Raw genomic sequence first — 57,671 nt, forward strand, 5'->3', positions numbered from 1 at the left:
ACGGCCCGTCATCGTCCGACAAAATCCGTGCGCATGCGAAATGCGCCCCAACATGGCGCCTGCCAGCGCCACGATCACAAGCATCGTCCTAAGTTCCATGAAGTCGACGGCACCGCCGTCACCCGATGGAGTGGCCGCCACGTCGCGCTTTTGTGACCGGCAACGATTTTTCGCATAGCCGCGCCCGCATCGCCTAGCGATGCGTCGAGGGGGTTGCCATGGATTCGCGATTCGCGAATTGCGAATCCCCCGTAACCTCCCTCCCCCATCGCGCAGCTAAGCCCCTGCGCCCAGCAGCCCCCGTGCGAGGTGGTCGACGCGTTTGAGGAGCGCCGGTATGCGATGGTCACCGGCCATGCGCCGAACGCCGTCAGCGGCCTCGTCGAGCGGGATGCCGACGGCGCTCACGAGCAAGGGCTTCGCGCTCTCACCGCGCAGCACCTGGGCTGCCCCCGTTTCGCCTCGAAATGCCGTCTTGGCCACGCCCACCACCGCCACACGCCCGCCCAACGCTTCATGCAAGTGTGCCCCCAGACCGGGACGCCCGGCGGTATCGAGCCACACGTATCCGTCGACGATCACGAGAGTCGGAAGCGCACCCGCTGCCTCGAGCACACGCAGGAGCGGCGGTAACTCCCGCTTGAAAAACTCGCCCGGCACGTATGGCGCCACCTCCGCAACCTCCACGACATGCTCGGCAGCGGACGCCACACTCGTCCATTCCTGAAATTGCACGCACGCGGCACGGGCAATTCCGTTTTCGTACTGAACATCCACCGCACAAAACATGATTCCATCATCTGGCAAGAGCACGCTTTTCCCATAGCGCGAAAACACCATCGGCCAGCTCTTTCACGGCTTCGATTCCCTTCGGACCGCGCTCGACCCGTCCCAGCCACGTTGCGGGGAGCCCCTCTTCACCCACTTGCGCACCGCAGAGGGCGCCCGCCATCGCGGCGATGGTGTCGGTATCGCCACCTGCCAAGATGGCATTTTTCACGACGTCGTCGAAATGGGGGGCCCATCGCAAAAAGCAAAAGAATGCGAGTGGAACGGAGTCTTCGGCGACAATGCCATTCCCGAGGGCCGATGCCGCTGTTCGGCCGTCGGCTTGCTCGCGTGCGAGCTGCCATGCGTTCTCGATTTTCGTGGCGAGAATCGTCCCTGCCACCGCGCGCGCTTGCGTGACCCGCGCCAGGAGGCTCGACACCGGCTCGCGGGCGAGCACCGCCCCGAGTGCAATGGCCATAGCCACAGCGCCGCCGCGCCCGAGCGGATGCGCATGCGTGATCCCCGCCGCTTCTTCGGCAAACGCCGCAAGGCTCTCCATGTCATCGTGGTAGGCGCATGCAATGGGCACCCCGCGCACTGCCGCACCGTTTCCCTTCGAACCTTCGGCCCATGACGAGAAGCCCACACCGCGGCCACTTCGAAATGCCTCCAATGCGCGCCGCATGCCGCTTCCGTATCCGCGCGTGGGCTCATAATTCGCGGCCAGCGTAGCGAGAATGTCCATCGCGGAGACCCGACCCGTGCGAACGATGGATTCCGCCACGGACATCATCATTTGGGTATCGTCCGAATAGAACCAAGGGCCCTTGCCGGCGAGCCTCGCGTCCAAGGCGGGCGCGAGGCGCGAATCGTTTCCTGACATCATCTCGAACAGCCGGCCGAGCGCATCCCCGAGCAGACAACCGAGAAAGGCGCCGCGGAATCGCGAGCGCAATTGGAAATGATTCTCCATGCCGTGACGAACCACGGCGTGCAGCGCGCTATTCCGCTTTCGGCAGCGTTGTCACCGGAGCCGCGGGAGCAGCCGCTTTTGCTTCGTCGGCATTCGTCGTGGCAACCGCGCTCGGTCGATAGACGATGCATGCAGCTCGATATCCGAGGCGGCCGATGGGCAGGTTTCCAATGACCTTCACGCCATCGCAACCATGGCTGGCGGCCATCTGGCGAATCTCCGCGAAGAGCTCCTCTTTGCTGGCACCGTTGCTCTGACGTCGCCGCGCATCGATGGTCCCCACCTCGACGTAGGGTTGGCTCGGCTCCTTGCCGTCGAAGAACTCCACGTCGGCCGGCAGACGCGCGTGCATCTCGCGTGGCGGTGGATTCAACGGCACGTAACTCACGGCCACTCCACATCCCCCGAGGAACGAGACCAACGCCATCGAAATACCGGCCATGCGTCCCTGCATCATCTTGGTTCCCATGATTTGCCGTCCTATACGCGAGCGCCCCCGCCCCGTCCACGCCCGCCAAACTCGCGACGTCACGACAACCGCGTCTCGAAAAGACGGTTGCCGTTGACCTTTCGCGTAGCGGCTCGGTCAAAAGCGACCATGCGGCTCGCACGAGCCCCAGGCGCGCTGACACGATGCGGCACGAAGTTTCCGTTTGACAAGATTGATGACGGCCATCATTTATGCCTCCGCAATCGCGGGCGTGCGCTCGCCGGATTGCTGAAGGTCTCGCGGAGTCGCCCTCACTCGAAGCTCAAAGGAGCCGTCGCATGTCCAAGCGATCCCTGGTCCACGGCGCAACCATCGTTGTCGCCGTCTCCACCTTCCAATGCTCGGCGGATGAGCAATCTGCCCCTTCATCCAAGGATAAATTCAATCCAATCGATCAATCGTTGGCCGCCGCCTGCGGCACGACCAACGTGGCATTGAATCGCCCCACCGCGGCCTCCTCCGTCGAAAGCGGCGCTTTTCCCGCAAGTGCGGCGACGGACGGAAATACAGGCACCCGTTGGTCGAGCGCATTCGGCGATCCCCAATGGATCCGAGTCGATTTGGGATCCGTCCAAACCATTTGCGGAGTTCGACTCAACTGGGAGACGGCGTACGGCAAGGCGTACCAAATCCAAGTATCCAACGATGGTAACGCGTGGTCGAACATTTACAGCACCACCAATAGCCCCGGCGGCACGGAAGACCTCACGGTCAACGGGAGTGGCCGTTACGTGCGCGTCCTCGGAAGCCAGCGTGCCACCCAATGGGGATATTCACTTTGGGAGCTGCAAATCTTCGCCGCCGGTGGCGCAACCGATGGCGGCATCCCCGACAGCGGCACCAACCCGCCCGGTACATTCTGGGACGCGAGCGGAATACCGCCCGCACAGAATGTCATGATGTTCAAATTCCTCAATCGCACCAACGGCGTGCGCAAAGATACCGAGCTCTATTGGAGCTTCAAATCGGGCTCGATCAACGAGACGCACTCCTTTGCGGAAAGACCGTTGTACGACATGCCGGCAAACTCCGCGGGCCGGCTCTATTTCTACGTTTGCCTGACCGGCGACACGGCCTGCGCGTCGGATCCGACGAAAAGCCGGTATTTCGATTTCATCGAGCACACCATTGGTCCGCACCAATACAATGGCAACACCACGCGGGTGGATGCATTCGGCCTGAAGATCGCCATGTTGCTGCGCTCCCACGATGGATCCGAGCTCACCGTCGGTGAGGATTATGCGACCTTCGCCGAAGACCGTGCGGTCACCTTCCAGAAATTCGTGGACTCCGTACCGGCCGAGTTCAAAGGACTCGCCCAAGCTCCCAACGCACCATATCGCATCGTGGAGCCGGGCGCGGGCGGCTTCAATGCCGGTGGGCCGTATCAGCATTATTACGACAGCTACGTAAATCAGATCTGGTCGGCGAACGGTATCACCATCCCGAAGCCCGGCCCCAATGGCGACGGCCTCGGTGCCTACCCCGATCTCTCGGCGGCCATTTATCGCCACGTCGGTGCGGCCCCGGGCACGTTCAACTCCGCAGGCAAGCTGCTCAACCAGCAACTGTGGGCCAACGCCTCGACCTTCTACACGGCCGCACCGGCGAACTACTATGCCAAGTTCTGGCACGACCACTCCATCGGCGGCAAAGCTTACGGCTTTCCCTACGACGACGTGGGTGGCTATTCGACGTTCATCTCACATGACAATCCGCAATACCTCCTCGTCGCCGTCGGCTGGTGACGGCGGATCCTACGCGTCCCGCACCGCGGACTCGAAGCTCGCAGCTTGGGCGGCACGCCACGGGCGGGCGTAGGACTTTGGCAATTCGGTGGCGAGGAGCGCCCGGGGCGCGAGGTACTCGTACATTTCGCCGTAGTGCTTCGATTCGGTCGGGCTGATGCGGCGAAGGATATGCCACGGGCGCAACTCGGAAGGGTGCGACAGGCCGGCGGCGCCGAGGATTTCCGTGAACGCGCGCACGGTGTTGCGTTGGAAATTCGTCACGCGGACGGCCTTGTCGCCCACGACCAGGCCACGGACCAAATCCGGATCTTGCGTCGCCACCCCCGCGGGGCACGTATTCGCGTTGCACTGTTGCGCCTGAATGCACCCGAGGGCGAACATCATCGCGCGGGCCGAATTGCACAGGTCCGCGCCAATGGCGATTTTGTGCGCGATATCGAAGCCCGTCACGATGCGACCGCTGGCGATGATGCGGATGCGGTCGCGCAAACCTACGCCGTTCAGCGCGTTGTGCACGAACACCAGCCCCTCGACCAGGGGTGTGCCCACCACGTTGGAGAACTCGAGCGGCGCCGCGCCCGTGCCGCCCTCGCCACCGTCGACCGTGATGAAGTCCGGCGTGATGCCCGTTTCCAGCATGGCCTTGCAGATGGCCAAAAATTCGCGGCGCTTGCCCACGCAAAGCTTGAAACCAATGGGCTTGCCCTTGGCCAGCGTGCGCAGCTTGGCGATGAATTCGCACATCTCCAGCGGCGTGCCAAAGCTCGAATGCGTCGGCGGTGAAATCACGTCGTGGCCCATGGGCAGCCCGCGGATCTCGGCGATCTCGCGTGTGAGCTTGGCCGCCGGGAGAATGCCTCCGTGACCCGGCTTGGCGCCTTGGCTCAACTTGATTTCAATCATCTTCACGACATCGAGAGAGGCCTTCTCCTCGAATCGGCTCGCATCGAAGTTGCCGTTGGCGTCGCGGCAACCGAAATAACCCGTGCCAATCTGCCAAATGATGTCGGCGCCCTCGGCCAAATGGTGCGGCGTGAGACCGCCCTCGCCGGTGTTGTGCGCAAACCCGCCCGCTTTGGCCCCGCGATTCAAAGCGCGAACGGCGTTGGTGCTGAGCGAGCCATAGCTCATGGCCGACACGTTGAGCACCGCGGCGTCGTATGGCTGCGTGCAGTCGGGCCCGCCCACGCGAACCCGCGGAGGCTCCTCCGCGGGTTGCTTGGCCATGAGCGAATGATTGATCCATTCGTAGCCAAGCGAATAGACGTCTTTCTCCGTTCCAAAGGGCACGGTGTCGGTCACGTTTTTCGCGCGCTGGTAGACGAGCGAGCGCAGATCCCGACTGAAGGGTCGCCCCGAGGAGTTGGACTCCACGAAATACTGCTGAAGCTCCGGCCGGATCGACTCGAACAAATAGCGAAAGTGCCCAACCACCGGGAAGTTGCGCCGGATGGAGTGCTTGCTCTGCACCAAGTCGTAGAGGCCCAATAGAAAAATGGCGCCCACGGGGACGAGAAACACGATGAACCATTGGACGTACCACGAGAGCGCCAATGTCAGCGCGAATGCCCACGAGGATACGAGAAAGAACAGGTTACGCGGGGATACCTTCACCCTGACGAAGATACATCACAGTCCCTCCACGATGTAGAGGCGCGAAAGCGTCTCGCTGGTGCAATAGGCATAGGAGCGACCGTCGGCGCTGAGAAAGAGTGTCATGATGGACGACAACCCCGGCCGAAGGCCACCGGGCGGAAGTGACATGTGCTCCGTCACAGTCCCGGACGGGAGCGCCACGCGGCGAATTCGGACGGGGAGCGATCGCGTTCGCAGGTAAATCCCCGTTCCGTCCTCGGTAAATCCCGCAGCGAGGTGATCGGCAAAGTGGCCCGGCACCTCCCCCAGACTCTCGCCTTGCACGCCATAAAGGCGCAGCACCCCGTCGGGCCCCACCCCGGCAAAGCGATCGCCCTTTGGCGAAATCGCGGGCAACGGGGCGACGCCCTCGGGGGTGAGCGGCCGCGGACCGGCCTCGTCGAGATCGTGAATCCAAACGCGCGGAAGGTGGCCCGTCCCCTCGATGCCGCGAAAGAGAATGCGCCGGCCATCGGGAAAGAAGCGAACCTCGAACACCGTCGCAACGGGACCGAGCGAAAGCTTGCGCGCCCCGCCCGGCCCCGTGGGAACGAGGGACAATGTCATCGGCATGCCGTGAAGGGCAACGATCACCCAGCGGCCATCCGGTGAAAGCGCGAAAGGCATCCCATTTCCAAGTCGGACCGGTGGCGCGCCGTCGGTCGTTCGCAGATAGGCGCCGTAATCGGGCCCTTCGCTGGCGTCTTCGTCGGAGTAGACCATCGAACGGCCGTCGGCGGAGAGGCCCGTCAGGTAGGCGCCGGAGGTCGACGTGAGATCCTGTTCGCCCTGGGCATTGCCGACATAGAGCGCGGTGCGGTGCTCGCGGTGATCGACCAGCGCTTTTCCGTCGGCCGAAATATCGTGCAAGAGAATGCTTCCCGCCATGCGGTCCACGAGGCGCGGCTCGCCGCCCGCTTCATCGATGGCGTAAAGCCCGTAGTCGGCTCCGGTGCGCGCAGCGGTAAACCATATTTCTTTGCCGCCTGGTGCCCATGCAAGGCCGCGGATGCTGCCCCAGCCTCCGGAAAGCTCGCGCATCGGACCATTTCCCTCCAAAAGAGCCACCGCGCCCATATCGTCTTTTGGATCGCGGTGAAACAGGAATGCCAATTTGTCGCCGCGGGGCGACACGCGCAAATGGCTTGGCCACGCCTCGCCCTCGTAGCGTACGTTCCCAATGGGGTATTCGATCCGATACCGCGTTTCCGTTTTGCTGACCGCCGCGAGCTCGGCACCATTCGGACTCCAATCCGCCTCGAAAACGCGCTCCAGCACCTCGCGAGGCGCGCCGCCGCCGAGTCGCAGGCGCGCCAAGGTGCCGCTCGGCGTCCCCATTTCGAAGAACTGCGGATTGAGCAACATGGCCAGCTCGCCTTGCGCTGAAATGCCACGCACGTCGGCGTTCAGGCCGAGCGGTTTGGCGCCGGGCAGCTCGGTGCGCATGGTGTAAAGCTGCGCGGGACCACCGTCCCACGAAGCGCTGTACACGACCGTGTGCCCGTCGTGCGAGTAGCGCGCCGAAAGGACGTTCCCGCGCGCGAACGTGAGCGGCCGGTACGTCGGCCGCTCCGTCGATTCATGCGCAACGGTGTGACGCCCCACGAAGAACGCGAGGGCCATCCCCGCCAGCGCAACGGCCGCCAGCGCAGCCAGCGAGCGGCGCGATCGCGGAGGCTCGGGGCGCGCGAGCGCGGGCGCTTTTGCGAGTGCCTCCAATTGAAAGGCGAGATCGTGCGCGGATTGATAGCGATTGGCCGGCGACTTGGCCAAACAGCGCGCCACGATGGCCCCGAGTTCGCCCTCGCACGGTGGCGGCTCGTCGCGCAAGGTGGCGGTCATGCGCTCCACCGGGCTGCCGGCACCAAAGGGCTTTCGACCCGTGGCCATCTCGTAGAGCACCGCGCCCAGCGCGAAAAGGTCCGTCCGCGCGTCGACCTCCTCGCTGCGAATTTGCTCGGGCGACATATAGCCCACCGTCCCCACGAGCACCCCCGGCTCCGTGGCAAGGCCGGGTTGGAACTCTTCGAACGAGGCCACCAGCCGCGCCACCCCAAAATCGAGAACCTTGCAGCTTCCACCCTCGCAGAGAAACACGTTGTCCGGTTTGAGATCGCGATGGATGACCCCATTGTCGTGCGCCGCCCCGAGCGCGCGCGCAAGCTGCGCCCCCAAGCGGCACACCTCCGGCATGGCGAGCTTTCCGCGCGCGAGCCGTTCGCCAAGGGTCATCCCCGTGAGCCATTCCGTCACCAAATAGGGAACCCCGTCGTGCGTCCCCACGTCGAACACCGTCACCGCGTGCGGATGCGCGATTTTACCGGTGGCACGTGCCTCGACTTGGACGCGGGCGAGCCGTTCCGAATCGCCGGCGAACCGCGCGGGCAGCACTTTGATGGCCACGTCGCGCCCGAGGCGAGGATCGCGCGCACGGTACACCTCGCCCATTCCACCGCGGCCGGCAAAGGCCACGATGGTGTACGGCCCCACGCGTCGGCCGGCGGCATAACGCGCCGGCTCCTTCTCGACGAACCACGTTTTTGCGAGACTTGCGACGAGCGCACAGCACTCGTCGCAGCCACTCAGATGCGCCTCGAGGTCGGCGCGCTCGGGCGCACGCAGCCGATCTTCGACGAAGGCCAACACGAGTTCGTCGGACAGGCACGCATGCATCGGCCCATGTTATTCAGGAATCGCAATCCGCTCCACGCGAAAGGGCAACGTCGGTGTTCCCTGGCCGTCGGCCGCGGCCAATTGGCTGATGGCCACCCAGGCGCTCCCTCGGTAAAGGGCTGCCGTCGTCGGCTGCGCCAACCCGCTCGCAATGACGCGTTTCGTCCCGCGCCCGCCGTCCAGCTTCACCAGCACGACGTTGCCCGCCCGGTGTTCTTCGACGAGGAGCGTTTCGTCGTCCACGATTTCGATCCCGTCGGGGAAATCCAAGGGCGGATCCACGGGAATGACCTTCGCCAGCCCGGCGCTTCCATCGCGCCAAATGGGCACGGACAAAAGATCGCCCGAATCGGATTTGACCACGAGGAGCTGCCGGCGACGTCGATCGAACACGATTCCATTGACGGTGATGGGCCCCGGCCCGGGCTGGAACAGCGGATCACTCGACCATGTTTCCAACTTCGTTCCGCCCCGCGGTAGCCGCACGATGGTGTTCGCCGCCGCGTCCGTCGCGTACACGTTCCCGCGATCGTCCACGATCAGATCGTTGCAAAAGCCATCGATGCCGGGAAGCTCGTATTGCCCGGTCAGGGCGCCGGTGCGCAGATTGTAGCCGTGAAGGTAGGCCACTTGCTTGGGCAACAGATTGTCATCGTCGACGCAGGCCCATAGCGTGTCGTGCCGCGCGTCCACCGCAACGCCAATGACATAAAAGTTTTCCCGGCCGGGCACGAATGTCTCGGCCACGGCAGCATTGGGGCGCGCCCGCGCAATGGATCCATCGCGGATGCTCCCGATATAGAATGTACCGTCCGGCGCCACGGCGACGCCCTCCGGGTGAAACTTGGCGCCGGGCAGCGTGATCCCGGTGCGCGGGTCATCGCAGGCCACGGTAAGGGATGCCGCGAGGAAAAGCATTCGAACGAGGTGCATGGCAAAGGCCTCCTGCAGCCCTGACACCGCCGGCACGGCCGTTTGCACACTTCCTAAAAAAAAAAAACGCGACTACCCGGCCTCGCGGAAAATGCGGACCAGGCTGACGTCGAGTTGGCTCATGAGCAGCGCGGCGATGCTCTCGGCATCGCTCGGTCCCACCCGCAGACGCTCGCGCAGGCGATGCAAGGTCGCCTCGGACAACTGCTCGCGCGCGCAGGCCAGCCAGCGCGACACCGTGGAAAGGTGAACGCGGTAAAGCGCGGCCAGCGCCTCGAGCGCGACCCCCTCGGCGTGGTACAGGCGCAGAAGCGTGCGATCGCGCGCCGACAATTCGGCGACGGCGCCGTGCAATGCCTCGCCGAAGGCCTCGCGGTATTGCTCGCGTGCGTAGACCAGCTCGGGGCTTGCGCTCGCCGCGCCGAATCCCTCCGCCCCTGCCGCCTCGTCACGCGCGGAGGCACGCCGGGCATGCCGTTTCAGATTCAACGCCGTGCGCACCGCCGCAACGCGAACGAAGCCACCGAGCGTGCCCCGGCCGCCGTAGCCGGCAAGGCCGGGCTCGCGGCCATCTTGGCCTGCCACGAGAAGCGACGCGCGCAACGCCTGCCGAACCTCGTCGGCAAACGCCGGCGCGCGATCGATGTGCGCCACGAAGGCGCCAATCTCACGCAGGTGCTCGCGCTCGAAGGTCGCCAGCGCAGAACGATCTCCACGGAGGCATGCCAATGCCAACTGGAGATCGTCCTCGAGGCTGCCCATCGCGGGCGAATCTTACACTGCCCGGCCTTCGATCACCGAGATGTACGCTTCCGTGGGAACGATCCGGGTCAGCTCGAAACCCGCCCCGGCGAAGAGCTTGCGAAACTCGTCCGCCGTTCGCTCGCGGCCGCCGCCGGTGAGCGCGAGCATCTCCAAGTCCATCAGCTTGCTGAAGTTCGCCTCGTTGGGTGCCGGAACGACTTGGTCGACCACGAGCACCTTGCCCCCCGGCACGACGGCGCGGCGGCAGTTGCGCAAAATCATGTTGCATCGCACATCGTCCCAATCGTGGATGATGTGCTTCATGATGTACGTGTCGCCGCCTTCGGGGACCGATTCGAAAAAGTCGCCACTGGCCACGACCGTGCGTTGCGTGAGTTTCTCGGCCTGCAGGAGCTGCCTCGCCCCCTCGGCCGCGTGGGGCAAGTCGAACACGGTGGCGGTCACCTGCGCGTGGGCCTTCAAAATCGTCGCAACCAGGTATCCATGGCCTCCGCCGACGTCGACCAACTTGCGAACGTCGCGGAAATCGTACGCCGAGACCACCGCCTGCGCGGCGCCTGCACTGATCGACGTCATGGCATCGTTGAACACCGCGGCCAACGGAGGACACGTGCCAACGAACTCGAATATGGGCTGCCCGTAGGTGTGATCGAATGCGGGCTCGCCCGTGCGAACGCTATGAATCAAATCGCCCCAGGCACGCCACATGTGCTCTTCACCGAGGAAGCGCGCATACCCATTCAAATTACCGTGCACGTCGCGGCGCAAATATTGGCCGAGCTCCGTGAGCTGGAACGTGCGCCCATCACCCTCGTGGAAAAGGCCGACGTTGGTGAGCGCGCGAAGCACCCGGTACAACGCGTCTTCGTTCGCGCCCACCGCGGCAGCCAAATCGGCCGTGGAGCGCGCACCTTCTTTCAAATGATCCGCAACACCGAGCTCGGCGGCGACGGATATCGCTTGGCTAACCCATTTTCCCGTAATCAATTGCATGAGAGCCACCGCAGGCGGCGGCACATTGCGACGAGCGCTTTCTTCCATGCACAAAGATTACGATACCGCCCTACCGTCCATGAAGTCGAATGACGTCGATCATTGAAATAATAAACTCAACAGCGCAGCCATGGCAAAACCGACAACGGAGAGAATCGTCTCGAGCACGGTCCACGTGGCAAGGGTCTCTTTGACCGGTATTCCGAAGTAGCGCGAGATAATCCAGAATCCTCCATCGTTGACGTGGGATGCGATGATCGAACCAGAAGCGATGGCCATGGCAATCAACGCAAGTCGCGGTTGCGAATAGTGAAGATCCGGCAAAAGCGGCGCGATGATGCCGCCCGTTGTCACGATGGCCACGGTGGCGGAGCCCTGGGCGATGCGCAAACCACAACTGATGACGTACACCAGCGCGATGATGGGAAGGCCAGCGGAGGCGAGGGTGCTCGCTAGCGCTTTCCCGACGCCGGTCGCGGACAGAACCGCGCCAAAGAAGCCGCCACCTCCGACGACGAGGATGATCATTCCCACGGGCTTCAAGGACGTGCTGGCAAGGTGCGCCAAATCGTCCTTGCTCATGCCACGGCGAAAGCCGAGGAGCCAAAAGGCCATCAGAATGGCAATGGTCAGGGCCACGGCCGGCGTTCCGAAGAACGTGACCACGCTGCGCAGCGTACCCGTCAGAAGAATGCTGCCGAACGTACCGCACAGAATGAGCCCCAGAGGAATGGCCACGATGGCCGCCACCAACCCGAGCGATGGAGGCCGCGCCTTGGTTTCTGCCTTTTGCGCGGCCGCGAGCATCTCCTCGGGCACGGGCAAGTCGATGCGCTTGCCGATCCAAGACGAATAGAAAACACCCGCCACCAGCCAGGCGGGAAGGCCGCAGAGAAGCCCCATCACGATGAGCCACCCCAGCTCGACGTGCAGAAGGCCGGCCAGTGCGACGGGCCCGGGATGCGGCGGGAGAAACGCGTGCGTGATGGACAACCCGGCGAGGAGCGGCATCGAGTAGAGCACGATGGATCGACCGCCGCGATGCGCAGCCACGTACACGAGCGGGGCGAGCACGAAGATGCCAATGTCGAAGAAGACGGGAATACCGAAGATCAAACCGGACAATCCCATCGCGAGCGGCGCGCGTTCTTTGCCAAAGAGGGCCAGCAATTTGGCCGTGAGCACCTCCGCACCGCCCGAGGCCTCCAAAATACCGCCCAGAAGGGTGCCGAGCCCGATGATCAAGGCCACGTGGCCGAGGATGTTGCCAAACCCCGCCTCGATCAGAGACCCCGAGCTCTTTTGCGCGGAGCCCACGATTTGCTCCACGGGAAGGCCCGCGCCCAGCGCCACCAAAAGCCCTGCAATGAGCAGCGCGATGAAGGGCTCGACCTTGAATCGAATGATCAACAGGAGCAAAACGCCAATGCCGACCGCGGACAGCGTGAGCAGGCCACCGGTCTCGTGTTGCAGCCAGTGCAATCGATCCATGGTCTTTTACTAACTGAGAATTTACGAAATGTGGCGGAGAGAATGGCCCGGCAATGCACCGGTGGGACGTCCATCGTCGATCACGGCCACGCCATTGACGAAGACGTAGGGGATCCCCGCCGCGCGTTGGCGGGGATCATCGTAGGTCGATGTGTCGGCCACCTGGTCGGGGTGAAACAGGACGAGATCGGCCGCGTAGCCTTCGCGAACCAACCCGCGGTCACTGAATCCCAATCGACGGGCCGCGCGGCCGGTGAGGTGCGCGATGCACTCTTCCAATCCGAGCACGCCGAGCTCGCGGACGTAGTGGCCGAGGTAGCGCGGAAATGTTCCCCAGGCGCGCGGGTGCGGACGATTGCCGACCAAAAGGCCGTCGCTGCCGCCCGTGTGCGCTGGGTGGCGCATGATGGCCTGCACGTTGTCCTCGTGACCCACGTGCATCAAACACGATGTCCCGAGTCGCTCGTCGCGCAGAACGTCGAAGTACAATTCCGCCGGCTGCTTCTGCGCACGGGATGCCGCCTCCGCCACGCTATGGCCAACCAGGTGCGCGTTGCGCGCGTGCCGCACGCCGTTTATTTCGATGGACCGCCAGTCCACCGGAACACCGTGGCAGCCGTCCGATCCGCTTTCCTCCAGCTCGCGCCGGATTTTCTCGCGCGTGTCCGCATCCGAAAGGCGCGCAATCGCCGCATCGAGACCGCCCTCGGTGACCCAACTCGGAAGCAGCGCGGAGAGGTACGTCGCCCCGGCGAGGTACGGATACGTATCCAACGTGATGTCCACGCCGTCGGCCATCGCGCGATCCAAAAGGTGCAATAGCTCCTCCGCGCGGCCGGCGTTCACTGGGAAATTCATGGTCGCGTGTGCAAGGTGCAGCGCACAGCCGGAGCGGCGAGACACGTCGACCATTTCGGCATAAGCCTCGACGGCGCCTTTGCCGTAGCTGCGATGGTGCGGGCTGTAAAAGCCGCGCCGGCGCGCGACGACTTCACACAATGCGACCAGTTCGTCGGTGCCGGCGTACATGCCGGGTGTGTACGTCAATCCGGACGAGAGGCCGGCGGCCCCCTGGGCCATGCCCTCGTCGATCATGGTGCGCATCGCATCGAGCTCGGAGGCGGTGGCCGGGCGGTCTTCCCACCCGAGGCAGAGCATGCGCACCGTGCCTTGCGGCACGAGGTACACCGCATTCACCGCGATGCCCCGATCGAGGCGATCCAAATATTCGCCCACGCTGCGCCAATCCCAGGAAAAACCTGGAGGATCGTCGTTCCACCCCGCGAGCTGCGCGCGCAAGGTCTCGAGCACCGCATCGTTCACCGGCGCATAGGACAGGCCGTCCTGGCCGATGACCTCGCACGTGACCCCCTGGGAGATCTTCGCGAGGTGATCGGGTTTGGCGAGCACCTGAAGATCCGAATGCGAGTGCATATCGATGAATCCAGGCGCCAAGACCAAATCCGAAGCATCGATGATGCGGCGGCCGGTGAGAGGCCGATCGCGATCGATGGCCGCAATGCGACCGTTGGAAAGACCTACGTCGGCGTGAAACGAGGGTGCTCCGCTACCGTCGGCCACCCGCACCCCACGGAAGACGATATCCATGGGTGATTCACTATCAGAAGAACGTGCGCACCAGATCGACGACACGCGTTCCATTCACCACGGGAATGAGCGGCCACTTGTCGAAGGTCGTACAGGGGTGCGACAACCCAAAGCGCACCCATTCTCCCACCTCGACCCGATCTTCGTCGCCCACCGCGAGAAACGCGTGCTGATCGTTCAATGCGGTGATCCGCGATTGAATGAGCGGCACCGTCACCCCGCCATTTCGGCGGCGAAACTGCGGCTCGGGCAAATCCTGATCGAAGGGCACGTCCCGCCGACCCATCGTGAGGAGCGCCAGAGCTGGCTCGGGGTGCGAGCTGATTTGGGCCCAAGCATGGATCGCAGGCCGGAAGGGCGTGCCGCCCTCCATGCGGTGCTCGCGACCAAAAGGAGAAAGGCGGCGGTATAGACCGTCGTCGTGGGTCAAATAGCAACCGCTGCGCAGAATACCGAGCACGTGCAGCCCCGCGGGCCACGTTTGGGTAAACGCGGCCGCCACTTGATCGAAATACGCGCTGCCGCCGGCGGTCACGCGAATGGGCTCCGTTCCCAAGTCGACGAAGTGACCGCCCTCGGCGAGGCGCAGCACGAGCTCGCGGATGTCCGATAGATACGCATCCACGGTGGCGAGATCCTCGGGGCTCGCCCCCCGCACGAGCGCAGTCTCGTAGCCGGCCACCCCCACGAGACGAAGCGCAGGGCTGGCCATCACGGCCTCGGCCACCTCGATCGCCGCCGAAAGACCGCGTGCACCGGTGCGACCGCCCGCGCCGCCGAGTTCCACCATGACGTCGATGGGACGACCACGAACGGAGGGATGCGCTGCCAAAACATCGGTCATGCGGCCGACGCCCGCGACCGAATCGACGAAGCACGCAAAGGAAAACGCTGGATCGCGATCCAACTCGCCGGTGAGCCAACGAAGCGCGGCCGGGTCGACCAATTGATTCGCCATCAGCACACGGCTGACCCCGAATGCGCGGTAGACACGGAGTTGGCTGATATTGGCCGCGGTGATGGCCCACGCTCCATGATCGAGCTGCCGCGCGAACAATTGCGGTGCCATCGTGGTCTTGCCGTGCGGCGCCAGGGCGAGACCGTGACGTTTGCACCACGTGGCCATGGTCCGCAGATTGTGCTCCAGCGCAGGCTCGTCGAGGACGACCAGCGGTCCGACGAAATCGTCGCTGAACAGATCGAGACCGGCATTTACCGCGTCGGCGACACGCGTACCGAACAGCTTCGACGGCATGCCTTTGAAGCGCCAGTCGATCCGCTCGTCGCGAAGAGCCATCACCGCATCCCGATCCAAGCTTGCCGGCTCGATGATTTTCACGCGCTAATGCCTACAACGCTGGTCAGGTTCCGCAAGACCTTAAAGGGCCTGAGGCGCGCACCAAGGTGGCCCGATGCTCAGGTGCTCAAGGGATGACACGTGTGGATGCAGGGGCGCGCGTGATCTTGGGGCGGTATTCCAGATGGAGATCCATGCGCGTCGTCCCCGACGCGACCTGAACGGTCGCGGACGCTTCACCGAGGCCTGCGACGCGCGCGTTCACGGTCATCGGCCCCGGGGGAACGCCATCGATGCGGTAACGCCCGCCGCCTGCGCTCACCGCGTGAAGCGGATGGAGCAAGACGTATACATCGAGGCGCACGCCGTCGTTTCCCATGCGATCGCGCAGGGTGAAATATCCGGGGTGAGGCGGATGCAGCGATAGGGGATCGCCGTTTCCACGTGGAGGCGCGACCATCAACGCAGGCATCGGGGCTTGGTCGAAGCTGGGACCGAGAACACGGTCGGACGCGTTGACGATCTCGAGCCGCTGGCCGTACGTCATGGTGACCGTTCGCATGGAGAAGCCATCGTCGGTGAAGACGATGCGCTTCGCCGGCCCGGGCTCGGGCACCGGGCCGGTGTACTGGGTAAGCGCCACGACGGCGTCGTCGAGCGGATGCTGCGAGGTATGCGCTTCGTCATCCCAGACGAAGATCGTGCCCTCGACGCTTCCTGTTTCCGGCGCCGTCCCACGAGGCGCGTGGCAGCCCGCCACCAGCGCAAGGAGTGCAATCCACTTCATGGGGCGCCTCCGTCGGTGCGCGCATCGATGCACTGCAGGCTCGTGAGCGCACCCGAAGGCGGATTGCCCTCTTTCGAAAAGAGAATCGCTTGCCCGCAGCGTCCACCCTCCACGTAGCACCACCCGGCCTTCGCCTCCCCCTTGCTGCAATCGACGTTGGCCGGAAGCTGTATCACCTCGCAAATCGGCAGCGTGCTCGGATCGGGACGCCCGGACCGCTCGGCGCCGGCTGCACGCCAGGTCTTCATTTCCTCCTCCAAAAACGACTTTACCGCTTTGGGATCGGGCCGCTTGAGGCCTTTGGCCGGATTGTCGCATTGGCTCGCATCGCCAGGTTTGGGCAACATCTCGAGAACCAGGCACGCCACCTGACCCTCGTCGATCTGCAGCTGACGCGGAAGGCACTGGTTCAGCAGTGCGTCCTTCAAGCGATCGACGATGGTGGCCACCGCAGGCCGATAGCCGAAGAGCGGATCGTCCTCCGTTTCCCGGCGCACGTGAATGGGGCAAATCGAAGAGACGACGCCCTGATTTTCCATGAGGCGCGCCAACTGCAATTCGCGAATGGTCGGGTAGGCCTTTGCCTTGATTTGCTTTGTCACGTCCTGTGGGTCGCAGACCGGTGGCACCTGGGCACGCGGCGTGTTGGGGTTGCTCGGACAATCGCAGATTTGGTTATCGGGGGCCTTGGTACAATCGAGTGCACTCGGTGAGCCCGTCTTCAAATCGACGCGATCGAAGGTGCACGCAAATTGCCTATCGACAGGCGGATTTCGCTCTCCCGTGTTGGTGATCCACTCGCGCCCGTGCACCGGATCGGAACCATTGCCCTCTTCGGTCTCTGGATGCCCCACCTCGGGCCGAGGGGCGTACGACTCGATCATGTGGGGATCGATGCCTGAATAATCGTAGTGTTCCGGATCACGGCCCAGAATCTTCGTCCAATCACCGACGCTGAGGCGGCTCTTTTCCAGATCGTTTGGATCGTAGTGCAGAAGATTCGCGGGCACCCCGCCAATGTGTGCGTAAAACACGAGCTCCTTGGTGCGCGGACCGGGCGGCAAATTGCACAGCGTCGCGGGGGTCACGTCGCTGCCATCGGGCAGGACCGCCGCGAACAGGGGGTTCTGGCAATTCGCATCGCCGACATAATTTCCGACCGTCGGATACTCCCCGGTCCGGTCCGGAACCCGCGGCGACCGCAGGCCATTGACGTAACGAGATATGGGAAACTGTGGATCGAATCCGTACTTCTGCTTCATGTGAACGTGCCGGACGCCGATGAATTGCCCCCAGTCGTTCCTTTCGACGTAAAGGCCCTTTCGGCAGTTCGGATCCGCATCCCGCGCTGCTGGGTCCAGGCGCCCGCACGATTTGCAATTTGGGTCGTCCGGATTCGTGGTGCAAGTCGCAGTACCTCGAAAGAGCCCAAAATTCGAATCCATGAATTGGTAGCCATTCCCGGAGCTGGATCTCACGTCGATCTCCGAGTCATTTTCATCGCTCAGCGCGATCACCGCCACCAGAGAATCCGGCCTCAAAAAGTCACGACGCTGCTTGAGAATGGTTGTGTCCACCCCCACCCAAGTCGCCTTCTTCTCGCCATCGAGCTCGAGGCGCTCGTACGGATCGGGCTGGATCAAGAAGCGGTACCAACTTTCCAGCTGCGATTCGATACCGCAACCCAATTGGCCGATACCTTCGACTTCGTCTTGAAATTGCTCCTGCAGGGTCTTGGCACTCTCCACGGGCACGGCACCAGGCCCCGCCGATTTGTCCTTATTCTGCTCCACCTTGGGAAACCAGGCGAGGAAGTTCGACGGCTTCATGCCCTCGATGGGAACCTGCGACGGGCCCGCGCGATTGATGAGGTGCCCTGCATCGTCCTTGTGCAGAGAAAGCCCATTGCTCCCATCGGATGCCGGGTCACAGTCGTTGTTGCCGAGGCGCTTTCCGAGCGACGACGTCACCACGCCAATGTGCATGTCGCGCACGGGCGGGAACTCCACCTTCGATCCGGCGGGACACTGACCATCGTTCTTCGAGGGCCCGACGACCTTTTTCGGATCCTTTTCGTCGATGCACATCGGTGTGACGAGGCGTTGCAGCAAATCGGGAATGGCCGCGCGTAGGTATTCCTGTTTGTCTCCCATCGAGGCTGAATTGTCGATCATGAACAGCAGATCGATTTTGTCGATAGCACTCGAAAATACCCTTTTGGTAAAACTTGCATTGTCCGTCGGATCGATGTGAACGACGGGACGTGTCAAACAGCCGCCCGCCGCCACGTAGACGAGACTAAGCAGCAGCAGGCCCCCGAAGGTCTGTCGCATGATGCCCTCCTGAGAGGCAACATGGATTCAACCGGGAAGGTTTGTCACGCAATCGTACGTGATCCGCTCTTTGCCGTTTTCGTGACAAACCACGAGGCCTCGATCCAAGTGCGCCCCCGGCGTCTACTTCGTTTGGGCCCGCCAACTGCGTTGCCGGTAGAACGCGCAGCAAGATGACGATCTTTGTCGACCAGCCTGAGAGCTTTAGGGCTTACACTGCTCTTGTGAAAACTTCTACTTTGGGCCGACGGGCACTCCTTAAGGTTGCGGGCTTTGGCGCCGCCGCAGCCGCGTTTGGTGCGTGCCACGATGATGACGAGCAACCTCCGCAACCAGGCGGAACCCTCGACGGGAGCACCACCGATTGGGACGAGCTCCGCCGGAAATTGCGAGGCGACCTCGTGCTCCCAGGTGACGCGCGGTACGATACCGTGCGGCGCGCATACAATACCCTTTTCGACACGCAACTTCCGGCGGCGGTGGCCGAATGCGTGGCGCCCTCCGACGTGCAGGCCTGCATCGAGGCCGCGCGCCGCAACGAGGTGCGCGTGGCGGCGCGCAGTGGCGGCCATAGTTATGGCGGATATTCCACGGCGCCGGGCAGCCTGGTGGTCGACCTCCGCCGACTCTCCAACGTGGTCATCGACTCGCCCGAAACCGTCATCGTGGGTGCCGGCGCGCAATTGATCGACATATATGCTGCGCTCGCGGCGGCGGGGCGATGTTTGCCTTCGGGCTCCTGCTCCACGGTGGGTATCTCGGGCATCACCTTGGGGGGCGGCCTCGGTGTGCTGACACGCAAATACGGACTCACCTGCGACGCGCTGCTCTCCGCGGACATCGTCCTCGACGACGGCTCGCGCCGCACGGTGAGCGCTCGCGCGGATGAAGATCTGTATTGGGCACTGCGCGGTGGCGGTGGCGGCAACTTTGGAATCGTGACCTCGTTCACATTTCGCACGCAGCCGGCGCCTCAGGTGCTCACCGTTTTCGAGCTCCCGTTCCCCAGGGGCTCCGCCGTGGAGGTGCTCGGCGCCTGGCAATCGTGGTATGCGGACGTGCCCAATGAACTTTGGTCCAATTGCGTCGTCTCCGGCGGCTCGGGCAATCCTGCGGGCATCTTCGTCGGGGGTTGCTTCGTGGGCAATTCGGCGGATTTGACACCGCACCTCGATGCATTGATTCAGCGGGCCGGTGTCCAGCCCTCGAGCCGCTCCGTGACGGAGAAAGGCTACATGGATACCATGCTGTACTTCGCCGGCTGCCGGAACCTCACCGTCGAGCAATGCCATTTGCGGGGAGAGTCCGACGCGGGCGGAGGGCAATTGGATCGCGCCACCTTCGTGGGCTCGTCCCGCGTCACACGGGGCGTGAACGCGCAAAAGGTGGCCGACTTGATGCGGGATCAGGTCACCCTCAACCTGCTCATCGACGGCCTCGGCGGCGCCGTTGGCAACATACCCTCGCACGCCACGGCGTTTCCGCACCGCCAAGCTTTGGCCACGATACAGATTTACCGAGGCGCATCCGCGGAGAACCGCACCGAGTCCGAGCAAGCCGTGGCCCACGTGCAATCGGCCTTGGTGGACATTGCGGGATTTGGCGCATACGTCAATTACATCGACCCGCGCATGGCCGATTGGGGGCCGGCCTATTACGGCCCCAACCTGGCCCGCCTGCAGCAAGTGGCCCGAGTGTACGATCCGGACAAGTTCTTCGATTTCCCGCAGAGCATCCATAAAGCATGAGTCGTCTTTGCTGGTTCGGTGCCCCATGGAACCTACGCTAGAGCAAGTCATTGCCGACTATGACGAGGCGGCGCCGCTGGCGGAAGCCGCAACGATTCCCGGGCCCTGGTACACGGATGCCCGCGTCGCCGAGCTGGAGCGCCGCACCGTGTGGAGTCGCAGCTAATCGGTCCAACGCGGGCTTTCCTCACGCGCATACCACGCGGGCCGCCTCTCCGTGCGCCGCGAGGCGGGCGAGCATTGATTTCATCGATTGCTCGCCGCGGATCTACGGCGTTAGCCGGCGCCGAGCGCCTCGGCGAGATACTCCGTGACCGCACGGACCCGGGGTGTCACCGCGCTTCTGAAGAGTTGAATGGCGAGCCGTCGCTCGCATATTCCTGGAGCGTACCGCGCTCTCCCCAAATGCCGTAACTGACATGAATGTCGATTCGACGGATATCTCCAGGGGCGATGGTGAAATCGGTACAGACGGGCGCGGGGGTCGGGTCGGTGGTTGACGACATTTCCCTCGTCAGACACATGTGATAGCGACCTGGTGAAAGAGGTTCGAAATAGACGGGACCCGCTTGAATCGTCCGGGAACCGTCCGGTCCCGTGATGCTCACCGATTCTCCTCCGCAGCGCGGCCTCGAACCGGGGGGACAGCGTCCCGCGCAGCTCGTCGTCGCCGTGCCGTACACTCCTTGGGCGCCATTCAAGCATGCGCGCAACTGCTCGTCGGACATCTTGCAGCGTTCGTCCTCGGGAAAGCTTGCCGTACAATCCGAAAACCCGAGCTGCGACGTATCCCCCTTTTGTTCATTCGTATTGTCCGGAGGCGCCGCTGGCGAGCCATCTTGATCGCTCGACGTGCAGGCGGTTGTTTCACAAGCAAGCAGGAAAAAAATAGCGCCAAAGAATAAGTGTCTCATCCTGGGTCCGAGCGTGAGCAAACGGCGTACCATCGCCATGTCATGGCCTTTTGCGCTCGATATCCACACGCGCTGCATGATCGCGGAGTCATCCGACGTCCGCCTCGCAAACGAGATGTCCCCGTTTTTGTCGGCCCGCCCGGGGAAGCCCGGCCCGCCGCGGGGCGTAGACCATAGAGGCAGCATGCAGAACGACCTGATTTACCGGGGGCGGGCACTTACCACGACCGAAACGCTGGCACTGTCCAGCGGTGCAGTAACCACGGCGGATACGTACGATTTTCCTTCGCGCATTCCGCGCCCGGGCGGGCTCTATTCGGAAGAGGTGTTCGGCCTCGCCGACCATGCGGCCCTGGCGCGGGCGCTCGATGCGGACACCCGGCACGAGCGTTGGGGGCACATCGCGCTCGACGAGCCAATGGTGCACCCGCTTCGGGCGGGCCACGTACTCACGCACATCTTGGTCGTGCCGCCGTGCTACCGGCGCTTCATCCTGCGCTCCGCGGAGGAGTCACGCCAGGAGGCATGGAGGCGCCGCGCGAAGATCCTCTCCATGAACGAGTACTCCATTCGTACGCAGGAGAAGCTCCTCGAGCAGCGCGGGCTGCTCCACGTCTCGGACATCGAACGAATGGGGCCCACCTGGGTGCAGCCTCCGCTGAACGGTCACTACCGCGCCGTCGTGGATGCCAACGCGCGCATCGCGCGGCTGCGCGAGCTCCGCGCACCGACGGACACGCTGTGCCACTGGCAAGATCGCCTGCTCTTTCGCACCAAAGGACTCTACGACGAGCTCGTCGGCCTTTCGATGCGGTTCGGTGCCGGCCTGGTGCTGCGCGCCCTGTCGGTGTCGGTGGACGCCCTCACCGCGTCCACCAGTTTTTCTTGAGCTATCGCGCGCGGTATCGGAGCATGCCGCCCCGTGACCGAGAAAAAAAGCGCTGACTTCGTCGAGTCTCTCGACAAGGGATTCCGGGTCATTCGAGCCTTCGATGCCGCCCACGCCTCCATGACGTTGACCGAGGTCGCCGAGCGCGCCGGCCTCACGCGTGCGGCCGCGCGGCGTTTTTTGCACACCCTCGTCGACCTCGAATATGCAAGCTTCGACGGCAAGCGCTTCACACTGACCGCACGCGTCCTGGAGTTGGGGTTCGCCTACCTGCGCTCGCTGCGCCTTCCCGAGATCGTCACGCCGTTTTTGCGCACGGTGAGCGATGCGCTGGAAGAGTCATCGAGCGCCTCCGTGCTGGACGGCGTCGATATCGTGTATGTTGCACGCGTTTCCACACGGCGCATCATGAGCGTCGACTTGGGTGTGGGCGCGCGGCTGCCCGCCGTGTCCACATCCATGGGGCGCGTGCTGCTCGCGTTCATGCCGGTGCCCGAGCGCGATGCGCTGCTTGCGCGCGCGGAGCTCGTGGCACTCACGCGCCATACGATTACGAGCAAGGCGAAGCTTCGCACCCTTTTGGACGAGGTGCGTGAGCGCGGCTATTGCCTGGTCGATCAAGAGCTGGAGGAGGGCCTTCGCTCGATCGCGGTGCCGCTCGTCGACCGCCATCAACGGGTGCACGCAGCCATCAACGTGAGCGCTCAGGCGAACCGCGTCAGCATCGAGGTGATGAAGCGCAAATTCCTACCGGTGTTGAAGCGAGCCGCCGACGACGCCCGCGCCTTGCTCCCGTGACGTCGCGCTCTCCCCGGTAGCGCCCGTGGAGGCACGAATGGCCATCACCAGCGCCGCCGCCACGAGCAGCGGCAGGGCATAAAGCGCATACAGCGCGGAATTCTTCCAGCCGCCCTCCACGAGAAACCCCGCAGTGGACGGCGCGAGGATGGCACCGAGACGACCGATGCCGATGGCCCAGCCCATGCCGGTGGTGCGAATCGACGGCGGGTAGAGCGCCGGGGTGAGCGAATAGAGTCCCACCATGGCGGCGAAAATGAATGCGCCAATCAAGAGCGCCACGGGAAAGGCCGTGGAGAGATCCTGCGCTACCAGGCCGAAAAGAACGACGCACACCGAAGCGATCACCATGGCCGTCGCCGTCAAACGCTGCACGCCGAAACGCGCGGCGAGGTAGCCGAAAATGGTACCACCGACGATGCCGCCCAGATTGAGCAGCACGCCACCGGTGATGCCCTGCTGCTTCGATAGGCCCGCGTGCACGAGCAACTTCGGCGTCCAACTCAGGACGAAATAGAAGGCGAGCATCTGCAAGAAGAATGAGAGCGCAATGAGCACACTCGGGCGCGCCAAGCCTTCGCCGAAGAGCCGCCGCATCGGCATGGCCGTTCGTGCGGGCGAAGGTGCAAGCGCGGGAAGCTCGCGCACCCCGTCGCGCTTCATAGAGTGCAGCAGCGCATTCACCTTTTCGAGCGCGCCGGGCGGGCGCTTGTCGAGCAGGAAATCGAGTGACTCAGGCAATCGCCAAAGAACGATGGGGACCATCGCCGCGGATGCCAAAGCGCCAAACACGAACACGGAGCGCCAGCCATAATGCGTGATGAGCACCGCCGCGATGCTTCCGCCAATGGTCGCGCCGATGGGATACCCGGTGGCCTGCAGGCTCACCGCCGTATTGCGCCATCGATCCGAGGAGTATTCGGCGGTAATGACATTGATGCTCGCGAGCATGCCGCCGATGCCAATGCCGGTGATCACGCGCAACACCGCAAGCTCGACCGGTCCGCCGGCAAACGCCGAGAGCAGCATGCCAACCATGCAAAGCCCGAGACAGACGAGAACGATCGCGCGCCGCCCGAATCGATCGGCCCACGGTGCGAGAAAGAGCGAGCCTGCGGTCATGCCGAAAAGCCCTGCGCTGAGCAGCATGCCCACCTGCCTGCCGGACAGAGCCCATTCCGTGGCGACCGACGAAGACGTAAAGGCCATGACCAACACGTCGAATCCGTCGAGCATGTTGAGGCCAATGCAAATCGCCACAGCCACGAGCTGAAAACGGCTCATCGAACCATGGCGCACGGCGTCTCGTACGGTGTCGGTCATGGTCTGCCTCCTCTGCGCACTGCGTAAATACCTGGGACCCTTGACCGAGTCCAGGCCTCGGCTTTAGAGATATAGCATCTGTTTGCGAACAAATGTTCGTTTATCGAACAAATCTCCCGGAGGCGAAAATGAGCGCGGAATGGCTGGTCGAATCCACATGGCGCGGGCGGGTCTTTTCGTCGGGGTGGCGCGAGCTCACACACTCGGCCGACGCTGTCGAACCGGCGACCTCGCGTGTGCTCAGCCGAATCGGCATCGCGGGCCCGAGCGACATCGAACGCGCCGGCGCGCTTGCGCGGCAAGCTCAATCGGCATGGGCCGATCGTCCTTACGAGGAGCGCGGCGCGATCTTTCGCAAAGCGGCGCGGCTCCTGGAGGAGCACGCCGCCGAGATCGTGCCCTGGCTCGTGCGCGAAAGCGGATCCACGCGGCCCAAGGCGGAGTTCGAGCTGGGCATCGCACTCAAGACGATCCACGAGGCGTCGAGCATGCCGTCGCAACCGCAGGGCGTGGTGCTGCCGAGCGCCTCGGACGTGATGAGCATCGCACGTCGCCGCCCCATCGGTGTGGTGGGTGTCATCTCGCCATTCAATTTTCCCCTCATCCTCGCGATGCGGGCGGTGGCACCCGCGCTCGCCGTGGGCAATGCCGTCGTGCTCAAGCCCGATCCTCGCACGGCCATTTGCGGAGGCTTCATCATTGCGCGGCTGTTCGAGGCGGCGGGGCTGCCGCCCGACGTGCTTCACGTGCTCCCCGGCGGTGCCGATGCGGGTGCGGCGCTGTGCAGCCATCCGGATGTCGGCATGATCCAATTCACCGGCTCGACCTCGGCGGGGCGCAAGGTCGGCGAGCTCGCGGGCCGGCACTTGAAAAAGGTGTCTCTCGAGCTGGGTGGAAAGAATTCCCTGGTGGTGCTCGACGATGCCGATCTCGATCTGGCCGTCGCCAACGCGGCCTTTGGCGTGTACCTGCACCAAGGGCAGATCTGCATGTCCACGGGCCGCGTGCTGGTGCAGCGCAAGCTCGAAAAGGAGTTCGTCGCGCGCCTCGCTCGAAAGGCCAAGGCCCTTCCCGTGGGCGACCCTGCCACCGAGGACGTGGTTCTCGGACCGCTCATCCATCAAGGGCAGCTCGATCACGTCGCCGGCATCGTACGCGATACGGTGGCCGCGGGCGCGACGTTGGAGGCCGGAGGCACCTTCGAGAAGCTCTTTTATCAGCCCACGGTGCTGAGCGGCGTTCGCCCAGGGATGCGGGCCTTCGAGGAGGAAATCTTCGGCCCCGTGGCGCCGGTCACGGTCTTCGACGATGACGACGAAGCCGTGGCCCTGGCCAATCGAACCAACTACGGACTCTCGGCCGGCATCCTCTCCGGCTCGGTAGGACGCGCCACGACACTGGGGCGCAAATTGCGCATCGGCCTGCTTCATATCAACAATCAGACCGTCGACGACCAGATCGTCAATCCATTCGGCGGCGTGGGCCACTCGGGCAATGGAACGAGCGTCAGCGGCCCAGCCAATTGGGAAGAGTTCACACAATGGCAGTGGATGACGCTCCGCGGACAGCCACCGGCGACCCCATTTTGAATCATCATACGAACATGGAACGGCAACGCACGCAGGTGGGTATCGTGGGAGCTGGACCGGCAGGTCTTCTACTCGCGCATCTGCTTCATCTTCGCGGCATCGAGTCCGTCGTGCTCGAAGCGCGCTCGCGCACGTACATCGAGAGCCGGCTGCGTGCGGGCGTGCTCGAGCAAGGCACGGTCGACGTGCTCACCGAAACAGGGCTGGGCGAGCGCATGCACCGGCAAGGGCTCGTGCACGAGGGCGTGCTTCTCCGTTTCGCGGGGCGCACGCACCGCATCGACTTCCGCGAGCTCACCGGAAAAGCCATCACGGTGTACGGCCAGCACGAGGTCGTGCGCGATTTGGTGGCGGCGCGCCTCGCCTACGACGGGTCGCTTCGCTTCGAGGTGACCGACGTCCGCGTGGAGAACCTCGAGACGGAGCGGCCGCGGATCCGCTACCGCGAACCGGGTGCCACTCAGGAGACGGAGCTCGAGTGCGACTTCATCGCCGGGTGCGATGGCTTCCACGGCATCTGCCGCGCCTCGATTCCGGAAAGCGAAATCCGCTGCTTCGACCGGGAATTCCCCTTTGCGTGGCTGGGCATTCTCGCCGAAGCGCCGCCCAGTTCGCACGAGCTGATTTACGCACACCACGAGCGCGGGTTCGCGCTCTTGAGCATGCGCTCGCCCACGGTGAGCCGTCTCTATTTGCAATGCACGCCGAACGAATCACTCGATGCGTGGTCGGACGACCGCATTTGGTCCGAGCTCTCCGCGCGATTGGCCACGCGCGACGGGTTCGTGCTGAAGGACGGGCCCATTCTGCAAAAGGGCATTACCTCCATGCGCGCCTTCGTGTGTGAGCCCATGCGCCACGGTCGCCTCTTTCTTGCCGGCGACGCACCGCACATCGTTCCACCGACCGGCGCCAAAGGCATGAACCTGGCCGTGGCCGACGTGCGATGGCTTGCCGAGGCGGTGGAGGCCTTTTACCGGCGCAGCGACGAATCATTGCTGGAGCAATATTCCGAACGGTGTTTGCGCCGGGTATGGAAGGCGGAGCGCTTCTCGTCGTGGATGACCTCCACGTTTCATCGAGGACCGGGCTCGACGGATTTCGATCTTCGCATTCAGCTCGCCGAGCTCGATTACCTCACATCGTCCGTGTCGGCGCAGCGATCGCTCGCTGAAAACTACGTAGGATTGCCAATCCAATGAACTATCGACCGCACACCGTGGGCAGCCAACCCGAGTATCTGCACGAGGCTTACCAGAGCACGCGCAAGCGTTCGCCGCTGCAGCCTTTGGTGCGCCTTCCGCCGGGGTGCACGGAGGCGAGCGGGCCGGTCTTTTCGCCGCAGCACACTCCACCCATCGCGGATATGTCAAAAACGGCGGATGGGCGCGAAGCCGCCGGGCAGCGCATCGTCGTGGCGGGCCGGGTGACCGACGAGGATGGGCGCCCCGTTGCAAATACGATGATCGAGCTCTGGCAGGCCAATGCGGCAGGGCGCTACGACCATCCGGGCGATACGCACGATGCGCCGCTCGATCCGAATTTTCCGGGTCTGGGACGCGTCTTCACCGACCACGACGGGTGCTATCGCTTCATGAGCATCAAGCCGGGCGCGTATCCCTGGCGCAACCACCACAATGCGTGGCGGCCGAATCATATTCACTTCTCCCTTTTCGGGCCGGGGTGCGCCTCGCGGCTCATTACGCAAATGTATTTTCCCGGCGACCCTTTGCTGGCGCTCGATCCGATTTACAATTCCATTCCGGACACGGAGGCGCGGCGCCGGCTCATATCCACGTTTGACATCGAATTAACCTTGCCGAATTACGCACTGGGCTACCGTTTCGATCTGGTGCTGCGCGGGGCGCGTGCGACCCCGTTCGAAGGAGCATGACCATGGCCTCCGCCACGAGCCAGCAGACCATCGGGCCGTTTTGGCACGGCCATGCCGAAAAAGTCTGGTGCGATCTCACGCGATTCGGTGGCGATACGGGCGGGCGCCGCACGCTCACCCTCACCGGTTGCATCACCGACGGTGACGGCGCCCTGGTCACCGATGCGTGCATCGAAACGTGGCAAACGAGCCCGCCCGTGAGCGACACCTTCCCGGGCTGGGGTCGCTGCGCCACCGATGCGGAGGGCACCTTTCGCATTCGCACGTTCATCCCGGAGGATCATCCCAGGCAGGCGCCGCACATCGCCGTGCTGGTGCACGCACGCGGCCTGCTCAAACCGCTCCTCACCCGCGCCTACTTTGCCAACCACCCGATGAACGAGCGCGATCCCGTGCTGCAATCCATCGATCCCGACCGCCGCACGACGCTGTTGGCGCGTCCGGTGGGCGAGGGTCGCTGGCAATTCGATATTCGCCTTCAAGGTGAAGGTGAAACCGTATTTTTCGAGATCTAATATGATCGACAAACGCGTATCATCGATTCAGGAAGCCGTCGCGGGCATCCAAGACGGCGCCACGGTGCTCGTGGGCGGATTCGGCTCGGTGGGGCAGCCGAATGCATTGATCGACGCCTTGATCGAACAGGGCGCCCGCGAGCTCACCATCGTCTCCAACAATGCGGGCACCGGCCATGTCGGGTTGGCGCGCCTCATGGAGCTCGGGCGCGTGCGCCGCATCCTCTGCAGCTTTCCCCGAAGTGCCGGCTCCGTCGTGTTCGAGGAGCTCTATCGACAGGGAAAAATCGAGCTCGAAATCGTTCCGCAAGGCACCCTGGCCGAGCGCATTCGCGCGGCCGGCGCCGGCATCGGTGCATTCTACACGCCCACCGCCTACGGTACCCGCCTCGCGCAAGGCAAGGAAACGCGCATCATCGACGGCCGCCCGCACGTGCTCGAATATGCCCTTTCGGCCGACGTCGCCTTGGTCGAAGCGTGGCAGGCCGACCGCTGGGGCAATCTCACGTTCCGCGAAACGGGGCGCAACTTCAACGCCGTCATGGCCACCGCCGCCAAGCTCACCATCGTCCAAACGCACCACATCGTCGAACTGGGCACCCTCGACCCCGAAGCCATCGTCACCCCCGGCGTCTACGTCCATCGCGTCATCCACATCCCGGTCGCCCCATGACAGAGAAGAATATTCACAGGGAGGCGGGGAGACGGGGAGGTTTATTGGTTTTCAATCGGCTCACTGGACCCACTGGAAACCCCAAAAATAAGCGTTCCGCGACGGCCCGTGCCGAAACTCCTCCCCGCCTCCCCGCCTCCCTGTTCAATTCTCTCTCTCTCGAAAGAGTTGTCGCATGAGTTTTGAGTCGCTCACACGCCGTCAGATGGCGGAACGGGTCGTTCGGGACATTCCCGAGGGGTGGTATGTCAATCTCGGGATTGGGATCCCCACGATCATTGCCGACGTCTTGCCGCGCGATCGCGAAATCGTCGTCCACTCCGAGAATGGCATTTTGGGGATGGGCCCGGCGCCCGCGCCCGAGCATCGCAACGATTGGCTCGTGAATGCCGGCAAGCAGCACGTCACGTTGCAGACCGGCGGTGCGTACATGCACCACGCGGACAGTTTCGGCATCATCCGCGGCGGGCACTTGGATCTGTGCGTGCTCGGCGCCTACGAGGTGGCCGAGAACGGCGATATCGCCAACTGGGCCACGTCGGAGGCCGACATGGCACCTGCGGTTGGCGGCGCCATGGATCTCGCCGTCGGTGCCAAGCGCATCTGGGTCATGATGGAGCACACCACCAAGGATGGCGTCGCCCGGCTCGTGCATCGATGCTCCTACCCGCTCACGGCCCTGGGCGTGGTGCAGCGCATTTACACGAACCTTGCGGTCATCGATGTCACGCCGCAGGGATTCCAGATCGTGGAAATGGTGAAGGGCCTCACGAAAGAGGACCTAGACGTTCGTACAGGTGCGCCGCTGCGGATGTGACGCGAAGCAGCAAGGCGGCTTATAGTCGCCCAACCTTGCGAAACCACGCCCTTCCTCATCTTCCCGCCCTCGACGGGTTGCGCGGGCTGGCGCTGCTCGGGGTGCTCTTCTTCCACGCGAATGGCGCGCTTCCCGGCGGTTACCTCGGCGTCGATCTGTTCTTCGTGCTGTCCGGGTTCCTCATCACGTCGCTGCTCCTGGCGGAGCATCGCGGCACGGGGCGCATCGAGCTGTCGTCGTTCTGGGTACGCCGCGCGAAGCGCCTGATGCCCGCGTTGCTTTCCGTCATGCTTGCCGTGGCGCTTTACAGCCGGTTCTTTGCCAAGCCGGACGAGCTCGCGGGGCTGCGCGCCGAGGGACTCGCGACCCTCGCGTACGTGGCGAACTGGCGCACCATCATGGCGCAAAAGAGCTACTGGGACCTTTTCGTCGCGCCCTCGCCACTCGAGCACACGTGGAGCCTTGCCATCGAGGAGCAGTTTTACGTGCTCTGGCCGCTGCTCGTCGCGCTGTTGCTCCATCGATTCGGTGCGTGGCGAAATCGCGCCGTGCTCGTTGCATCGCTGGCGCTCACCGCGCTTTCCATGGTGACGATGTTCGCGTTGTTCGATCCGGAGCACGTCTCACGCGTGTACCTCGGCACCGACACGCGGGCGGCCGGCATCCTCGCCGGTGCGGCGCTTGCGGCGGTGCTCCCTCCGAATCACGCATTCTCACGGCCGGCGGTGCGCGTGCTCGATGCGCTCGGCCTCGCGTGCATTCTGGGACTGGGCGTCGCCTGGTGCTCGCTCGAAGGGCAAGATCCGTTTCTGTACCGCGGTGGCCTGTGGCTCACCGAGGCCGGCGCGCTGGTGCTCATCGCGTGCGCGACGCAGGAGCGAAGCCTCGTGGCACGCGCGCTGTCGTTTCGGCCGCTGACCCTCGTCGGGACCATCAGCTACGGCGTTTACCTATGGCATTGGCCCATCGACGTGTGGCTCACGCAAGAGCGCCTGCCCGCCGGGCGGTGGCTCCCGCTGCTGCAAATCGCGCTCACGTTCGCCGTGGCCATCGTCTCGTACCGCTTCCTCGAGCAGCCGATTCGCCACGGGCGCTTGCGCCTCGGACGCCCCGTGTTCGTGGTGCCTTCGACCCTCGCGATCATCGTGTTCCTCGTCGTGCGCGCCACCGCCGCACGCGCCTCGTCGATGGAGGCAACGAGGGACTTCGCGCCACCACCTTCGTCAGGCCCCGCGGAGCCGCCGCCCGGCGAGCCGGTGGATTTCCGCGTCATGTTGGTCGGCGACTCCACGGCCAACTCGTTGGGCTGGGGCCTGCGTGGCCTTCACGCGCCGGGCGTCGCCATCGACCTGATGGGCCGCGACGGCTGCACGATGCTCTGGGACACCTGCGACGGGCACCTCTGGGCGCAGCACACCGCATCGATGCGCCCCAACGCGAGCCTCGTCTTCCTCGGCGGCGCATTCTTGCACGGCCTCACCGTGAAAAATCGCTGGCACAAGGCCTGTCATCGCGAATGGAACCACAAGTTCCAGGAGACGCTCACGAGACGCCTCGACGACCTGAAAAGCGAGGACACGCGCGTGTGGGCGGTCACCGTCCCCTATCCTCTCGGCCCTTGGGACCGCGCCGACTTCCGCGCGGAGGTCGACTGCATCAACACGACCATTCGCAAAGCCGTCGCTTCTTCGAACGACGTCGGCATCTTGGACCTCGCCGAATACCTTTGCCCAAAGGGCAGCTGCCAACGCGAACACGACGGCGTGCCCATCCGCCCCGATGGCGCCCACTACTCCGTGGAGGGCGCTGCCGATCTCGCTCGGTGGGTCTTCGAGCGAATACGACCTCGCTGAAAACTCAGGCCAAGCCGTCTTCCAGAAGGCCACGAAACGTCTTGGCAAAGAGGTACGCATCGCCCGGCCATCGCGCCGAGACGTAGCGGCCGTCTTTGACGACGAAGGCCGCGCGATCGTCGGTGGCCGTGCCGCGTTGGCTCAGGGTGCGCGGTCCAAGCACGAATTGCTCGCCGGGCCGTGCGAGGGCGCGTTTGACCTCGTCCTCGACGTATTCGGGATAGGTGCGGTAATAACGCCCCAATTTCCAGAACGTCAGCCAATAGGCACTTCGCTCCATGTATTTCGGCAAGCACGTCGTCTTCGCACCGGCGAGAAGGCTCTTGCCCTGGTGCGTGGCACGCGCCAGCGGCAAAACGCCATGGCAAATGGCCCCCACGGGCCGGTCGAGCTGCCAGAATGCGGCAATCTTCGACTGAAGCAGCTCGCTACCAAGGTATTGCCGCATCCCGGGTGCGTGCCCTCCGGGCAGGAGCAAGCCATCGAAGGCGCGAACTTCGATATCCCGATAGCGCATGGGCGCGGCAAACGACGCATCGTCGCGCTCGAGCTTTTCGTAAAGCAATTTCGCTTCGGAGGAAGCCCCGAGCTGGCCAAAGATCACCCCGCGCAACAAGAGAGGATCCGCCGCCGGGCGGGCGCCGTCCTCGGTGGCAAAGGTCACGGAGTGACCACGCGAGACGAGTTCGTGCCATGGCACCGAAACTTCGGTGACATCGAAATCGCGATCGGGAAGAGGGATGAGAACGCGCATGGCGATCAGGCCGTTTTCGTGGCGGCCACGCTCTGCAGCCCGAGATCCGCAATGGCGATTTCGCGCATACGGAACTTTTGAATCTTGCCCGTCACCGTCATGGGAAACTCGTCGACGAATTTCCAATAGCGAGGAATCTTGAACGTGGCAATCTTGCCCGTACAAAATGCCGTAAGCTCGGCGTGGCCGATGTTCGCACCGGGCTTTCGGCGTACCCAGGCCATGACCTCTTCGCCGTATTTGGCAGAGGGGACGCCGATGACCTGCGCCTCGCTCACGGCGGGGTGCGTATGGAGGAACTCCTCGATTTCGCGCGGATAGACGTTTTCGCCGCCGCGGATGATCATGTCTTTGATGCGGCCGACGATGTTCACGTACCCGTCGTCATCCATGGTGGCCAAATCGCCGGTGTGCATCCAGCCGGTGCGATCGATGGCATTCTTGGTGGCGCCTTCGTCGTTCCAATAACCGATCATGACGCTGTAGCCGCGCGTGCAGAGCTCACCCCGGGTGCCGCGCGGCACGATGGCGCCCGTTTCGGGATCGATGACCTTCACCTCGACGTGCGGATGCACACGCCCCACCGTCCCCACCCGCTTTTCCAGCGGATCGTCGGCCCCCGTCTGCGTGGACACCGGCGACGTCTCCGTCATTCCGTAACAGATGGTCACTTCGCGCATGTTCATGCGCGAAACCACCTTTCGCATGATTTCCACCGGGCACGACGACCCCGCCATGATACCCGTACGCAAGGTCGAGAGATCGAACGAGTCGAAATCCGGAAGATCGAGCTCGCCGATGAACATGGTGGGTACGCCATAGAGCGCCGTGCAGCGCTCGGCCGCCACCGTTTCCAACACGAGGCGCGGCTCGAAGGCCTCGCCCGGGATAACCATGGCCGCACCGTGCGTGGTACAGGCAAGGTTGCCCAGGACCATTCCGAAACAATGATAAAAGGGTACGGGGATGCAGACGCGGTCGTTTTCCGTAAGCCGCAGGCCCTCGCCAATGAAGAAGCCATTGTTGAGGACATTGTGATGGGAAAGCGTGGCCCCTTTGGGAAAGCCGGTCGTGCCGGAGGTGTATTGAATGTTGATCGGGTCGTCGAATTGCAGCAACCGTTCGCGAGCCTCCAGATCGGAGGCGGAAACGTCCTTTCCCATGTCGAGAACGCGATCCCAATCGTCGTCGAGCACCACGGCGATGCGCAAGGTGGGAATGCGGTCGCGCACCTGGGCGAGCATGTCCACGTAGTCGCTTTGGCGAAATCGGCGCGCCAAGAAGAGGACGCTCACGGAAGATTGCGTGAGCGCATATTCGAGCTCCGCCGTTTTGTACGCGGGATTGACATTGACCAAAATGGCCCCTACCCGCGCGGTCGCATATTGGGCAATCACCCATTCGAAGCGGTTCGGCGACCAGATGCCCACGCGGTCCCCCGGTTTGATGCCGAGGGCGATGAGCGATCGTGCGAAGGCGGTGGTCGTGTCCCAGAGTTGGCGATAGGTCGCGCGGTAACCTTGGGAGCGGACGATGAGTGCATCGCGATCGGGTACACGCTCGACGGTGCGCCGGAGGTTTTCGCCGATGGTCTCACCCAGCAAGGGGATGTCGCTCGTGCCATGTGCATACGACGGTCGCGTCATGCGGCAAGGGTAACGCCAAACCTCGTGTGCCTGTGTGATAGAGTGGCGAACGATGAGGCGGTCGGTGTTTCGCGCGTGGGTTTCGGTGGTGGGCGTGTGCGCGTGCTTCGCATACCAGTCCGTATCGCCCGTCTCGAGCGCGTGGGCGCAAACGGGCGAGTCCCTCGCCGCCGGCCGCGCACTCTTCGACGAAGGGATGCAGCTGTTCGAGCGCGGAAAATACGCCGACGCGTGCCCCAAGTTCGAGGCCAGCCTGGCGCGCCTCCCCGGCAACGGCACACGCGGCAAGTTGGCCGAGTGCTACGAGAAAATCGGCCGCACCGCCAGCGCCTGGGCTCTGTACCGCGAGGTCGCCGTGCTCGCCGCGCGCGCAGGCGATGCCACGCGCCAGCAGGTGGCCAGCGATCGCGCCAAGGCCCTCGAGCCGAAGCTGGCGCGCGTCACCGTGAAGGCGACAGCAACCCCCGGGTTGGTCGTGAAACGCAACGGCGAGCCACTCGTGCCAGGGGAACTCGGCTCCGCCATCGCCGTCGACCCCGGCGACATCACCATCGAGGCGAGCGCGCCCGAGCGCAAGCCATGGAGTCATAGGGTAAAAATCGAGCAGGGCGGCTCCTTGCAGGTCGAGATTCCGCCGTTGCCGCCAGTCGAGGCACCGCGCGCCGTCGCGCAGACGGCACCTCCTCCGCCGCGTGAGGAAGAGACGCCGGCCCCGCGCTCGTCGGGCCTTGGGTGGCAACGCACCGCCGGCATCGTTGCAGGGGGAGCGGGACTGGCCACGATGCTCGTCGGCGGGTATTTCGCATTGTCGGCGAAGTCGACCTACGACGATGCATTCAATGGCGATTGCTCGCACGCCGACAACACGTGCACCGCCGCCGGCCAACGCGACACCGAGAGCGCCCACGACAAGGCAACGGTGTCGACCATCCTGGTAGGCACCGGCGCAGCAATCGCCGTCACCGGTGCAGTCCTCTTCTTCACCGCGCCCAAGGCACCATCGAATCACGCCGTTCGTGTGACGCCGTCGGTCGGCCTAGGCCAAGCGGGCCTGGTGGTGTCGGGGCGACTTTAGAGGAGTCACCGGCCCTCAGCGCACACGATTACGTCAAAACGGAAAGCGCCTCGCGAACGACCGCCTCGAGCGGCGGAGGCAGACCGCCCCAACGGGCCTCGATCGTTGCCAGCGCATGGCGCGCCTGCCGTTCTTTGAATCCCATGCTCAGGAGCGCCCGTAGCGCGCTCCCTCGTTCGGGTCCGCGCTGGCGCGGATCCATTTTCTTCTCGGCGCGTTTCCTCTCGATGTGTTCGCGTCCGAAATCGCGTTCGGCCGAGAGAGCATTGTGCCGGCGTTCGACCCGCGCTGTCTTTTCCATCGGAGACACACTCGTGGCTGCAGGCGCGCTTGCATTGGGCATCGCCCGAATCAACGTCGGGGCATCCGGCTGGGGAGAGAGCGCGGCAATCAGCTCCTGCACCTGTCGTTTCGTTTTTCCCTTGGCGGCCTGCAAAAGCACTTCATGATTCTCTTCCGTCAAATGTTCACGCAGCAGAAGCAACGTCGTCGTGAAGCGGTTACACGCCGACACGCTTCATCCTCCGTCATCCCGAGTCGGTGCATACAAAAATCAAAGAGTGAAGAGCACGCAGACTGCAAATCAAGCCGCCGCTCCTCGACCTCTGCCAAATAGGCCAACAACCGCGCCAGAAGCGCACGCCCCTGTCCAACGATGGAATGAATGCCGAGAGCAATTCTTCATTCGAAAGATCGATGAGCTTCATCGCTGCGTTTTACCATCGACATTTTCGCCCCTCGCAGTGGCGCACCGCCGAGCGATCACGCATGCGAAGGCTTTTCTGCGATATCGCGCGCCGGAACGCTCTCTGGCCTGGCCATAAGGAGGACTGCGAGCCCATTTCGAACGCGAGGGGCCCCATCGGTCCGGATGTCCGAAGGAATACGTCAACGCAAATCGTCCCGAGTTTTCGATCCCCCTAACTCCCGTGCTCGAAACGAATTCCACGGTTCAACCGCGCAGCGGCTGCCAATTCCACGCAACCGCCATCCGCCCGCGGCCGAACCACCCCATAGGTGCGGCAATCTCGGAGGCATACAATGTCCAAACGGTTCGTTTCTCGGGATGATGGCTCAGGCGGAATGCACCATGCCTGATAATCCCTATACGCCGCCGCGCGCAAACCCGGTTCACCGGCAGAGCGTGAAGCCCGTCCGCCTCGTCGATCCGCACCTCATCGTCGCCCACACGGTCGTGATGGTGCCAGCCGCGGGAGCTCTTCTGGCCGCGCTGAATTATCATCGCCTTCGCGACGACCTTGCCTTCTGGCGAACGGTTCTTCTCTTCTTCGTCCCGGGCGTAATCCTGGTGTGGCTGCCCACCACCTCATATGGCCCGACCAACGAGGGACTGCGATGGCTGCTCTTTTTAGGCGCCCGCGTGGCCATGGCGTGGATTCTCTATCGCGAGCATCGGCCCATCGTGCAAAAGCACATCGAGGCGGGTGGCCAGAGAGCACGCTGGTACCTCGTGATGCCCGCGGTTCTCTTCCTGTATCTCTTCTCCCTGGCCGTTTGGCAATTCTTCACCCCCGCCAACCGCCCTCCCCACTAGGGGTCAGCCAACTGCGTCTTCAGCGACAGCCTTCCGCTTTGGTCAAAACGACGCAGGGGCCGTTGTTGGCAAATGCGGTGCAAGCATCGGACTTTGCGGCTTTGTAGCAAGCGAGGAGTTCGGATACTTTGACGTTGCACGAGGCGGGGAACGCCTGGGAGAGGCACGCGTCCTTCGAACTTACCTGGAGGAATGCCCCACGTTGAGGCCCCGACGTACAGTCGTACCTGGCTCCTTGCGGAGAATCGATTGCCGCGAGGGTGAGATTGCACATATCGGCTCGCTGCGAATCGGAGAGGGTGCCCAGCGAACAGGCCGTAATATCGCCGTTGCAGCTGCCACCACCGGCCGGGCCAGCACCACCACCGCCCTTGTCATCATCGTCGGACGATGAACAGGCTGCGGTGAAAGCAAGAATTGCGAAAAGAAAGAATACCTTGTTCATGAATCCTCCAAGGAACGGGGGGCTGCTCCGCCAACAAAAAGAAAAAAGGCAGAGCGAACGGTTATTTGTCCGTTGCTACGTAATGTCTGACGACATCTTCCCTGCGAATCGCGTCACCATGCGAGATTGACCTCGAACAACCGGCCGGGGCGCGCCGGTCCATGTTCGATAGCCATTCGCTATTGGCCCCCCCGTCCCCCTCACCAACTCGTATGCAGCGGCATCCCCTCGGTGTATCCGGCCATGCTTTGCAATCCGACAATCACATTGCGATAAAACTCGTCCAACGTTCGCGCCCCGACGTAGGTGCACGCACTCCGTAGACCTGCCACGATCGTATCAATCAAATCTTCCACGCTCGGGCTCTTGGGATCCAAATACATGCGCGACGTGGAAATACCCTCTTCGAACAGCGCCTTGCGCGCGCGGTCGAATGGGGAATCCTTCGATGTTCGCAATTGCACGGCACGACCCGACGCCATGCCGAAGCTCTCTTTGTAAAGCCGGCCGTTGGCGTCGCGCATCGTGTCGCCGGGCGACTCGTAGGTGCCCGCGAACCACGAACCGATCATCACATTCGAAGCGCCCGCCGCCAATGCAAGCGCCACATCGCGCGGGTGGCGCACGCCGCCGTCGGCCCACACGTGTTTGCCCAGACGGCGCGCTTCCGTGGCGCACTCCAGAACGGCGGAAAACTGCGGCCGCCCCACGCCCGTCATCATGCGCGTCGTGCACATGGCGCCGGGCCCGACGCCCACTTTCACGATATCGGCTCCCGCCTCGACCAAATCCGCGACCCCGCGCGCGGTCACCACGTTGCCGGCGACCAGCGGCACCTTCATGCCCCCCACCGCGCGAATCGCCTTTACCGCCGCGGCCATCTTTTCCTGGTGCCCATGCGCCGTGTCGATCACCAGCGCATCGATGCCCGCCGCGAGCAGCGCTTCGGCCTTGCGCACCACATCGCCGTTGATGCCGATGGCCGCGGCCACCCGCAATCGACCCTGTGCATCCATCGCTGGGCTATACAACGTCGCGCGCAAGGCGCCTTTGCGCGTGAGAATCCCTTTCAATTGGCCATTGGCATCGACCACCGGCGCCAACCGGTGCCGCGCGCCCTCCAGCTTGTCGAAGGCCTGCCGCGGCGTCACACCTTCCGACAAGGTCAGAAGATCCCGCGACATGATTTGCCCCAATTGCGTATACCGGTCGATGCCCTGAAAATCGGCCTCGGTCACGATGCCCACCGGACGTCCGCCTTCGACCACCACCGCCGCCTGGTGCGCGCGCTTCGGCAAAAGGCCAATGGCTTTGTCCACCGTATCCGTGGGTGCCAGTGAAATCGGTGTATCATACAACAACGCGCGCGCTTTCACCCACGCGACCACGTCGGACACCACGTTCTCGGGGATGTCCTGCGGAATCACCACGATGCCGCCGCGCCGTGCCACCGTCTCGGCCATGCGGCGCCCGGCCACGGCCGTCATGTTGGCCACCACCAGCGGGATCGTCGTGCCCGTGCCGTCGTTGGTTGCCAAATCCACGTCGAGGCGCGAAGCAACCGTCGAGGGATTGGGGACGATGAAAACGTCGTTGTAGGTCAGATCCTGCGCGGGCTGCTGATCATTGAGAAATTTCACATCCCGGAAGGCTATCAGCTCTTGCCGGCGGCGGCGACGAGCAGCGCAATGGCCTCGGCGATCGAGTCCACCACCGGAACCCCTGCCCGCTCCAAATCCGGGCGCGTCGCAATCCCAGTCGTCAGCAGAATGCTTCGCGCGCCCACGGCGGCCGCGGCCTCGGCATCGTCGCGGATATCACCGATCAGAACGACATCGTCCGCCGCGAGATTCTGGGCCTTCAAATGCTCCGCGAAGCTTGCCGCCTTCGATTGGCCGCTGTCCTCGCCGCGCAGCCCGTCGATGCGGGTGAAATGCGCCTCGATGTCGCGCTCGCGGAGGCACGGGCCGAGCTCGTCGTGGGGCCACATCGAGAGCACGGACTGGGTGCCACCGTGCTCCGTCCAACGCGCCAACGCGTCCGACGCGCCCAGCGACAGCTGGCACGTCGGAAGCCGTTCCTTGTAGGCCTTGTAATAGAGCTGCGCCAGCCGGGGCCATTCGTCGGCGCGGTCGATGGGGCGCCCCAAAAGGCGCGCGTAGCAATCGGTGATGGGGCGAAAGTAGATCTGCCGCCACTCCGAGAGCGTGACGCGTGCCCTTCCGTAGAAGTCGCACACCACGTTCACGCTCTCCACCACGGCGTGGTTGTCGTCGAGCAGAGTCCCGTTCCAGTCCCAAACGATGTGCTTGGCGCGCATGCCTGGCAAGTTTAGGGTCATCAGTACGAGCGGGCGAGCACCACGCGGCGTGCGCTGGGCTTGCCGGAGACGACGCACTTGCCCGACTCGAGCAAGCGATCGGCCCACGCCACACCCGACGGGGGCTCGGCGAGGCAGCGGATGGTCGCTTTGTAGTCCTCTTTGAACTTCGCCTCGGTCTCCGCCGTACCGTCCCAGTGCACCAACGCGAAGCCGCCGCCTTCTTTGTCGAAGAAGCTGCCAAGCGCCCGGTAGTCGTCCACCACGCGCGTGTTCTCGTCGCGGAACTTCGAGGCGCGCTCGAAGAGGCCGCGCTGCTGCTCCTCCAAGATGGCGCGGATCTTCGCCGGCGCCTCCGCGCGCGAAAACGTCTCCTTCTCGCGCGGCGAGCGATCGCGGCGAGCCACCGTGACCACGCCACCGTCGACGTCGCGCGGGCCGATTTCGATGCGCACGGGCACGCCCTTCTTGACCCACTCCCACTGCTTGTCGCCGCCGCGGATGTCGCGCATGTCCACCTCGACCTCGAGCGCGCGTCCCCAAAGGGCCACGTCACGCAGCTCGTTGGCGAAGTTTTGAATGTATTCTACAATCTTCTCTCGACCCTCGTCGCCGCGGAAAACGGGCCAAATGGCCACGTGCGCGGGCGCGAGGCGCGGCGGAACGACCAGACCGTCGTCGTCCGAATGGGTCATGACCAAACCGCCGATGAGGCGTGTGGACGTGCCCCACGAGGTGGTCCAGGCGTACTCGTAGGTCTCTTCCTTCGTCTGGAACTTGATCTCGGAGGCCCGTGAGAAGTTCTGGCCGAGGAAGTGCGACGTGCCGGCCTGCAGGGCTTTTTTGTCCTGCATCATCGCCTCGATGGCCAGCGTGTCGACGGCGCCGGGGAAGCGCTCGCTCGCGGTCTTCGGCCCCTTGAGGACCGGCATGGCCATGTAGTCCTGGGCGAAGGTCGCGTACACGTCGAGCATCTGCTGCGTCTCACGGCGCGCTTCCTCTTCCGTGGCATGGGCCGTGTGGCCCTCCTGCCAGAGGAACTCCGCCGTGCGCAAAAAGAGGCGGGTGCGCAGCTCCCAGCGCACCACGTTCGCCCACTGGTTGATGAGCAGCGGCAGGTCGCGGTAGCTCTGCACCCATTTGGCGAAGACCGCACCGATGATGGTCTCCGACGTGGGCCGCACGATGAGCGGCTCCTCGAGCTTGGCCTCGGGATCGGCAATCAGGCCGCCCTCGGGCCCCTCGATCAAGCGGTGGTGCGTGACCACCGCACATTCTTTGGCGAAGCCGGCCACGTGTTCGGCTTCTTTTTCCAGGTACGACTTGGGGATGAAGAGCGGGAAGTACGCGTTCTTGTGCCCGGTGGCCTTGAACATGCGATCCATCTCGCGCTGGATATTTTCCCAAAGCGCATAGCCCCACGGCTTGATGACCATGCAGCCGCGCACCGGCGACGTCTCGGCCAGATCGGCCGCACGGACGACCTCCTGGTACCACTCGGCATAGTCTTGGGCTCGCGTCGGCGAAATGGCGCTTTTCTCGTTCTTGGCCACGATGCTTCCTCCAGTCCGACCCGTATACCACGACCTGCGACCGCGGCTGTAACTAGCTCCCCCGCCTGCGCCGATCTATTCTGGCGCGGGGTCATTCATGAGCCTTCGCATCTCGCTCGAACGCATCGCAGCTGCCGAAAAGACCATCGCCGCGCACGTCACACGCACGCCGAGCGTCATCAGCGATGGCCTTTCCTCGCACCTCGGACGCCGAACGGCGCTCAAGCTGGAGAACCTCCAGCGCTGCGGCTGTTTCAAAGCGCGCGGCATCGTGAACAAGCTCGCATCGCTCTCCGATGCGGAGCGCTCGAAGGGACTCATCACCGTCAGCGGTGGCAATCATGGCATCGCCATCGCGAGCATCGCCCGCACCATGGGCATCGCCGCAACGGTGGTGATGCCCGAGGCCGCCCCCGCGCGTTCCAAAGCGCGGGTCGAGGCCGATGGCGCCCGGTTGATTCTAGCCGCCGATGCAGCCATCGCCTTCGAGATCGCCGAAGAAAACCGCCGCGCGGGTCTGACGTACATCCACGGCTACGACGATCCCGTGATCATCGAGGGACATGGCACCCTCGGGCTCGAATTCATTCGCGACGTGCCCGAGCTCACCGACGTGTTGGTCAGCATCGGCGGCGGAGGTCTCATCTCCGGTGTCGCCACGGCCATGAAGGCGGTGAATCCGAATCTGCGCATTTGGGGCGTCGAAACCGAGGGCGCGAATTGCATGTCGCGTGCGCTCGCCGAAGGCCGCCCCGTGGGCATCAAGCCTTCGTCGATCGTGACGACCCTGGGCGCCCCCACTGCCACCGAGCGAACGCTGGAGCACGTGAAAGCCTTGGTGGAACACGTGTTCGTCGTGTCCGACGCCGAAGCCGTCGCAGGCGTGCTCGCGCTCGCCGAATGGGCGAAAATCTGGGCGGAACCTGCGGCGGGCTGCCTCGTTCCGGCGGCACGCCAGGTGATCGATCGAGTGGGAACCGAGGGCGTTTTGGGCCTCGTCGTATGCGGTGGCAACGCCACGTTCGACGATGTTCAGCGGTGGAGCCAAGCCTCCATCGGCTCGGTCGAGCGCACGATGCGCATCCCCGCCTCGCGATAGCGCTCGAACGCGGCCTCGGCCTGCGGTGTGAAATCGGCGGCGAATCCGCCCTGGCCATCCGGGACCGTGACGGAGGACATGCAGTCGCCGAGAATGTAGATCTTGCGGGCCAACGCCGGATCGACCCGCTGGATCGCGTCGAGCAAGTCGTCGATGGAGCTCTTCACGCAGTGGCTTGCCGCTTGGCCCGCGATGATCACGCGATCGGCGGCGAGCAGCGTCTTCAGAAAGACCGAGTTGTCCTCGGTGAGCGAACCGCCGTCGTGGCGCGAGAGGACCTCGGGACGCAATACGGAGTAATTCTCGGTTAGCGGGTGGCCGCCTTTGATTTCGCTCCACGACTGCGTGCTGCGTGCAAACGCGTGGAACATGCGCGCCTCCTGCAAGACACCCGCGAGGGCATGGCCCGCGCTGCCCAAAATGCAGTGCGGGGGCCATAGATAGAGACGGTATTTGCCCGCCTTTTCCAGCTCCGCGCAGTAGTGGCGCACCTGTTTGCGGAGCCATGCTTCGTCGCCGCGGCATAGCCATGCGGCAATCTCCGGATTGGGCTTCACCGTCCCCGCATCGATGTCATTCACCGAGATTTCGCGAAACGGCGCGAGCGGCCGTCCCTCGCCATCGATCCAAAACGAGGGAAAGAAGATTTGAAATGCGTAATGCGTATCGAATGTCGCGGTAATCTCCGTGATGGCGCCCAAGTTCCGATAGATGAACTCCGCCGTGCGGCGATTGTCGTCCAGCGCACCACGCCCGCTGCGACCGGCCACGTACAATGAGCCTTCGGGGAAGCAAAAGTCCTTCTGGACGTCGATCAGAAGAAGATGCGTCTTTCGCGCATCGGCCGACGAAGGCGTGATTCCATGCTCGCGCCGCCACGCGGCCGCGGCAGGCAGGAGCCGCGCTTGCTCCGGCTCGTAGGCGTGATGTTCGGCGTTCTTCGGATCGAAGAACGACGGCAATGGCAATGATGGGATGGCGTTCATGCGAAAGCCTGCCTTTGCACCAAGGCTTCACGCTGCATGTGAAGCTTCGTCGCCAGTGCGACGGTTTCCGGCGAGAGGGCGACATCGTACGCGCCGCGCGCGCCCTGGCCCTCGATGTCCGCGGGCTCGCCGGTGAGCTGCACGTAACCTGCAGGCGGGCGCTCGCCGACTTGGCCGATGACGCCGCGCGGTCCGCCGTCTCCACTGCGGCGACGGAACACCACGGGATTGCCGGGGACACTTTCTTTGGCGGCATTGGCGTCGTCGCCGAACTTCATCGTGGGGGACGTGGCCGTTTGGCTCAATTTGTAAACGGCAGCGACGCGGTCGCGCACCAACGAGGTGCCGCTGGTTCGGGCGATGATGTAGCCGCCGTAGCCATAAAACTGCTCGTCCGGGCCCCACCCCACCTCGCGACGCAGCCCTTCGAACTTCTCCGTGAGGGCGGCATCGAATCCGTCCTCGAGGATCTGCACCGAGCGAATACCGCGTTTGCGCGCCTCCTTCGCGGCATATCGATATTGCGCCTCTTTGTCGCCCGAGTCATATCGAATGGAATCGCCGCTCTGGTAACCCTCCTCCATGAGGCTGTAGGCGGCGGGAATGCCCGAGCGAATCGTATCGAACGTGTCGAGCAAGTAGCTTGAACGCCCCGGGCGCCGGTCGCGCATCGCGCGGAACGCGGCTTCGTCCGATCCATAACGCTGCACGTGCTCGTGTCCCATCGTGCCCACGGGAATCATGTCCAGCGCGCGGGCGCCGGCGACATGGCTGGTCCTGCGGATGCCCGCGGCCTTGCAGGCCTCGAGTGCAAGCAAATGTTGCGAAACGCACGTAGCTGCGCGAAGGCCCACTTCGAAAATGCGCGCCGGATCGCCCACGATGCTGGCCAATTGCTCGGCACACGCTTTCACGCGCCGGAAATACGAATCCGAATCCACCGTAATCGAACCAGGGGCCCGCACTCCGACGGAATCGAGCGTGGCAAGCACGATGTTCTTTTGCTCGTCGCACGTGACGGTGGCAATCTCCGTGGCGAGGGCCGCCGGATCGGTCAAGGCGAGGGTGGCAATCTGAATGCGATAATGAAGCTGCAGAACCTGCGGCTCGAGCCACGAGATCAGCGCCGAGGGGCCCGACAAGGAAAAGGCGGGCTCGCGCGGGAGGAACCAGGCGCCTTTGGGCAAAGTACGAATGATGACGCGATCGCGGCGGAGTACGGCGGCTTTGAAGCCGGCCCCCATTTCATACTCGTGGCTGGCGAGGTAGCCATAGTCCTCTTCCGTCGGCGCGGGCATGAGCTTACGCACTTCGGCCTCGGCATCGAAGGGCAGCACGGCGGCCCCGCCTTTGCGGTGCGCGTAGTAGAAGGTCTCCTGACGAAGAGGCCACCCGGCTTCCGCCATGCTGAACTTGTAGCCATCGGTATGAAGAAGAGACATGGGACGCCTCAAATCGCGGATCGTTTGAGAAATCGATAAAGTTCGGCCGGCCTATGATCAACGCCGCTTTGCATTTCGCCCGTGGCGACGAGCTCCCCCGATGACAGCATGCGGCGGCGAAAGGAATCTTTGTTCAACTTTCGACCGAGCACGGTTTCGTGCACGCCCTGGAGCGCGAGCAGGGTAAAGCGCTCCGGCAAGAGCTGGAACCCAATGGGCGAGTAATCGAGCTTGCCGCGAATACGTTTCACCGCGACGGAAAGGATATCCGCGTGGTCGAACGCGAGCGGGAGCGATTCGCCTTGGGCATCGACGAGGTGCACGTCGCCACCGGTCTCGCCATTCCATGGAACGACGACACGCGCCATGGTGACGTGGCGCTTACCGCTTTGCGCCTGGCACGCACGATCGAATCGGCGCGCATCGACGAGCGCAAAGTACCCCACGGAGATGACGCGCATGCGCGGATCGCGATCCGGCTCGCCAAAGGTGCAAAGTTGCTCGACGTAGACGTTCTCGAGCGAGCACTTCGTCCGCAGGACCCGATGGGCAGCGTCCTCGAGCGGCTCGCGAATGCGCACGAACCCACCCGGCATTGCCCAACGCCCTTTGGCCGGCGGCTCGGCCCGCTGAATCACCAGCGTGTACAACTCGCCATCGCGAACGGTGAGCAGCACCACGTCCACGGTGACGGAAGGCCGCTCGAACTCCGCCGGGTCGTACCGCTCCAAAAAGGCGGCCTCCTCAGCTGTTTCGGCGGCGGCGGGCTCCGAGGAGCCCGCTTTTTTGGTACTTCTGTCTGCTCCAGCCGCCATATATGCAAAGAACATATATGCGACCCGAATATAAGTCAAGGTCCCGTGCCCGTGCCCGATCACTCCTCGGGGCGACGGGCAGAGGCACCGGGCACGGGCACGGGCACGGGCACGGGCACGGGCACGGGGGAGAGAGGCTACTTCTTCTTCGTCAATTCCACCTCAAGATCGATCTGAACCTCGTCGCTCACGACGACACCGCCACCCTCGATGGCTTTGTTCCAGGTCATGCCGAAGTCCTTGCGATTGATCTTCGTCGTGGCCTGCGCGGCGCGGCGGATACCGCCCCAGGGATCTTTCACCTCGGGGGTGAGGCCGCTGACGCTGAGGATCACCGAACGGGTGACGCCCTTGATGGTGAGGTTGCCGGTCACGTTGAGGCGATCGCTGCCCACCTTTTCGACCTTGGTCGAATCGAAGACGATCTTCGGGAATTTGCCCACGTCGAGGAAGTCCGGCGACTTGAGATGATCGTCGCGCTTCGCGTTGTCGGTGTTGATCGAGTTTGCCTCGATGTCGATGTGGACGCGCGACTTCGTGATGTCGGCGTCGTCGATGGCCACCGAGCCCGCGAAGCGGGAGAAGGTGCCGCGGGTGGTCGACACCAGCATGTGTTTGACGCCGAAACCGACGCGGCTATGCCCTGCGTCGACGTCCCAATCGGCAGCAAACACGGTGGCGGGGGCGGCGGCAATCAGGAGCACGGCCACGGTCTTCGAAAAGAGTTTTCCAATCTTCACGGCGTCATCCCTCCTAAGTAGGACAATCCGGACCCGAGTCCGGTTTGCGGTCGAGGTTATGCGGACCTGGGTCCGTTTCGTCAAGACCTCGACACGAATTGCCGATTGCCCCATCCTTCCGTTCGATGACGAAGCGCGTCTCGCTGCCGATCCAGGGGCGTTCCGAGCCCATCGCCGAGCGGGCCGATGCTGCGCGAAACCGCGTGCGAATCCTGACCGCGACGCGCAAGCTCCTGGCCAAGCGCCCCATCGAATCGATTTGCATGGAGGACGTCGCGCGCGCGGCCGGCGTGGGCAAGGGCACGGTCTTCCGCCGCTTCGTCGACCGAAGCACCTTGTGCCTGGCGCTGCTCGACGAGAACGAGCGCACGCTGCAAGAGAACGTGCTCGCCGACTTCGGCCTACCCAAGTCGGCAACCGCCCTCGAGCGCCTCAGCGTGTTCCTCGACGCGCTCTTCGCCTTCCACGCGGACAACGCTGTCCTGCTCGCCGAGGCGGAATCGTTTTCGCGAAAGGACCGATTCCAGGCCCCCGTCTATGCGTGGCGGGTGCGCGAACTCGTGCGCCGCATCCAGCGCGCCGCCGACGCGGGGGCCATTCAGCCGGGCAACGTCGGCATCACCGCGGAGCTTATTTTATCCGGCTTGGGCGCGCAACTGCTGCTCCGGCAAATGGAGCTGACCGGCGGACGCGATGCGCTGCACACGCAGGTGCTCGGCGTCTGGCAGCGGCTCTTGAACTGTCAGTAGCCCCAGCCCCAACCCACGCCCCACCCGACGTACGGTCGATGGTGCCAGTGCCGGTAGCCGTAGTAGCCGGGGCCCGAGGAGAAGCCGACCGAGAAGGTGGTGCGCGGGCGGTAGTAGTAATAGTCGCCGCCGTAATAGACGGGGTAACTCCGGTACACGACCTTCGGCGGGGGGGGCGGCGGCGGCTGGTAGCGAGGCGCCTGCGACGGCAACGGAGGCAGCGGGCCGGCTTGTGCGGTGGGCGCCTGATTCGTGGTCGGCGCCGGTGCTTGTACCGGCGGCGGATTGTACGCGACCGGGGGCGGCGGCTCGGTGAAGGGCACGGGCTCGCTCGGCGGGATGGCCATCAGACTCGCACGACCCTGAACGGTGGGCTGCACGGGCTGCTGATACGTCTCGGCGCAGCCCGTCGCCGTCACAAGCAGCGCGAGTGCGGCAACCGTAAGACCAATGGCAGATGCTCGAACCATGATGCCATTCTAAGTGCAAATAGCGCTCCCGCACGTACCGCCTAAATTCTCGCCGATTTCTGCAAGGCAGCGTGAATGCGCGTTCACGTCAGGGCCGTGCCCGGCGTGCACGCACGGCGGGCGCGGCGCAAGGGCTGCCACTCGCCGTAGGTCAGACTGCGCCAGGCCCATTCGAACGGGCCGAAGGCAAAGTGCCGCAGCCACACGGCGCTCAGGACACCTTGGAGCACGTAGAAGAGGACGCCGATCGCGACGGCGATCGCATACCCCATCTGACCGAGCCACCCCAGGCCGTACCCGTAAAAGACGGTGGTGAAGACCATGGTCTGCGTCAGGTAATTCGTGAATGCCATGCGCCCGATGGGTGCGGCATGCGAGAGCCGCTCTCGCCATCGCGCGTGCCCCAAGAGCAAGAGCAGCGCGGCCCCGTAGCCCAGGGCGAAGACCAGCATGGTGATCCCATGCACGAGCGTGCGCGGCCCCACGCTGGAAATCGGCGCGTGCCACGCCAGGTAGAGCGACGCAGCGGAGCCCACGGCGATGCCGCCGCCCGCAATGCGCCAGAGCACCCGCCGGATGGCGACCGAGGCGAGTTTCGAGAAGACGCCCGAGCGCCAAATGAGAATGCCCACGAGCATGTTGCCGAGTTCGCGCGGCCAGACATGGCCGTAAACGCGCACGACGAGGTGCACGAACTCGTGCATCCGGAACCGCAGAATCTCGCCGTAGCTACCCGTTCCATAGACGCGAAGCGCTTCTTCGTAATGGCCCGGAATGCGGCTGTTCAGTGCCTCGCGCAACCATGGCCATGCGCGGAGGAACGGCCCCGCGACGAAACACGCCACCGCGACGCCAATGACGACGCGGGTGCGGGCCCGAAGAAAGGGCAGCGCGAGCATCCCGATGAGCGCATACGACATGAGGATATCGCCGTGCCACAGCAAGAACATGTGGGCCGAGCCAAACGCGAGCAGCACGACGAGGCGCCGCGCCAAAAGCCGCATGGCATGGGGATGCCGCGCGCTCGCCCGCTCGAAAAAGATGGAAAGCCCCACCCCAAATAGAATCGAAAACAGCGTGAAGGCCTTTCCCGACACGAACGCGGTGCCCGCGAAGGCTACGGCGCGATCGAGTGCGCCTCCATGGCTCTCCGGGTGAATGCCCCAATAAGGCACGCGAAAAGCCTCGGCCAGATTCATCGTCAAAACACCGAGCAGCGCCAGCCCTCGAATGACGTCGATTTCGTCGATGCGTAGTCTCTGCGGATTCATCTCGGTGGGCAGTATGGGTTCCCACCAATCATCGAACCAATCGAAAGATCCAAGCCATATACATAGAAATGCTCTATGCCCGCGGAGAACATGGCACTCGGCGGACGATGGTGGTCCATTGGAACGCATGAGCACACGCGAGTCCGTCAAGAGCCAGGTGAGTCCCGAGGAGTGGAAGCAGCGCGTCGATCTTGCCGCCGCGTACCGGCTGGTGGCCCTTTACGGGTGGGACGATCTGGTGTTCACCCACCTCACCGCCCGGGTGCCCGGGCCGGAACACCATTTCCTCATCAACCCGTACGGGATGACCTTCGACGAAATTACCGCATCGTCCTTGGTCAAGATCTCGCTCGACGGCCATAAGGTGATGGACTCCCCTTACGACATCAACCCTGCGGGGTTCACCATCCATAGCTGCATCCATGCGGCGCGCGAAGATGCGCTCTGCGTCATGCATACGCACTCGCTCAACGGTGTGGCCGTGTCCGCGCAGAAGGACGGAGTGCTGCCGATTTCGCAGCAGTCGCTCTTCGTCTTGGCGTCGCTCGCGTATCACGATTACGAGGGCCTCGCGCTGCGCGACGACGAGAAGCCGCGCCTCGTCAGGGACCTGGGCACGAAAAATTTTCTCATGCTCCGCAACCACGGTCTGCTGACGGTCGCCCCCACCGTCGCGGACGCCTTCCTCTTCATGTACGTGTTCGAGGCCGCCTGCATGATCCAAGTGCGCGCCCTCGCCGGCGGCCGGGAATTGATTCCCATTGCGCAGCCCATTCTCGATGGCATCCAGCAAGCCGTCCAGCAGGTGACCCGCGGACTGGGCGGCGGCATCGCGTGGCCTGGTCTACTGCGCAAATTGGATCGTCGAAATCCCGGTTATTCCGATTGACGGAAACCGCGCGCGGTAGTTCCTTTGTCGTAACTCGCATGAAGAATCGAAGCATTGCGTTGGCGGCGTGCGCCTTGATCGCGACAGCGGTAGGCGCCTGCCAATCGAAGACAGTCGCGCCCGCTTCCGTTTACCCGACTTCGTCCAAAGCCATCCTGCCCGGCGCACCGCCCGCCCTGCGGTTGCCCGACTATGCACGGCCGCTTCGGTACGATTTGGACCTGACATTGGATCCCTCCAAAGAGGGATTCTCGGGTGTCATCGGAATCGATCTCAGCGTCAGGGAAGCGACGCAGATCGTATGGCTCAATGCTCGGAATCTGCGCATACGTGAGGCCAAGGCGGTCTTCTCCGGCCAAACGGAAACGGCGCGCGTCATTCCGGGTGGCGACGACTTCGTGGGGTTCGCCTTCGATCGGCCCATCGGACCTGGCGCCGCACGCCTCACGGTGGCGTACGAGGCGCACGTGGACGACAAAGGCCAGACCGGCCTTTACCGCGTCAAAGAGAACACCGGCGATTGGTACCTGTACAGCGAGTTCGAGCCCATCGACGCGAGGCACGCGTTCCCTTGTTTCGACGAGCCATCGTACAAGGTGCCGTGGAAGCTCACGTTCCACGTCAAAAAGGAACACGTGGCGCTCGCCAACGCGAAGGTGCAATCGGAAACACCTGCTCCGGATGGCATGAAGACCGTGGTCTTCGAGGAGAGCAAGCCGCTGCCGAGTTACCTGGTGGCGCTGGTGGTGGGTCCGTTCGACGTGATCGATGCCGGCACGGCGGGCAACCATGGCACGCCGCTGCGTTTCGTGGTGCCCAAAGGCCGCGGCGCCGAAACGCGGTATGCCAAAGAGATTACACCGAAGCTGGTGGGCATTCTGGAAGACTATTTCGATATGCCGTATCCCTACGGCAAACTCGACGTCGCGGTGGTGCCCCGCTACGACGGTACGATGGAGCACCCCGGGCTGGTGGCGGTGGGGCAGCCGCTCACGCTCATCAAGCCGGACGAAGAGACGCCCGCGCGCAAACAGGAATACTGGAACATCGCAGGCCACGAGCTCGGGCACTACTGGTTTGGCGATTACGTCACCCTGGCCTGGTGGGACGACACGTACCTCAACGAGGCGTTCACGACCTGGCTCGATCTGAAGGTCGCACAGGCCGTGGATCCCTCGTCGAACTTCGAATTGGTGAGGTTGCGCGGCCGCTCGCGGGCCATGAGCACGGATTCCCTGGCCAGCAGCAAGCGGGTGCGCCAGCCCATTGCGTCGAACGACGACATGCTCAACGCCTTCGTGGCGGATATCACCTATTTCAAGGGCTCGTCCGTCATTCGCATGTTCGAGAACTTCGTCGGGCGCGAGAAGTTCCAGAAGATGATTCGCCGTTACGTGCGCGAACTCGCCTGGAAGAACGCCACCACGGAGGATTTTCTCTCCGTGTTCGGCGCCGAGGCGGGCCAGGACGTGGCGACGGCGTTCAAGTCGTTCATCGATCAATCCGGGTTGCCAATGGTCACGGCGGAGCCAATTTGCGGAAAGGATAGCCCGCCGCAATTGTTGCTCACCCAATCGCGTTACATGCCGATCGGCTCCACGGCGAATCCCGATCAGCGATGGGACGTACCGGTTTGCGCGAAATATGGAACCAGCAAGGGCACCGAGCGCGTGTGCACCTTGCTGAAGACACCGCGCGCGGCGCTTACTTTGGAGGGTGAGTGCCCGGATTGGGTCATGCCCAACGAGCATGCGACGGGCTATTACCGCACCGGGTACACGGCCGAGGCGCTTTCCAAGCTGGTGAAGAAGGCCTGGCCGCAATTGGATGCCGGAGAGAAGATCGCGCTCATCTCCGACACGGCGGCGCTCACGCATAATGGGATGCTCGGGGTGGACGAGGCGCTCGCGCTCCTTCCCGCCATGCTCAAAGATGCGGACCGGCACACGATCGAGGCATCGTTCGAAATCGTCGACCAAGTGCGGCGCACGGATTTGCGGCCGGAGCAAGCGGCGCAATATGCCAAATACGTCCGCGGGCTCTATGGGGCGAAGGTCAAGGCGCTCGGTTGGGTGCCGCGTTCGGGCGACGATACGGATACACGATTCCTGCGCTCCAGCCTTTTGCAGAAGGTGGGCATGGCCGGGGACGATCCGGCCATCCGCAAGAAGGCACGCGAGCTCGTGTCGAAGTGGTTCACCGATCACAAGGCCATCGACCCCGAGGTGCTCGAGGCCACGATGGTCATCGCCGCCAATGCGGGAGACCGAGACCTGTGGAACCGTCTTCGCCAGGCCGCGCGCGAAACCCACGATCGGAACGATCGCAGCATCCTCGTGCACGCCCTGGGAAGCTTCCGCGATCCTGCCTTGATCAAGGAGTCGCTGGGACTGCTCACCTCGGGCGAGATCGAAGTGCGCGACGGCCACGAGCTACTGGAGAGCGCCTTCTACGAGCGCGGCGCCCGCGACGAAGCCTACACCTTCGTCCGAGAGAACTTCGACAAACTGGCCCCGCACACGCCCGGCCGCGTCGGCGCAATCCTTTTGCGCGCCGCCGCCGTCCACTGCGACAAGCCCCACCACGACGAAAACGTGCGCTTCTTCACCGAGCGCGCCAAACAAATCGAGGGCGGCCCACAAATGCTGGAGAACATTCTCGAAAAAGACTCACTGTGCATCGCCCGACGCGAAAAGAACGACAGCGGCATCGCGGCATTTTTGAAGTCGGTTCGCTGACCTGCAGAAGAAGGAACCGCCAGGACGCCAAAAGAGGCGCCAGGATCGCCAGATGAACCAACAATAAACCCTTATTTGGTTTATTGCCGTTTCCCTCGGCGACCCTGGCGTCTTGGCGGTTTCCTTCTTCCTCTACGAAACTTCGTTGATTACGGAGAGCACTTGGTCGGGCCGGGGGTGGTGCTGAAGTACTTGGTGTAGAGGTCGGGCACCAATTTGAAGTTGCAGGTGTTCACTTTGGCGGGGTCGAGTTTTTCGTTGTTTTTCTCGAGGCGGGTCACGTAGTCGGCGACGAAGTCGCGCACGCCATCGGCGGATTTCCAGACGATGGTCCCCTCTTTGAACATGTCGTAACCGCCGCCACCACCGCCGCGGTAATTGTTGATGGCGATGGTGAACTTTTGCGTCGGCGTCACGTCGTTGCCATTGAATTTCAGACTCGTCACCCGCGCCCCTTCGGGCTTCGTCGCGTCGATGGTGTACTCGATTTTCGAGTAGATATCCCAATTGTAGTCGGGGCCATTCGGCATCGCTTTGCACTGCGCGGGCTGGTCGGGCAGCTTGCTCGCGTCGAGCGTCGTGAAGTAAAGCGCGTCCTTCTCCAAGGCCCTGCGCAGAATGTCGCCCGTGATTTCCATCACGTAGAGCGTATTGTCGTAGACGTAAATGCTGTACGCATCGCGCAGTTTGACGTCGCCCTGGGGGATGCCGCCGTTGTTCGAGAACACCGCGGCGAGCGAAAGGTCGACCTTGTGCCCGTTGGCCTCGGCGGCCTCCTCTTGCACGATGTTGATCAAGTCCGCCAGCGCACTGTCCGTGTAACGCGCCGGGAAACCGTTGGGGAACAAGGCCGCCGACGTCCCAATCTTCGCATCGACGTACGCCAGCGTCGTCTCGTGGTAGCTCTTCGCGGCGGCGGCCACCGTCTCGTCGACCGGCAGATCCTCGGTGACCGGCACCAACGTCGAATCGCGCGAAACGACCTTCCACGCGCCCGACGCCTTGCTCGCGCCAATCGTCACCTTGCCCAGGTGGCTTCCCCACCGATTCGGCTGCGAGAGAATCACGTCGCCGATGAGCATCTTCGGAATCGGCTGGTGCGTGTGCCCCGACAGAATGACGTCGATGCCCGGCACCTGCTGCGCAATTTGCACCGCCAGGTTCTCGTTGGGGAGATTGCCCCGGTCCGTCCACGTCGAATAATCCGTAAGCCACACCGCCGGATCCGTGGCATTGCCGGGCGGCTGCTTGTCCGGCCCACTGTGGAACGAAAGAACGACCACGTCGGCACCCGCCGCGCGCAGCTGCGGTACGTAGACCTTCGCCGTATCGAGCGGATTGTCGAAACGCAGACCGGGAATGTTCTCCGGGCGCTCCCATGTCGTCACCCCCGGCGTGACCATGCCCAAGATGCCGACTTTGACGCCGCACACTTCCTTGATGACGTACGGCTTGAATGCCTCGGAGCCGTCTGTCTTACGCACGTTGGCGCCGAGAACGGGGAAGTTCACCTCGCCGATGAACTTGTTCAACACGCCCAAACCGTAATTGAACTCGTGATTGCCCAGCGCCATGGCATCGTATTTCAAGCTCTCCATGGCCGCGGCCATCGGATGCTTCGGCGCGTTGTCCTTCAGCGCGTAATACGTACCGAGCGGCGTGCCTTGAATGGTGTCGCCGCTGTCGATCAGCAGGCTGCATTCCGTGCGCTCACGCTTCACCAACGTCGCCACTTTGGCCAGGCCCTGCGTCTTCGCATCCTTGGCACTGAAATAATCCCAGGGCATCACATTGGTATGCAGATCCGTCGTCTGCAAAATGGTGAGCGTAACGGACGCGGGAGAAGCATCACCTGCGTTGCCATCGGGCGTGCCGGCATCTGGAAACGAATGCACCAGCGTTTCGTCGCTCGAACAGGCGGGAAGCTGCGTAAAACCTAGGGCGAATGCGAGGCCGAAGCCGAGCCAGTGTTGTTTCGTCATCGATCGCGACTCTTACTGGTATTCCGGCTTGGCGGCCAGCCCGGTAAAGGCGCGAAGGACGATCCCCTCGGCGAGCCGCTCGGGGTCGTCCGTGGGGAGCTGCAACTGCCCGAGTTGCCGCCCGACGATCAGCGATGCAAGGCCATGCACCGCCGACCAGGCGAACAACGCATGCTCGTCCGGCGAGCCCTCGGCGACCATGCCGTCTTTCTGCGATGCGGCAATGCTGCCGCGCAGCAACTCGAACACGCGCGCGGCCGCCTCCGCGAGTGCCGGATAGGCATGGCGCTCGGCCGCCTCGGGCCCGAACATGACGCCGTAGAGCCGCGGGTGCTTCACCGCGAACGATACGTACGCGAGCCCGCTCGCCGCAAAGCGCTCGAGCGCCGTCTCGCCCAGGGCGGCCTGCCGCAAGGCGATGGCCTCGCCGAGTTGCACGAACGCGGCCTCCGCCACCGCAGCCAGGATGGCCGTCCGATCCTCGAAGTGATGGTACACGGCCGCGTGCGTGACCCCGAGCTGCACGGCGACGCTTCGAATGGTCAGCTCGAGCGGACCTTCGTCGTTCACGATCTTCGTCGCCGCCGCCACGATGGCTTCGCGAAGGTTGCCATGATGGTACGCCCCAGCGGCCTTCTTCTTGATGCGCGGCACCCGTAAATTTGTGCCCCAAAGCGGCAATCTTGACAAGTGTAAGATACGATCTAACACTTGGTTAGATTCGAGGAGGCCATACATGAACACGACGAGTGCCGCCGCCGATCTTGCGAAACGCGCCCCTTTCGTCGGCCCGAGCGAAGACGATGGATACGCGCGTGCCCGGGTTACGGGCACCTTGCCCGAATGGCTGCGCGGCACCTTGGTGCGCACCGCCCCCATGTTCGGGGCCAGCCTGCCGTGGGAGCCCGCCCATTTCTTCGATGCCGTGGCCCTCGTCTTCGGCATCGACGTGGGCGGCCCGGAGATGACCTTGCGCTGGGCGCGCCTCGAAAGCGAAGTGGCGCGTGCCGCCCGCGGAGGGCGCGTTGCCTCCGCGCATTTCAAGACACCCAATGGTCGTGGCTTCCTTCAACGGCTCTTCAACCCCATTCCGAGGGCCACGGACAACACCAACGTCAATGTCGTCCGCATGGGCAGCGATCTGGTGGCGCTCACCGAATCGCCCCATCAGTGGGCGCTCGACCGGGCCACACTCCGCGCGAGCAAACGCCTCACGTACCACGACGATCTCGGTCGCTCGGGCATCATGCTGGCGCATCCCGTCGTCGGAAGCGACGGCGTCACCAACATCGTCTACAGCCTCGGCAAACAGGCCGTGATCAAGCTCTACACGCACGATGCCGACTCGCGCACGCGAAAGCTCCTCGGCGCGTGGAAGACGTCGAATCTGCCGTATATGCACTCCTTCGGTTTGACGGAGCGCACCGGCATCGTCATCGCGCACCCCTTCACGGTGAAGCCGCTGACCATGCTCTGGTCCGACGCGGGCTTCATCGACCATTTCCGCTGGCAACCGGAGCGCGGCACGCGGCTCGTGCTCATCGATCGCGCCGGCGGTCCGGCGCAGACACCACGCGAATACGAGACGGAGGCCTTTTTCGTCTTTCACGTCGCGCACGCGTTCGAGACGGCGGAGGCAACGGTCGTCGACCTCGTCGGCTACGACGATGTCCGAATCATCGAGTCGGCGTCGACCCGCGCGCTTCTCCAGCGCCCTCCCGAGCTTCGCGCCAAACTCCGGCGGCTGTCGATCGACCGGCGCACCGGCCACGTGCGCAACGAGCTACTCTCCGACACGGAGTTCGAGTTCCCGCAGGCAGACACGGAACGCGCCCAGGGCCGGCCGGTGGGCACCATTTTTGGGACCGCCGTGGGGCTCGAGCAAGGCGTGCTGACCGGCGACATCGTGGCCATCGATCCACGCACCGGCGCCGCGCGGAGATTCCACGAGGCCCCGTGGATCTTCGGCGAGCCCGTGTTCGTGGGAAAGCCGGACCGCACGCGCGACGGCGAAGGCGTGCTGCTCGCGGTGGGGTCGCACGAGCACGCCTCGGCCCTGTTCATCCTCGACGCCGACACGCTCGACGTGCTCGCCCGAGCGGAATTCCGCACCCCCCTCCCCTTGGGCCTCCACGGGACCTTCCTTCCATCGTAAACGCGCCGGCAAGAAGCTCTGCTAATCTGACGGCATGCTGTTGGCTCAGATCAGCGACCTTCACATCGGCGCCGCCGGCTCGTCGATGGACGTGCACGCCCATACCGCGGAACACCTGGCGCGCGCCGTCGAGCACTTGAATCGCTTGGATCCGAGCCCCGATGCGATCCTCGTCACGGGCGATTTGGTCGACGCGGGCAGCGCCGCCGAGTACACGCGCCTGGCCACGCTGCTCGCACCGTTGAAGGCGCCGTATTACCTCGTGGCCGGAAACCACGACGACCGTGAAAACTTGCGCGCAGCATTCGCGCACCACGGCTATTTTCCGGCCGAGGGATATCTGCACTACGTCGTCGATCTCGGCCCGCTGCGCGTGGTGGCACTCGATACCAATCTGCCGGGAGAGCCGGGGGGATTGCTCTGCAACGAGCGCCTCGCCTGGCTCGATGCGCGGCTGGGCGAAGAGCCTTTGCGCCCGACGATCGTGATGCAGCACCATCCGCCGTTTCGCACGGGCATGCAGCAAATGGACACGATGATCCTGGACGGCATGGAGGCGATGGCCGACGTCGTTCGCAAGCATCCGCAGGTCGAGCGCATCGTGTGCGGGCATTTGCATCGTCCCATCACGCGCCGCGTGGGTGGCACCTTGGCCATGACGTGCCCCAGCACCGCGCATCAAGTCGAGCTGGATCTTCGCGCGCGCGGCCGGCTTGCCGTGATCAGCGAGCCGCCCGCGTGCCTGCTTCACACCTGGAGCGAAGAGCTCGGGCTGGTGAGCCACACGAGCTACATCGGCGATTTCGGCACGCCGTACGTGATCATTGCGGAGGAAACGGCCCCCGGGCGGGCTGTTCAGATGTAGCAGGTTGCGTTTCCATAGATAATGATTCGGGAGGTGAACCTATGGCGACCGATTCGGAGCGGATTCAATCGTTCGAAGAATTTTGGCCGTATTACGTTGGCGAGCACCGCGATCCACGCTGTCGCGCGCTGCATTACGTGGGGACGACGCTCGTCATCGGCACCGTGGCCACCGCCGCGCTCACGATGAATCCATTGTGGCTTTTGGCGACCCCCGTCGTCGGTTATGGCCCCGCGTGGATCGGTCACTTCTTCATCGAGGGCAATCGCCCCGCGACCTTCAAGTATCCATTGTGGTCGCTGCGTGCCGATTTCAAAATGCTGGGCTTGGCCGTACAGGGGAAAATGGCCGCCGAGGTCGATAGGCTGCAACCATTGTATTCTACATAGATCGAAGCAGCGGGATCGAAAGTGCGGTACACCATGCGGTATGCTACGGGCATCCCATCGCTGCGCGGTCGAATCCCTCCAAGCCTCCCGCCTTCCCGCAAAGGCATCGCTGTTGATCGTGGCGGCCCACCCGGACGATGAGACCATCGGCATCGGCGCGACCCTCGCTGGATGGATCGACGCGGGCTGGCGCGCCCAGGTGCTCCATGTCACCGACGGC

General features: G+C 63.8%; 52 protein-coding genes (2 of these 52 only partly in view). 22 read left to right on the plus strand and 30 right to left on the minus strand.

Annotated elements, in window-relative coordinates; all coding sequences use genetic code 11:
• The 4 genes from LZC95_41700 to LZC95_41715 all read right to left on the minus strand — a co-directional run.
• Positions 1-84 carry the start of a matrixin family metalloprotease gene (locus LZC95_41700; protein WXA92953.1) on the minus strand. 855 nt of this gene lie to the left of the window's left edge, so 84 of the gene's 939 nt are visible here — the first part of the coding sequence; its start codon is at positions 82-84; its stop codon lies off the left edge, out of view.
• A gap of 192 nt (positions 85-276) precedes the next feature.
• Complete coding sequence (locus LZC95_41705) at positions 277-789, minus strand: endonuclease V (protein ID WXA92954.1); 513 nt, start codon at positions 787-789, stop codon at positions 277-279.
• Between the two features lie 7 nt (positions 790-796).
• Entirely contained in the window at positions 797-1,744 is a 948-nt protein-coding gene (locus LZC95_41710) for an ADP-ribosylglycohydrolase family protein (protein WXA92955.1), read from the minus strand.
• A 28-nt stretch (positions 1,745-1,772) separates the two neighbouring features.
• Complete coding sequence (locus tag LZC95_41715) at positions 1,773-2,213, minus strand: hypothetical protein (protein WXA92956.1); 441 nt, start codon at positions 2,211-2,213, stop codon at positions 1,773-1,775.
• A gap of 299 nt (positions 2,214-2,512) precedes the next feature.
• Here LZC95_41715 and LZC95_41720 point away from each other — a divergent pair, with 299 nt between their 5' ends.
• Positions 2,513-3,982, plus strand: coding sequence for a beta-1,3-glucanase family protein (locus LZC95_41720; GenBank protein ID WXA92957.1), 1,470 nt, complete (start codon positions 2,513-2,515; stop codon positions 3,980-3,982).
• Positions 3,983-3,991: 9 nt separating this feature from the next.
• Here the strand turns inward: LZC95_41720 and LZC95_41725 are convergent, their stop codons facing one another.
• The 10 genes from LZC95_41725 to LZC95_41770 all read right to left on the minus strand — a co-directional run bounded on the left by LZC95_41725 (position 3,992) and on the right by LZC95_41770 (position 18,500).
• Complete coding sequence (locus LZC95_41725; protein ID WXA92958.1) at positions 3,992-5,599, minus strand: FMN-binding glutamate synthase family protein; 1,608 nt, start codon at positions 5,597-5,599, stop codon at positions 3,992-3,994.
• Between the two features lie 15 nt (positions 5,600-5,614).
• Positions 5,615-8,293, minus strand: coding sequence for a protein kinase (locus LZC95_41730; protein ID WXA92959.1), 2,679 nt, complete (start codon positions 8,291-8,293; stop codon positions 5,615-5,617).
• Positions 8,294-8,302: 9 nt separating this feature from the next.
• Entirely contained in the window at positions 8,303-9,226 is a 924-nt protein-coding gene (locus LZC95_41735; protein WXA92960.1) for a hypothetical protein, read from the minus strand.
• 72 nt (positions 9,227-9,298) lie between these two features.
• On the minus strand, positions 9,299-9,988 hold the full coding sequence (locus LZC95_41740) for a hypothetical protein (protein ID WXA92961.1): 690 nt from the start codon (positions 9,986-9,988) through the stop codon (positions 9,299-9,301).
• Between the two features lie 12 nt (positions 9,989-10,000).
• Positions 10,001-10,984 (minus strand): acetylserotonin O-methyltransferase, encoded by a 984-nt coding sequence (locus tag LZC95_41745; protein ID WXA92962.1) that lies wholly within the window; start codon positions 10,982-10,984, stop codon positions 10,001-10,003.
• Positions 10,985-11,083: 99 nt separating this feature from the next.
• The gene (locus LZC95_41750) at positions 11,084-12,475 is read right to left on the minus strand and encodes a GntP family permease (protein WXA92963.1); all 1,392 of its coding nucleotides are present in this window, start codon (positions 12,473-12,475) and stop codon (positions 11,084-11,086) included.
• A 21-nt stretch (positions 12,476-12,496) separates the two neighbouring features.
• Positions 12,497-14,083, minus strand: coding sequence for a D-aminoacylase (locus LZC95_41755; protein ID WXA92964.1), 1,587 nt, complete (start codon positions 14,081-14,083; stop codon positions 12,497-12,499).
• 13 nt (positions 14,084-14,096) lie between these two features.
• A complete protein-coding gene (locus LZC95_41760) occupies positions 14,097-15,422 on the minus strand; it encodes an amino acid deaminase (protein ID WXA92965.1) in 1,326 nt (441 codons plus the stop codon).
• Positions 15,423-15,507: 85 nt separating this feature from the next.
• On the minus strand, positions 15,508-16,167 hold the full coding sequence (locus tag LZC95_41765) for a carboxypeptidase-like regulatory domain-containing protein (protein WXA92966.1): 660 nt from the start codon (positions 16,165-16,167) through the stop codon (positions 15,508-15,510).
• Positions 16,164-18,500 carry a hypothetical protein gene (locus LZC95_41770; protein ID WXA92967.1) on the minus strand — a complete coding sequence of 779 codons (2,337 nt, stop codon included), beginning with the start codon at positions 18,498-18,500 and terminating at the stop codon, positions 16,164-16,166. The genes LZC95_41765 and LZC95_41770 overlap by 4 nt, the downstream gene beginning before the upstream one ends.
• 224 nt (positions 18,501-18,724) lie before the next feature.
• On the opposite strand from LZC95_41770, the gene LZC95_41775 reads away from it, so the two are divergent.
• Positions 18,725-20,248 carry an FAD-binding oxidoreductase gene (locus LZC95_41775; protein ID WXA92968.1) on the plus strand — a complete coding sequence of 508 codons (1,524 nt, stop codon included), beginning with the start codon at positions 18,725-18,727 and terminating at the stop codon, positions 20,246-20,248.
• 25 nt (positions 20,249-20,273) lie between these two features.
• A complete protein-coding gene (locus tag LZC95_41780; GenBank protein WXA92969.1) occupies positions 20,274-20,414 on the plus strand; it encodes a hypothetical protein in 141 nt (46 codons plus the stop codon).
• Positions 20,415-20,580: 166 nt separating this feature from the next.
• On the opposite strand, the gene LZC95_41785 is transcribed toward LZC95_41780, so the two are convergent.
• Positions 20,581-20,856, minus strand: a complete 276-nt coding sequence (locus LZC95_41785; GenBank protein ID WXA92970.1) for a hypothetical protein — start codon at positions 20,854-20,856, stop codon at positions 20,581-20,583.
• A 490-nt stretch (positions 20,857-21,346) separates the two neighbouring features.
• Between LZC95_41785 and LZC95_41790 the strand changes: the two genes are divergently transcribed.
• Both LZC95_41790 and LZC95_41795 read left to right on the plus strand, forming a co-directional pair.
• Positions 21,347-22,051 carry a hypothetical protein gene (locus LZC95_41790; protein WXA92971.1) on the plus strand — a complete coding sequence of 235 codons (705 nt, stop codon included), beginning with the start codon at positions 21,347-21,349 and terminating at the stop codon, positions 22,049-22,051.
• A 33-nt stretch (positions 22,052-22,084) separates the two neighbouring features.
• Positions 22,085-22,849, plus strand: a complete 765-nt coding sequence (locus LZC95_41795; GenBank protein WXA92972.1) for a helix-turn-helix domain-containing protein — start codon at positions 22,085-22,087, stop codon at positions 22,847-22,849.
• Here LZC95_41795 and LZC95_41800 read toward each other — a convergent pair.
• Positions 22,799-24,172, minus strand: a complete 1,374-nt coding sequence (locus tag LZC95_41800; protein WXA92973.1) for an MFS transporter — start codon at positions 24,170-24,172, stop codon at positions 22,799-22,801. The genes LZC95_41795 and LZC95_41800 overlap by 51 nt on opposite strands.
• A 128-nt stretch (positions 24,173-24,300) precedes the next feature.
• Between LZC95_41800 and LZC95_41805 the strand changes: the two genes are divergently transcribed.
• The 7 genes from LZC95_41805 to LZC95_41835 all read left to right on the plus strand — a co-directional run bounded on the left by LZC95_41805 (position 24,301) and on the right by LZC95_41835 (position 31,513).
• On the plus strand, positions 24,301-25,761 hold the full coding sequence (locus LZC95_41805) for a benzaldehyde dehydrogenase (GenBank protein WXA92974.1): 1,461 nt from the start codon (positions 24,301-24,303) through the stop codon (positions 25,759-25,761).
• A 14-nt stretch (positions 25,762-25,775) separates the two neighbouring features.
• A complete protein-coding gene (pobA, locus tag LZC95_41810) occupies positions 25,776-26,963 on the plus strand; it encodes a 4-hydroxybenzoate 3-monooxygenase (protein ID WXA92975.1) in 1,188 nt (395 codons plus the stop codon).
• A complete protein-coding gene (pcaH, locus tag LZC95_41815) occupies positions 26,960-27,655 on the plus strand; it encodes a protocatechuate 3,4-dioxygenase subunit beta (GenBank protein WXA92976.1) in 696 nt (231 codons plus the stop codon). Before pobA ends, pcaH begins: the two co-directional genes overlap by 4 nt.
• A 2-nt stretch (positions 27,656-27,657) precedes the next feature.
• Positions 27,658-28,170 (plus strand): hypothetical protein, encoded by a 513-nt coding sequence (locus LZC95_41820; protein ID WXA92977.1) that lies wholly within the window; start codon positions 27,658-27,660, stop codon positions 28,168-28,170.
• A 1-nt stretch (position 28,171) separates the two neighbouring features.
• Positions 28,172-28,843: a 3-oxoacid CoA-transferase subunit A gene (locus tag LZC95_41825; GenBank protein ID WXA92978.1), complete on the plus strand. Its 672-nt coding sequence runs from the start codon at positions 28,172-28,174 to the stop codon at positions 28,841-28,843.
• Positions 28,844-29,018: 175 nt separating this feature from the next.
• Complete coding sequence (locus tag LZC95_41830; GenBank protein WXA92979.1) at positions 29,019-29,660, plus strand: 3-oxoacid CoA-transferase subunit B; 642 nt, start codon at positions 29,019-29,021, stop codon at positions 29,658-29,660.
• A gap of 35 nt (positions 29,661-29,695) precedes the next feature.
• A complete protein-coding gene (locus tag LZC95_41835; GenBank protein ID WXA92980.1) occupies positions 29,696-31,513 on the plus strand; it encodes an acyltransferase in 1,818 nt (605 codons plus the stop codon).
• Positions 31,514-31,517: 4 nt separating this feature from the next.
• Here the strand turns inward: LZC95_41835 and LZC95_41840 are convergent, their stop codons facing one another.
• Together LZC95_41840 and LZC95_41845 are read right to left on the minus strand one after the other, a co-directional pair.
• Complete coding sequence (locus tag LZC95_41840) at positions 31,518-32,267, minus strand: type 1 glutamine amidotransferase domain-containing protein (protein WXA92981.1); 750 nt, start codon at positions 32,265-32,267, stop codon at positions 31,518-31,520.
• A gap of 5 nt (positions 32,268-32,272) precedes the next feature.
• Positions 32,273-33,913 (minus strand): AMP-binding protein, encoded by a 1,641-nt coding sequence (locus LZC95_41845; protein WXA92982.1) that lies wholly within the window; start codon positions 33,911-33,913, stop codon positions 32,273-32,275.
• A gap of 52 nt (positions 33,914-33,965) precedes the next feature.
• Between LZC95_41845 and LZC95_41850 the strand changes: the two genes are divergently transcribed.
• Positions 33,966-34,988 (plus strand): tetratricopeptide repeat protein, encoded by a 1,023-nt coding sequence (locus LZC95_41850; GenBank protein WXA92983.1) that lies wholly within the window; start codon positions 33,966-33,968, stop codon positions 34,986-34,988.
• Positions 34,989-35,016: 28 nt separating this feature from the next.
• Here LZC95_41850 and LZC95_41855 read toward each other — a convergent pair whose 3' ends face one another.
• A complete protein-coding gene (locus LZC95_41855) occupies positions 35,017-35,502 on the minus strand; it encodes a hypothetical protein (protein ID WXA92984.1) in 486 nt (161 codons plus the stop codon).
• Between the two features lie 576 nt (positions 35,503-36,078).
• Between LZC95_41855 and LZC95_41860 the strand changes: the two genes are divergently transcribed.
• On the plus strand, positions 36,079-36,543 hold the full coding sequence (locus tag LZC95_41860) for a hypothetical protein (protein ID WXA92985.1): 465 nt from the start codon (positions 36,079-36,081) through the stop codon (positions 36,541-36,543).
• Positions 36,544-37,188: 645 nt separating this feature from the next.
• Here LZC95_41860 and LZC95_41865 read toward each other — a convergent pair.
• The 3 genes from LZC95_41865 to proS are packed head-to-tail and all read right to left on the minus strand — an operon-like array spanning position 37,189 to position 40,861.
• Complete coding sequence (locus LZC95_41865) at positions 37,189-38,628, minus strand: GuaB1 family IMP dehydrogenase-related protein (GenBank protein ID WXA92986.1); 1,440 nt, start codon at positions 38,626-38,628, stop codon at positions 37,189-37,191.
• A 14-nt stretch (positions 38,629-38,642) separates the two neighbouring features.
• Complete coding sequence (locus LZC95_41870; protein ID WXA92987.1) at positions 38,643-39,308, minus strand: HAD hydrolase-like protein; 666 nt, start codon at positions 39,306-39,308, stop codon at positions 38,643-38,645.
• Positions 39,309-39,328: 20 nt separating this feature from the next.
• Positions 39,329-40,861 carry a proline--tRNA ligase gene (proS, locus tag LZC95_41875; protein WXA92988.1) on the minus strand — a complete coding sequence of 511 codons (1,533 nt, stop codon included), beginning with the start codon at positions 40,859-40,861 and terminating at the stop codon, positions 39,329-39,331.
• Between the two features lie 97 nt (positions 40,862-40,958).
• Between proS and LZC95_41880 the strand changes: the two genes are divergently transcribed.
• The gene (locus LZC95_41880) at positions 40,959-41,960 is read left to right on the plus strand and encodes a pyridoxal-phosphate dependent enzyme (protein ID WXA92989.1); all 1,002 of its coding nucleotides are present in this window, start codon (positions 40,959-40,961) and stop codon (positions 41,958-41,960) included.
• Here the strand turns inward: LZC95_41880 and LZC95_41885 are convergent.
• The 4 genes from LZC95_41885 to LZC95_41900 all read right to left on the minus strand — a co-directional run bounded on the left by LZC95_41885 (position 41,894) and on the right by LZC95_41900 (position 45,943).
• Positions 41,894-42,946, minus strand: coding sequence for a nicotinamidase (locus LZC95_41885; protein ID WXA92990.1), 1,053 nt, complete (start codon positions 42,944-42,946; stop codon positions 41,894-41,896). The genes LZC95_41880 and LZC95_41885 overlap by 67 nt on opposite strands.
• Positions 42,943-44,388, minus strand: a complete 1,446-nt coding sequence (locus LZC95_41890) for a nicotinate phosphoribosyltransferase (protein WXA92991.1) — start codon at positions 44,386-44,388, stop codon at positions 42,943-42,945. Before LZC95_41890 ends, LZC95_41885 begins: the two co-directional genes overlap by 4 nt.
• A gap of 8 nt (positions 44,389-44,396) precedes the next feature.
• Positions 44,397-45,203 (minus strand): NUDIX domain-containing protein, encoded by an 807-nt coding sequence (locus LZC95_41895; protein ID WXA92992.1) that lies wholly within the window; start codon positions 45,201-45,203, stop codon positions 44,397-44,399.
• Between the two features lie 137 nt (positions 45,204-45,340).
• Positions 45,341-45,943 (minus strand): YceI family protein, encoded by a 603-nt coding sequence (locus LZC95_41900; protein WXA92993.1) that lies wholly within the window; start codon positions 45,941-45,943, stop codon positions 45,341-45,343.
• A gap of 125 nt (positions 45,944-46,068) precedes the next feature.
• Between LZC95_41900 and LZC95_41905 the strand changes: the two genes are divergently transcribed.
• Positions 46,069-46,692, plus strand: a complete 624-nt coding sequence (locus LZC95_41905; protein ID WXA92994.1) for a TetR/AcrR family transcriptional regulator — start codon at positions 46,069-46,071, stop codon at positions 46,690-46,692.
• Here LZC95_41905 and LZC95_41910 read toward each other — a convergent pair.
• Together LZC95_41910 and LZC95_41915 are read right to left on the minus strand one after the other, a co-directional pair.
• A complete protein-coding gene (locus tag LZC95_41910) occupies positions 46,686-47,162 on the minus strand; it encodes a hypothetical protein (GenBank protein ID WXA92995.1) in 477 nt (158 codons plus the stop codon). The two genes, LZC95_41905 and LZC95_41910, sit on opposite strands and share 7 nt — an antisense overlap.
• 83 nt (positions 47,163-47,245) lie before the next feature.
• A complete protein-coding gene (locus LZC95_41915; GenBank protein WXA92996.1) occupies positions 47,246-48,433 on the minus strand; it encodes a DUF418 domain-containing protein in 1,188 nt (395 codons plus the stop codon).
• 127 nt (positions 48,434-48,560) lie between these two features.
• Here LZC95_41915 and LZC95_41920 point away from each other — a divergent pair, with 127 nt between their 5' ends.
• Complete coding sequence (locus LZC95_41920) at positions 48,561-49,322, plus strand: class II aldolase/adducin family protein (GenBank protein ID WXA92997.1); 762 nt, start codon at positions 48,561-48,563, stop codon at positions 49,320-49,322.
• 38 nt (positions 49,323-49,360) lie between these two features.
• Positions 49,361-52,060 (plus strand): M1 family metallopeptidase, encoded by a 2,700-nt coding sequence (locus LZC95_41925; protein WXA92998.1) that lies wholly within the window; start codon positions 49,361-49,363, stop codon positions 52,058-52,060.
• A gap of 149 nt (positions 52,061-52,209) precedes the next feature.
• Here LZC95_41925 and LZC95_41930 read toward each other — a convergent pair whose 3' ends face one another.
• The gene (locus LZC95_41930; protein ID WXA92999.1) at positions 52,210-54,042 is read right to left on the minus strand and encodes a 5'-nucleotidase C-terminal domain-containing protein; all 1,833 of its coding nucleotides are present in this window, start codon (positions 54,040-54,042) and stop codon (positions 52,210-52,212) included.
• A 12-nt stretch (positions 54,043-54,054) separates the two neighbouring features.
• Positions 54,055-54,696, minus strand: coding sequence for a TetR/AcrR family transcriptional regulator (locus LZC95_41935; protein ID WXA93000.1), 642 nt, complete (start codon positions 54,694-54,696; stop codon positions 54,055-54,057).
• Positions 54,697-54,778: 82 nt separating this feature from the next.
• On the opposite strand from LZC95_41935, the gene LZC95_41940 reads away from it, so the two are divergent.
• The 4 genes in view from LZC95_41940 to LZC95_41955 are tightly spaced (at most 41 nt apart) and all read left to right on the plus strand, a layout consistent with a single transcriptional unit that may run on beyond the window.
• The gene (locus LZC95_41940) at positions 54,779-56,197 is read left to right on the plus strand and encodes a carotenoid oxygenase family protein (protein WXA93001.1); all 1,419 of its coding nucleotides are present in this window, start codon (positions 54,779-54,781) and stop codon (positions 56,195-56,197) included.
• A 34-nt stretch (positions 56,198-56,231) separates the two neighbouring features.
• The gene (locus LZC95_41945) at positions 56,232-57,062 is read left to right on the plus strand and encodes a phosphodiesterase (protein ID WXA93002.1); all 831 of its coding nucleotides are present in this window, start codon (positions 56,232-56,234) and stop codon (positions 57,060-57,062) included.
• 41 nt (positions 57,063-57,103) lie between these two features.
• The gene (locus LZC95_41950) at positions 57,104-57,451 is read left to right on the plus strand and encodes a DUF962 domain-containing protein (protein ID WXA93003.1); all 348 of its coding nucleotides are present in this window, start codon (positions 57,104-57,106) and stop codon (positions 57,449-57,451) included.
• 40 nt (positions 57,452-57,491) lie between these two features.
• Positions 57,492-57,671: the 5' portion of a PIG-L family deacetylase gene (locus tag LZC95_41955; protein ID WXA93004.1), read on the plus strand. Its footprint extends 654 nt past the window's final position; the window shows 180 of its 834 coding nt (coding positions 1-180); the start codon lies at positions 57,492-57,494; its stop codon lies off the right edge, out of view.

This window comes from Sorangiineae bacterium MSr12523, from assembly GCA_037157775.1.
GTDB lineage: Bacteria > Myxococcota_A > Polyangia > Polyangiales > Polyangiaceae > Pendulispora > Pendulispora brunnea.

Bases quoted from the DNA above. Each gene is read 5' to 3' on its own strand.
- LZC95_41715 (WXA92956.1), bottom strand. From the start codon at position 2,213: ATGGGAACCAAGATGATGCAGGGACGCATGGCCGGTATTTCGATGGCG.
- pcaH (WXA92976.1), top strand. From the start codon at position 26,960: ATGAACTATCGACCGCACACCGTGGGCAGCCAACCCGAGTATCTGCAC.
- LZC95_41925 (WXA92998.1), top strand. From the start codon at position 49,361: ATGAAGAATCGAAGCATTGCGTTGGCGGCGTGCGCCTTGATCGCGACA.
- LZC95_41850 (WXA92983.1), top strand. From the start codon at position 33,966: ATGAGGCGGTCGGTGTTTCGCGCGTGGGTTTCGGTGGTGGGCGTGTGC.
- LZC95_41885 (WXA92990.1), bottom strand. From the start codon at position 42,946: ATGAACGCCATCCCATCATTGCCATTGCCGTCGTTCTTCGATCCGAAG.
- LZC95_41720 (WXA92957.1), top strand. From the start codon at position 2,513: ATGTCCAAGCGATCCCTGGTCCACGGCGCAACCATCGTTGTCGCCGTC.
- LZC95_41730 (WXA92959.1), bottom strand. From the start codon at position 8,293: ATGCATGCGTGCCTGTCCGACGAACTCGTGTTGGCCTTCGTCGAAGAT.
- LZC95_41735 (WXA92960.1), bottom strand. From the start codon at position 9,226: ATGCACCTCGTTCGAATGCTTTTCCTCGCGGCATCCCTTACCGTGGCC.
- LZC95_41915 (WXA92996.1), bottom strand. From the start codon at position 48,433: ATGAATCCGCAGAGACTACGCATCGACGAAATCGACGTCATTCGAGGG.
- pobA (WXA92975.1), top strand. From the start codon at position 25,776: ATGGAACGGCAACGCACGCAGGTGGGTATCGTGGGAGCTGGACCGGCA.
- LZC95_41820 (WXA92977.1), top strand. From the start codon at position 27,658: ATGGCCTCCGCCACGAGCCAGCAGACCATCGGGCCGTTTTGGCACGGC.
- LZC95_41750 (WXA92963.1), bottom strand. From the start codon at position 12,475: ATGGATCGATTGCACTGGCTGCAACACGAGACCGGTGGCCTGCTCACG.
- LZC95_41940 (WXA93001.1), top strand. From the start codon at position 54,779: ATGAACACGACGAGTGCCGCCGCCGATCTTGCGAAACGCGCCCCTTTC.
- LZC95_41910 (WXA92995.1), bottom strand. From the start codon at position 47,162: ATGGTTCGAGCATCTGCCATTGGTCTTACGGTTGCCGCACTCGCGCTG.
- LZC95_41890 (WXA92991.1), bottom strand. From the start codon at position 44,388: ATGTCTCTTCTTCATACCGATGGCTACAAGTTCAGCATGGCGGAAGCC.
- LZC95_41860 (WXA92985.1), top strand. From the start codon at position 36,079: ATGCCTGATAATCCCTATACGCCGCCGCGCGCAAACCCGGTTCACCGG.
- LZC95_41870 (WXA92987.1), bottom strand. From the start codon at position 39,308: ATGCGCGCCAAGCACATCGTTTGGGACTGGAACGGGACTCTGCTCGAC.
- LZC95_41920 (WXA92997.1), top strand. From the start codon at position 48,561: ATGAGCACACGCGAGTCCGTCAAGAGCCAGGTGAGTCCCGAGGAGTGG.
- LZC95_41745 (WXA92962.1), bottom strand. From the start codon at position 10,984: ATGCAATTGATTACGGGAAAATGGGTTAGCCAAGCGATATCCGTCGCC.
- LZC95_41895 (WXA92992.1), bottom strand. From the start codon at position 45,203: ATGGCGGCTGGAGCAGACAGAAGTACCAAAAAAGCGGGCTCCTCGGAG.
- LZC95_41950 (WXA93003.1), top strand. From the start codon at position 57,104: ATGGCGACCGATTCGGAGCGGATTCAATCGTTCGAAGAATTTTGGCCG.
- LZC95_41770 (WXA92967.1), bottom strand. From the start codon at position 18,500: ATGCGACAGACCTTCGGGGGCCTGCTGCTGCTTAGTCTCGTCTACGTG.
- LZC95_41800 (WXA92973.1), bottom strand. From the start codon at position 24,172: ATGACCGACACCGTACGAGACGCCGTGCGCCATGGTTCGATGAGCCGT.
- LZC95_41805 (WXA92974.1), top strand. From the start codon at position 24,301: ATGAGCGCGGAATGGCTGGTCGAATCCACATGGCGCGGGCGGGTCTTT.
- LZC95_41765 (WXA92966.1), bottom strand. From the start codon at position 16,167: ATGAAGTGGATTGCACTCCTTGCGCTGGTGGCGGGCTGCCACGCGCCT.
- LZC95_41840 (WXA92981.1), bottom strand. From the start codon at position 32,267: ATGCGCGTTCTCATCCCTCTTCCCGATCGCGATTTCGATGTCACCGAA.
- LZC95_41705 (WXA92954.1), bottom strand. From the start codon at position 789: ATGTTTTGTGCGGTGGATGTTCAGTACGAAAACGGAATTGCCCGTGCC.
- LZC95_41755 (WXA92964.1), bottom strand. From the start codon at position 14,083: ATGGATATCGTCTTCCGTGGGGTGCGGGTGGCCGACGGTAGCGGAGCA.
- LZC95_41830 (WXA92979.1), top strand. From the start codon at position 29,019: ATGAGTTTTGAGTCGCTCACACGCCGTCAGATGGCGGAACGGGTCGTT.
- LZC95_41790 (WXA92971.1), top strand. From the start codon at position 21,347: ATGCAGAACGACCTGATTTACCGGGGGCGGGCACTTACCACGACCGAA.
- LZC95_41945 (WXA93002.1), top strand. From the start codon at position 56,232: ATGCTGTTGGCTCAGATCAGCGACCTTCACATCGGCGCCGCCGGCTCG.
- LZC95_41905 (WXA92994.1), top strand. From the start codon at position 46,069: ATGACGAAGCGCGTCTCGCTGCCGATCCAGGGGCGTTCCGAGCCCATC.
- LZC95_41845 (WXA92982.1), bottom strand. From the start codon at position 33,913: ATGACGCGACCGTCGTATGCACATGGCACGAGCGACATCCCCTTGCTG.
- LZC95_41710 (WXA92955.1), bottom strand. From the start codon at position 1,744: ATGGAGAATCATTTCCAATTGCGCTCGCGATTCCGCGGCGCCTTTCTC.
- LZC95_41930 (WXA92999.1), bottom strand. From the start codon at position 54,042: ATGACGAAACAACACTGGCTCGGCTTCGGCCTCGCATTCGCCCTAGGT.
- LZC95_41825 (WXA92978.1), top strand. From the start codon at position 28,172: ATGATCGACAAACGCGTATCATCGATTCAGGAAGCCGTCGCGGGCATC.
- LZC95_41880 (WXA92989.1), top strand. From the start codon at position 40,959: ATGAGCCTTCGCATCTCGCTCGAACGCATCGCAGCTGCCGAAAAGACC.
- LZC95_41740 (WXA92961.1), bottom strand. From the start codon at position 9,988: ATGGGCAGCCTCGAGGACGATCTCCAGTTGGCATTGGCATGCCTCCGT.
- LZC95_41780 (WXA92969.1), top strand. From the start codon at position 20,274: ATGGAACCTACGCTAGAGCAAGTCATTGCCGACTATGACGAGGCGGCG.